This window comes from Desulfobulbus rhabdoformis, from assembly GCF_016919065.1.
GTDB lineage: Bacteria > Desulfobacterota > Desulfobulbia > Desulfobulbales > Desulfobulbaceae > Desulfobulbus > Desulfobulbus rhabdoformis.
Window position 1 is genome coordinate 1 of record NZ_JAFFQA010000036.1, and the last position, 51,574, is coordinate 51,574.

The window sequence follows — 51,574 nt, forward strand, 5'->3', positions numbered from 1 at the left end:
TCAGAGTATGACCGGAGGACCGGGGGGAAAAAACTCCGGGTGCGGGGTATGAAAGCCGTCAGCTTCGCAGCGGTCCTCAAGGCTATAGGTGTGAACATTCGCAGGGCTGCAGTGTTCCGTAAAAGAAGAAAAGGGCTCTGTACGCCCCTGAAAGGACCACATTGTGGGACCGCATGTGTTTTTTCACGTCTCAAAGAACATCTCATGCCAAAATTCTTAACAATTTTGACATGGCCGGGCAATATGTGCCCGATTGAATTTTTAAATCTTAAAATAGCCGCGTAAGGTTTTTACGAGGCCATCAATCTTGAATAATTGCTTTTTCTGCCAATCTCGCGGAGTCTAACGCTTACCTCGTCATGCTGAAAATTTTATCCTCGGAGGTAAGCGAAGGCTCCGATATCAGCTATATGCCTGCGGTAAAATTGTCAGCAATCCTTGACCTTGATTGAAAAATCTAATTATTCAAGACACCCCTGTTGAGTAAGTTGCAGTGGGGTGTCTCCTGAACTCGTCAGCATACATCGGTGCGTCAGGTGAAGCTGAATGGTAAAAACAGTTTTAATGGAATCCTTCTACATACAAAAGGATATGGTGGTGGGGCATCACCCGCCGTCATGGGGTCAGGTGGATGATCACTGTTGCCGAGGAAAAGGGAAAAGTGATCCGTAAAAAAAAGGATGATTGCCATGATCCGTCATCGTCCCTTAGCCGCTCTGGATATGAGCCGTATCTGTAGTTTTCCCCAAAACGAGGAAGAGCTCTTTTACTTTTTCCCCACGGCCCGGTATCCCTTGACGACAGAGCAGCTCTCCCCGGTTATAGCCGGGCGGACTGCCCCCACAGTTGTGGAGAATGGTGGCCAGGTGGTCGCTTTTGCCGATTTGTTTCATCTGAAACACAGTGACTATTACAACATCGGAAATGTTATAGTCGCTCCCGAGGCCAGGGGGCAGGGGATGGGACGCTATCTGATCGCTCAAATGATCAATATTGCTCGAAAAATGCCAGGGGCCAAGTGGTTGAGGGTCTCCTGCTTTAACAGCAACACGGCAGCCCTTCTTCTCTATACCGGGCTCGGCTTTGTACCCTATAGACTTGAAGAGCGTTTTGACTGGCAGGGAAATAGGGTGGCGCTGGTGCATCTTAGGAAGTTTTTTTCCTGAATCCAGCAGGACTTCGGTGGTACTCATCTTTTTGTAAGTTAGCGGAAGCTTGGCTTCTTGCATTTTACCTTCGTTATAGGATTAAAAATATAAAAGTGGAGAGGGGTATGGAAACAGCGATTCAAAAGCGAATTATAGATCTGCTCACCCCGGTTGCCCAGGGGGCTCAGGTGACAGATGTACGCATCGGCCTTGGCTATACCTGCGTGCAGCTGGATAATGGTCAGGCCGGGCTTGCCTGGACGGCAAAATCACATGCAGGCAGTTGCAGTCATCTGCCAACGGCCGGTACTCTGGCAGGACAACCAGCTCCAGCTTTACTGAGCCTGCTGGGTGGCCTGGGGCAGTCGCTTGCCAAGTCGGTGGGATTAGCTACGGCCAATGCTCTTGCGGCCGGGCTTGAGAGACCCACCGCAACGTCTACTGAGATTCTGGAACTCATAGATGTGCAGCCAGAGGAGCATGTGGCCATGGTGGGATTTTTTGGGCCTGTGGTACCACGACTTAAAAAGATTGGTTGCAGATTGGATATTATTGAACTTGATGCAAAGAAGGGAGGAACCTTGACACCTGAAGAGGGAAAGGCCTCGTTATCAACCTGTGATGTGGCGATTATTACCGCAACTTCTCTGGTCACCGGCACCATGGATGGTCTGCTCTCCGGGCTTGGCAATCCGCGGGCTGCCTTGCTGCTGGGGCCGTCTACCTTTATGCGACCGAAGGTCTATGCAGGAACCAAGGTGACCCATCTGGCGGGCTCCTGGGTACGGGAACCCGGACCGGTGGCGCAGATCGTTTCTGAAGGTGGTGGCACCAAAATTTTGAAAAAACATCTCGATTTCGCCACAATTATTATATAAGGGTGTCTTGAATAATTAGATTTTTCAATCAAGGCCAAGGATTGTGCAAAATTTTACCGCAGGCATATAACTGATATTCCGAGGATAAAATTTTAAGCATGACGCCGGGATTGGCAGAAAAAGCAATTATTCAAGATTCCCATAAGCCGCATAAAAGCGCCGCGTTTACCTAGCGCGGCGCTTCGCCCTCTCGATCAATCCGTAAACCTTTCCCCCACTGCTACCATGGATGTCCCCCTCAAACATAAGCGGTCAGGGGCGAGTACCAAAAAAAGACCGGCATCCTCCTATTTGTAAGCGATTGCGAGGTGCCGGAGATGCTAGCCATCGGTCTGTGCAGCGTACACCTGTACGTAAACAGGCCGATAACACCGCAGATTCGGTGCCCCGTGATCGCTTCCCTCAAACATCTCCATTCCAGAGAAAACCACAGGCCTGTTTGCCAATGACCTGGTCATTAAAAACCACCTGGGCCGGTTGCTGAACAATTCCATAACATACATGCAGGGGCAGCAGGTGTTCCTCGCGGGGGTGGCAGTAACGGGCATGGGGAGCCTGCTCCCAGTTCGCCAGCCGTTCTTCCCGCTCCAGGGGCTGTAGAGCCGGTGCCGTACAGGTATCTATCAGCCAATCATTAAAAGCCTCTGACCTGGTGTCATGGCCATCGGCTGAGGTCGCAAAAAATGCGCGCATGTTGTGAAAGGAAAATCCCGAACCGATGATCAGAATGGGCTCCTTGAGGAGAGGTGTCAGTGCTTTGCCAAGGTCAAGGTGTGCCTGTGCAGAGAGCCCGGTAAGCAGGGAGAGCTGCACGCAGGGGATGTCTGCCTGGGGATAGACCAGCTTCAATGGAACAAAGACGCCGTGATCAAGGCCGCGTTTTTCTTCAAGGACAGGGGCAAACCCCGCATCAGTGAGGAGATGCCCAATTGTTTGAGCAAGTACAGGGGCTCCCGGAGCAGGGTAGGTTATGGAATAGCTTTCTTCAGGAAAGCCGTAATAATCATAGAGAAGTTCCGGTTGTGCCGCTGCTGTGATATTTGGGTGCTCGGCCTCCCAATGAGCGCTGATGACAACAATGGCCTTGGGTTTACGTAATCTGGTTGCAAGCGAGCTGAGAAAGTGTACTAGCTGTTCATGTGTGGGCTCGCCTAACAGAGGAAGTGGGCCGCCACCATGTGGTATATAGAGTATTTGAGCCTTGGTTGAGGTTGGTCTCGTTTCCATGGAGTCCTCCGAACGGGGCCAGGGGAGAGTGCAATTCAGGGGGTAAAGAGGAAAAATAAGAGCTTCAGGCTTTCTTGGCAAGGCGGAGCAGTCAGAGTGGCTGGGCAGTAATGTATGAAAATGACATGATAACCCCTCTCATTTTCCCGAAGTTGACAGGGAAAAATCTCCCCTCTATAGTGTAACTAGCATTTTAATAGAGGGAGCATTTTTCCCGGTTACACCCAACCAGTTCGTTTCTTGTTACGCCCGGTTTTTTCTGTCTACCAATACATGCCAAAGGAAATGACATGCGCCTGAAGCCTCTTCTTCTCGCTCTTTTTCTCACTGCTCAAATCGTGCAGTGTTTGAGTGTGGACGATGCATTGGCCAAGGACAGGCTGCAAGCCATCCTGCGGAGTGGTGTGGTCCAAGTCTGTATCTGGCCGGATTATTACGGTATCAGTTTTCGTAACCCGAAAACCAATCAGCTTTCGGGAATCGATGTGGATATGGCCCATGAGTTGGCTCGTGATCTCGGGGAATCCGTGCAGGTGCGATTTGTTGACAGCTCTTTTGCGCGTTTTACTGGGGATCTCGCCGCCAATCGTTGTGATATAGCCATGTTCGCTATAGGGATAACCCCCCTGCGCAGAGAAAAATTGCGTTTTACCAGTCCCCACCTCCAAAGTGATGTTTACGCCATTACCACCCGCAGCAATCGCCGCGTGCAAAAATGGCAGGATATTGATCAACCGGGGATGGTTGTGGCTGTGGCCAAAGGGACGCTGCATGAGCCACTGATGCGTAAAAAGCTCAAACACGCCACCCTCAAAGTACTGAATACGCCCTTTGCCCGAGAGCAGGAAGTGGAATCGGGGCGGGCAGATGTTTTCATGACCGATTATCCCTACAGCCGCCGTATGCTTGCAAACTCGGACTGGGCCCGGCTGGTGGCCCCTGCAAGCACCTACCACATCACTCCCTATGGATATGCCCTTGCACCGGGGGATGAGCACTGGCTGCAAAGAGTAGAGCAGTTTGTCGCCCGCACGAAGAAAGATGGCCGCTTACTTGCCATCTGCAGCCGGTATCATCTGGCAGCCATGGCCCGGCTTGACTGAGCCTACAGGGATCCTGTGATTTTTCATCGCCTTCTCCGTCATCATCTTGTTTTTATATCCCTGTCTCTTCTCTCTGTTTTGGTGGTCTGTCTGAGCACCGCCTTTATTCTCGATCACCAACGACGTTCAACCATAGATGAAGGGCTTAAGCAGAGCGCATACCATGCGCGTAATTTCGAGGAACAGCTGACGCGCAATTTGGACAGTATTCAGCGCCTGGCGGACTTTATTGCCGCCGTAACCCCAGAAGAACATGGCGAACGGGCCAATGTCCTGTTTTCCCGCTTGCTTCGTCAAAATCCTTTTCTCCGTTCTCTTTCCACCATTGATCAGCAGGGACGCATTCTCAATAGCTCCAATAAACAGGCCATTGGTCGCAGGGTGGAGTTGATTGATTTTTACCCCCAACCCCATGGTACTCAGGAGACTGCTCTACGTATCGGCCGTCCCTGGCTTGGGCGTGATGTCGACCAGGGAGTTCCCATAGACAATGGTCAGCAAGTTTCGCTGCGTTCTCTGGGCTTTGTCCCCCTGCTTGTGCGCGGTCAATACAACGGGGAGCCAGTCCTTGTACTGGCAGCGCTCAACCCTGATTATTTTATCAACTATTACACACAGTGGCTGGATACGGGCATCGGCCTGGCCGAGGTGATCCGTTATGATCGGCTGCCCCTGTTTACCAGCGGGGAGTTTCTCTCCGGCACCCCGGATGCAGCAAGGGATCTTGGGAGTCGTCTGCAAAGTTCAGAGATCGGGCAGTACCGCAGTACTCAAAGCCAGCATGGCCCCATGCTCACGGCGTATCGCGCCTCGCGCCGTTTCCCGCTTTTGGTTGTGATTCATCTGTCCCAGGAACAGGTGCTTGCCAAGTGGCGTCAGGAAAGTGTGCAAACCGTGATTCTTGTGGGCATGACTCTGATGGTTCTGCTCTACCTGGCCTCAACCCTGCATCGACGGCAACAACGGTTGGCTTCCCGGCGCGAGGCCCAGCGGAGGCGCGAGTATGAGCAACTGGCAGCAACGGTTTTTGAAACTGTGCTCGAGGCGGTGATGGTGACCGATAGAGAACAGAACATTCTCACCGTTAATCCGGCTTTTACCCGTATAACCGGCTATGCAAAGGAAGAGTCTGTTGGTGCTGATTTGAGTTTGCTGGCCTCGGGCTACCAGCCTGAAGATTTTTCCCAGAAGATAGAGAACCTTCTCACAGGGCAAGGGCATTGGGAAGGTGAAGTGCGCAGCCGCCGTAAAAGTGGTGAAATTTTTGTAGCCTGGTTTTCCATTACCCAGGTACTGGGAGATCAGGGCCAGGTTCTGTATCTGGTCAGCGGGTTTTCAGATATTACCGAATATTGTGCTGAAGCGGATCGAATCTCTCACCTGGCGCATCATGACCTGCTCACCGGTCTGCCCAATCGTGCCCTGCTCAAGGATCGATTACGCCAAGGGGTGCGGCAGGCCCATCGTGAGCGGACTATTCTGGCCTTGCTGTTTTTTGATCTGGATCGATTTAAGCCCGTCAATGACAACCTGGGGCATCTGGTGGGGGACCTGCTGCTGCAGACCCTGTCCAGCCGTCTGCAGGAGATCCTGCGGGTTTCTGACACGCTGGCCCGGTTGGGCGGAGATGAGTTTGTTCTGGTGCTTCCCAACATCAAAAACAGCGAGGATGCCTTTAAAGTAGCAGAAAAAATCCGGAGCACTGTGGCGATACCCTTTACCCTTGAAGGACATTATATAGAAATCTCTGCCTCCATTGGTGTGGCCCTTTTTCCTGACCATGGGGTCGATGAGCTGAGTTTGATGCGTTGCGGTGATCAGGCCATGTACCAGGCCAAGGCCGCTGGTGGAAACCGGTATGCCATATACGAGCAGCAGATGAGCTGAGCTGTCCTACTCACCAACTGAAATGGAGGACGGTGGTTGACTGTGCTGCAGGATTTGCTAAAACGATGCTCTTGGTATATTCTTTTATTGGCTTACAAAATGGTCATTTGAGCCTTGGTTCGTGAGCCATCACCCGGAGTCAAGGATTCTGGTCAAGAGAAGGCGCTGCAAGCGCAGTCTCTTTGAGCTTTTTTGATGTTTCCCCCTCCTTTATGATACAGAAATGAGGTTGTATGCATTTTTTTTATCGATATTGCCTTGTCGTAGGTTTGCTCGCAGTTCTGCCTCCTGTCATCCCGGCCCAGGCGTCACCCCCCACCACGGTGAAGCAGGCAAAGTACCCTGAGGATGAGATTGTTCGCCGTCGAGCACTCATTAATGATCGGGTTCATAAAATTGAGCGTTCAGCACGGACCAGATCCGGTACAGTGGGGACCGCTCTTGTTCCTATTCCCAAGGCCATTGCCTTACGTGGTCGTTTGATAATTCGTGGTGGGAATACTTCGACTTTTTATGGAAAGGTTCGCCGTCAGATTGACTACACCATTAGCGAGCGTTTTTTAGGGAACCTGATCGTTACCCGCTATTACGATCGAAACAAAAAACAGTACAGCGACAGAAAAGACTATGCTATGGATACTCTCTCCATGGAGATTGATGCCTCCGATTTCAACGGAAAGATCTGCAGTAAATATGCGGGCTCCCCGCCTGCATGCACCAATTGGCTGAAACTTGATCTCTGGCAGATAGCAGATGGCGAAGAGTACCCCGGAAGAAAAAGCAATGTAGTCACTGCCAGCAGTGCTAAAAATAACGTAACCCTGCGCATTGATGGGCCGGATATTTTATTTGTGCCCTCCAAGGGGAAACAGTGGCTGAGGTCGGGCTGCGGGGATGCGGTGCAGAAACGATTTACCCGTGATGAATTTGAGCAGATGCTCAAGAAGAAAAAAATCACCTTGAAAAAGGTGCTGGGGAAAACACGTCCGAGCTGCGATCCCGGCTCAACGGTTTCATTGGAGATTACCCTGACCCCGTGAGCAACCATCCGTCGTCACAGGGACAGGCTGATAGCACCAACGTTCGGGAGGAACTATGGTCAGATATATTTTTCTCGGATTCAGGCTCATTGTCTTCGGGGGACTGGTATGCTGGAATCTGTCTGCGTGTCTGGCCGCGTCCCCCTCGTATAGCTGCAGTAAGGTTAAAGAAGGAAGCATTGAGGCGCTGGTTTGTGCCGATGAATCCCTGGCTGCATTGGATCGTCAATTGGCCGGTGTTTATGCGCAGGCAATTGCCCGCCTGGGGGAAGATAGATCGATGGAGTTACGCATCGAGCAGCGCGGGTGGATCCGCTCCCGGGATGCCTGTAGTAAAACAGCAGAGCCCCAACTCTGTGCGCTCAGGCAGTACAGCCAGCGTATTGCTGAGTTGCAGGCCACCTATCGTCTTGTGCCCATGACTGGCCCGGTGCTTTTTTTCTGTGAGGATCCGGCACGAACGAAACTATATGTCACCTATTACGCAACCGATCCGGCAACGATTATCGTCGAGCATCACAATCAGTTCACCCTGATGTACCTGGAGCCGGGAATGAGTGGGGCACGCTATGTGCGAAAGAGTCAAAGCTTCTGGGAACACCAGGGGGAAGCGCTGGTGAGTTGGGGCTTTGATCTGCCTGAGATTCAATGTCGAACACGCAGTCAAAAGAATGCGCGCTGAGTCGCGCAGGGGGCTGCGCTGTTGAAACCGACAGGGCTCGTGCCTTGCTTTTAACAAACCGGTCCCGGTCCTTATGAGGAGAGGTGCTCCAGCAGCAGAGCCGCTCTGGCTGAGCTTGCACCTTCAGCCTTTCTTGTGAGCACTCCAGTTTTTCGTCATCCGTTACGATCAAGACCAAGGAGGTAAGCCATGCTCTTTATCACCAACCGTTTTCCCAAAGGCTCCATTCAGACGCGGGTGGGGCGTAAATTTGATTTTGACCTGCGCAATAACGCGCCGAGTAACTCCATCTTTTTCTGCAGGCGTTCCCCTGACGGAAGCATCAGCGAAGTGGGCGGGCTCAACTTCATGACCGAGTTGAAAGATTCTTCCTACAGACAACTGTTGTTGTATATTCATGGCTTTTCCAACATGCCCGAGGACGTCTTTGCCGCCGCCGGAGAATTCCAGGAGCTGTGCGATAAAGTCAAAGACAAGGAGATTCTGGTGTTGCCGGTGATCTGGCCTTGCGATGGTGATGTCGGTATCGTCAAAGATTACTGGGACGATCAAAAATCAGCTGATGCCAGTGCCCCGGCCTTTTCAAGGGCCCTGTGTCGATTTATCGAGTGGCGCGAATCCAAACGCAACAATCCGGATTCCGCGCCCTGTTTGAAACGGATCAACATGCTCGCGCATTCCATGGGGAACCGGGTTCTGCGGGAGACCCTGGTCCATTGGAATACCTATGATCTCAAAAGCGGTGTGCCGCTGCTTTTCCGAAATACTTTTCTTGTGGCTGCAGATATAGAAAATGAATCTATTCATCGAGGGCAGAAGGGGCAGCTCATCTGTGATGCTTCACGCAACGTGGTCGTCTACTATGCCTCTGACGATCTGGCCCTGAGGTCAAGTAAGGCCGCTAATTTGAGAAATAAAATCGCCTCCCGCCGTCTGGGGCACTCCGGCCCGGAAGACATGCGGCAAACGCCACAGAATGTGTACATCGTTGACTGCGACGATGTGAACAACACCTACGATCTCAAAGGGCATTCCTATTTCCGCAGTGGTCGTACACCGGGGCAGCCGGGGGTGGTCTTTGCCCATATTTTTGACTGCATGCAAAAGGGTAGAGTCTTTCCAGAAGATCCTGAAAAGCGTACCACCATTTTGCGTGACTAAGTGGAGTACCCCCTAAAGGCCGCCTCTGTTAGAGGCGGCCTTTTCATTTCACCCACCGTCACGGATTTAGATCAATGATCAGCTGGTAACGGCATCCAGGCTACGGACACTGCCGGAGAGGAGCGTGCCAAGCTCCGAGGCAATCTCACGGGCACAACTGCTGGTGGTCTCGGCATGTTGCAGGACCTTCGCTGCGGCTGTGCTGACTTCAGTAATGCGAGTGGAGACCTCAAGGGTGTTCTCCCCGGCGGATCCTGTCAGCGCAACAATGGCGGTGCTGAACTGCCGTTGTTGCCCGATTGCCTGATCGATAATGGCGGTCACCCCGTGCAGGGCGTCGATATTGGTGCCGATGGCGTCAAAAGATTTGAGAAAGGCGTCACAGGTATGGTTTATTGCCTCGATTTTTCCCAGAATATCCCCCGTGGCCAGGGCGGTGTCCTGCGAGAGCTTTTTGACCTCCCCAGCCACCACCGCAAATCCGCGACCGTACTCACCAGCCTTAACCGCTTCAATGGTGGCGTTGAGTGCCAGTATTTTGGTCTGATCGGTTATGGCATGGACCGTTCCAATGATGGTGTCGATCTCGGTCACTGACCCATGCAGCTCCATCAGCTGCTGACGTGCCTGACCAATCTCCCCAACGATTGTCTCTACAGCTTTATTCTGGACACCGAGTTCTGTATGAATTTCTCCCACTGCCGTGTTGATTTGCAGGGAAGAATCGTTGACCTCGGTGGTCAGTCTGGCTGTATCATCAGCCAGCTCCGCAACGTTTGAGCTGGCCTCCTGGGTTTGTCCAGCCAGTGCCTGCATGGTGTGGGCAACCTGAGCCATGTCCGTTGACCGTTCGCTGAGTTCGCCAATGGTCTGAGTCATGGTTGTTGCCAGGTCCTTTATTTTTTGCTGATCCTCAGCCTTGCGCTGTTCCACGCGCTTGAGACGGAGCAGGGCCGTGCGAAAACGATCCATGGCATTGCAGAGCGAGCCTATCTGATCCCGTCGCCTTTTCCAGGGTATTTCGGGAAACTCTCCGGAGCTAAGGGCTTCGACGATGGAGGATAACCGGTTGATTGGTCGTTCAATAATGATGCGGGTGAGTATAGAGAGAGCGAGGATGTTGATGAGGACTGCGCTCAGCCCCGCATAGAGGCTTTGGTACTGCTGCCGTTCCATAGCCTGGTTCATTTTTTGTTCCTGCTGATTGATCCGGTCAACAAAGCTGAGAATTTGGGTGCGGCTCTGTTCTGCCTCCAGGCTCTTGTCTGTCACCAGTGCTGCGAGTTGCGCCACCTTTTTTTCATAAAACTGAATGCCGCTGCCCTCTTCAATAACTACCCTGATTATCTGTTCAAGTCGTTGCTGATCCTGGTGCGGATCCTGGCTGTGCAAGGTGAGTTGCTCCACGTTTTTGGTGAAGGTGCCAGCTTCGTCAAAGAGGCCGTGGGAGAGTTCTAATTTCTCATTCCGTAGACCAATAACAAATTTCCCTTTGGCCAGATCACGTTTTTGAGCCCGTTTGTAGAGGGAGCGATACTGCTCGCGGCCAACCAGAGTACGCCTGTTTTCCACTTTGAATTCTTGTTCAACCTGATCCAAAATGGCCAGGGTGGGGTTGTTGATAAACAGTTTGGGTAAATCCGTGAACTGTTTTTGCAATCCCACAATGGAGTCGCGCAGGCTTCTGTCTACGGTATCGCGAATTGTGAGCACCTCGCCCATCATGGCTTCCACCCGCTGGGTCGAACCATGGTTGATGTAAAGCAGAGCTGCAATGCAGGTATTGGAGGCAAGCGCCACCCCGAGGATGAGCTTGAGTCCAACGGTTAACCAGCCTGTTTTTTGGGGAGTGGCTGCTGTTGCCGCCTGCTGTTTTACTGCAAAAAAACGTGAGAGGAGCATGGTATTCATAGAGGATCAGACCGTCAGAGTAGTGGAGGGAGCGGGAGACATATCCTGAGATGCTTGCGTATCCAGGTGATGGATATACAGGCTTGATCCCTGCATGTCCTTTGCGTGGTGCTTGGCTATAGATGCTTCTTCGGAAAGGTCGATGGTGCAGAGCGATTCTGATGGAGTAACCAGGACCGCCCCCACGGAAAGAGTCATCTGACCGTACTGACGTTGTTGCCCTTCACGGTCGGTGGTGGTAATGACGCAGCCGATATGTCCGTTGTACAGGCCGCCGATACTCTGATCGAACTGGTCCAGAATACGTTCCACCGTGTCCTGCCAGTTGTGGGAGCGAAAGATGGCGACAAAGTCATCTCCGCCGATGTGTCCTATAAAATCGACCTGGTCATTGATGTTGGCCACCAACAGCTCCGAGAGAAAACGAATGACCTGATCCCCTCGGGCAAAGCCGAAAAAATCGTTAAATGGCTTGAAGTTATCCAGGTCAAAATAGCAGACGGTAAAGGGAATCTGTTGGCGAAAGAGTTTTTGTAACTGTTCCTGAATGGGGACATTGCCCGGGAGCATGGTCAGGGGGTTGGCGTGGCGGGCACGATTGATCTGCAGCTTGGTAATCTCATGGAGCATATCGATCAACCTGCCTTTGCCAGCCAGGCAGCAGCCATCTAAGATAATGAACTCCTCGGTGTGGATATCAAGGGACGTGGTGAGGCGATAACTGGCTTCTTCCAGGGGCAGGCGTTTATCAAACTGCATGACGTTGCGGTTGATGAAGCGAAGAATGGGTTGCTTGCCGTAGAGTTCCTTGCCATAGAGGCTGGCGTAGAGATTCATGAACTCACGCCGTATGACCAGGCCCAGAACCTCTGTTTCATGCACCACGACCACTGACTCGAGTTCTGGAGTCGAGGTGAACAGATCCCCAACCTCCAGCACCTTGGCACTTGCTGGCACCGAGACTGCAGGCTTGATGAGGGATTCCACCGCCAGGGAGTCATCTTCCTCGTAGCTGCGCATCTCTTTACGAAACAGTTTGGAGGCAATGGTTATTGGCGGGACTGCAGTTGGTCTGCAGAAATAATATCCCTGCAGCATCTCCACACCGATTTTTCTGAGCGTGGCATACTCGCGTTCGGTTTCAACCCCCTCGGTGATTACACGGCAACCCAAGGCGGTTGCCGTTTTGAGGATTGTGGTGACAAACTGTTGTTTGGTGCGGTCCTGATCCACTCCCTGAATAAAATGGCGATCGATTTTGACAATATCCGGGCGGAGTTCAGACCAGAGCTTCAGCCCTGAATAGCCAGCCCCAAGATCATCCAAGGCGACCCGAAACCCCATCTCCCGATAATGGTGCATGGCCTGTTGCATGAGATTGACATCTTCCACCGGGTGGGTTTCGGTTAATTCGATGATCAGCTGGCTGGGGTTGAGTCCCGCATGCTCGATGAAATCAAGGGTTAACCCCTCCTGAAAATGTTCATGCACCAGGCTGTAGGGATCAACATTGATAAACAGACGGCCGGGGAGACCTAACTGGGCAAAACGATTGATGACTGATCGACGGCACATCAGGTCGAGCTCGGCCAGGCGACCGGCGCGGGTGGCAGCTTCAAAAAGACGGGTAGGGGAGTATAAAACCGTATTGACCGGTCCTCGAATCAGCCCTTCGTAGCCGTAAATCTGCCGTGTCTGGAGGTGAACAATCGGCTGGAAATGTATTTGAATATTGTGTTGCTCGATGACGCCATGCAACAGTGTTTCTGTTCGAGTTTCCATCTGCTCCGGGGGGCTGAAATGAATAGCTCCTTCGCCTGAAGGGCTTGGCAGCGTTATGCTTCAGAGTATTTCTCTGACTTTTTCTGCCTTGTACCGGAGGATTGTTGGAATTGTATTAGCGTTGGGTATGAGGATTGTTCGGCGGAGCGATGGAAGTGAAAAATACGCACGAAAAGACAGGGCGCTACTGAGGAGAATTTTTTCCCAGAAGTTGTTGGATTGTTGTTAGGGCATCGAGGTAATCGTAGCCTTCAATGTGATGCCTGAGGCGCACAATGTGATCGGGGCAGAAGGCAGCAAGAAGCTCGTATTGTTTCTCAAAAAGATCGTTGGCTGCCGAATCCTCTATGCGCAGGAGTGCTTCCAGTTGTTGGAGGATTTCCCGGCCTTTATTGGCATCGAGGTCCGTGGTCCTTTCCTGGCTGCCAGTCAACGGCGCAAGGGGTTTTATCTGCTCGCAGAATTGTGCGAGCTGCCCATGAAGTGCGGCAAGGCTGCTTTGGACCTGGGCCACATCCTGCTGACCCTGGGCCTGACGTTCGATAGCCGCGGCCAGTTCCCCAAGCCTCCAGGCGCCCAGGGTACTGGCCGCGCCTTTGAGGGCATGGGCCTGCTCGCGAACCCCCGGCCAGTCGTGCAGTTGAACCAGGGTGTCGAGGAGAGAGGTGTCTTGGCCATGTCGATCGACAAACTGGAGCAACAGGCGGAGGTAGCCTGGCTCATCACCAAGCAGCAGGCGCAGACCGGCTTCCACGTCCAGGTCGGTGATGGTGTCCAGCTGATGGCGTATTGGCTGTGCCGCCCCTTCCGGCGGAGGCGTACTTTGCTTGTGCACCACTGGCTCATGGGCATCAAGCTTCTGGGGGGGCAGCCATTTGCACAACAGGTCCTGCAGTTTTTCCGGCTCAATGGGCTTTGCTATATGGTCGTTCATGCCCGCCTGGAGGCACAGCTCACGGTCTTCGCTGAAGGCGTTTGCCGTCATGGCGAGAATGGGCAGCGTCTCTTTTCCCGGTAAGCGTCGTATCGATCGAGTCGCGGCCAGCCCGTCCATGATCGGCATCTGAATATCCATGAAGACAAGATCAAAAGAATTCTGTTGCACAACGGCGACCGCATCAGCGCCGTTATTCACAACGGTGACATTAAGATCCAGAGATTCCAGAAGCATCTGTGCAACTTCCTGGTTGACGAAGTTGTCTTCAACCAGAAGAACCTTGGCATTTTTTTTAAATCCAGCGACCTTCAAGTCTTCCGGGGGCGGCGAAGGCTCATGATCCTGTGGCGGCATGACTTCCATCAGCATGTTAAACAGGTGGGAAGCGGTGATTGGTTTGGCAAGGATCCGGCTGATTCCCATTTTCTGGATTGATTGCAGAGGAGGGACTTCCGTAAAGGCACTCATCAGCAGGAGCACAGGCTGGGTGTTGAGGCCAAGGTCAGCAAGCTGCCTGACAAGGTCAATACCATCAGCCTGGCCGAGTTGCCAGTCAACCAGAACAAGGGCATAAGGCGTTCCCTGAGCATCAGCCTGGCCGATCTTTTCAATCCCTTCTGCACTGCTTGCCGCGCATTGCACCTCCATGCCGATTTCTTTCAGCATGGCCTCGAGAATTTCTCGATCTTCAGGCGTATCGTCAATGACCAGCACCGGTGTCCCCTTAAGGATGACGGAGCCGTTTTTTTCCTGTGGCAGTTTGCTGGAAGGGGCAAAGGGGAGGTCGAACCAGAAGGTTGTGCCTCGACCGGCCTTACTGGTAACTCCGATTGTGCCTCCCATAAGTTCAACCAGTTGCTGACTAATGGCCAGTCCCAGACCGGTTCCGCCAAACTGTCTGGTGGTGGAGCTGTCGGCCTGTTCAAAAGCATTGAAAATACGCTTGAGCTGAGCTTCATCCATACCGATTCCGGTATCAATAATCTCAAAGCGAAGGGTGAGGCTGGCACCGCTGCTCCCAAGGAGGGAGGCTCTGATCACAACCTTACCTCTTTGGGTAAATTTAACAGCATTGCCAGCCAGGTTCAGCAGAATCTGTCCCAGGCGAGAGCCATCTCCCCGGACCATGGAAGGGAGCTGTTTGTGCTCTACTTCAAGTGCAATGTTTTTGTCCTGGGCCTTGTCAGAGAGGATAAGGTAGACTTGATCTATCGCCTGGGCCGGCGAAAAATCGACGACCTCTAGATTCATTTTGTTCGCCTCTATTTTGGAGAGATCCAAAATATCATTAATAATATTGAGGAGATGACGTGAGGCCTCAGCAAGTTTATCCAATTGGTGGAGCTGTTGCTTGGAGAGCGGGTCGCTCTTAATCAGATGAGCAAAGCCGATGATTGCATTCATGGGGGTGCGGATCTCATGGCTCATGTTGGCAAGAAATTCGGATTTTGCCCGGGTCGCGGCCTCGGCCTCTTCTTTGGCACAGCGTAGTCGTTCCGCTGCGTTTCGTTCTTCGGTGACGTCATCGATCATGCCGACCAGTCCTTTGGAGATATCGGTCGAATCCCAGGCGCGGGCATTCATTCGCGCCCAGAAAACTGTGCCATCGCAGCGGCAGAGCTGACGTTCAGAGTAATGTTTCCCGGTGGTTGTCAGTTCATTGGCAACCTGGAGCCCGATCGCCTGGAACTCTTCTTCGGTTCGATACCACTCGCGGGTTGTGGTGCCTACCATTTCTCCGGGCTGATGGCGAAATATTTTTTCCAGTTTTCGGTTGCAACGGAGAATCTTCCGATCCCGGATAAAGGCGATGCCTGAGGCCGCGGCATTGAAGATCGCCTCCTGTTCCTCTGCTGCAGCTCGTAAATTTGTTTCAAGTTGTTTCCGGGCTGTAATATCCGTATGGATGCCAATGGCTCGGGTGGGCCGTCCTGTTTCGTCTCGGGATACCACCTTGCTGCGGCTTAAAATCCAGACGATTGAGCCATCCTTGGCAATCATCCTATTCTCTAACTCCAGATACCCTTTGTCAAAGAGCTCCCGCCAAATGGCCTCTTCGACCATGGAGATATCGTCCGGATGCACCAAGTTCCTGGCGCTAGAAATATTTTCTTGTGGCAGTTCACCGGGTTCATAGCCAAGCATACGGTAGTAGGCATCATTATAATAGGTTGTATTGGTGCGAATATCCCAATCCCAGAGCCCATCGTTGGTAGCTTCCAAGGCCAGGGAGTAGCGCTCTTCGCTGAGACGCAGCTTTTCATTGACGCTGTCCAGTTCAATCGTCCGTTCCTGGACGAGCTCCTCAAGATGGGCAAGGACGTCTGTTTTTGCCTGATTCGCTGCCTTTGCCTCTGCCAGCGCGTTTTCCAGAGCCGTTTGCTGCTCTTTCAAGGCGGTGATATCGCGGAGGATGCCGACCGCATGCCACTTATTGTTGAGTTGAACCGATGACAGAGAGAGGGAGATCGTGATTTCGTGCCCGTCCTTACGCAGGGCCGAGAGTTCCACGTTTTTGCCGATAGCCTGGCCCTTCCCTTTTTCGAGGAAATGGTCAAGATTACGCTGATACTCAGGATGAAACCGTTCAGGTGCAAGGAGCAGGTGCAGGTTCTTGCCCAAAGCCTCACCAGCCGTATACCCCAGCATCCGTTCCGCCGCAGGGTTCCAGTAGGAGAGGTTCCCCTCATTATTCATCATGAGGATGGCGTCCAGCGCCGAATCGGTAATGGCTTTGAGTCGTTTTTGGCTTTCCTCCAGTTGGCGCTGACGCCTCTTGAGTTCAGTAATGTCATGCCAGACCGCAGAGATCAGTTTTCTTCCCTGGAGAGAGAGCGGGCGCAGGGTCAAGGCGACATCGCGGCAGGATCCGTCTTTATGCAGGTGTTTGGTTTCAAAGGATACGGCTTCTCCCTGGAGTGTGCGTTCCAGCTGTGCTTCAACCTGTTCAGGGGAATGCTCGTTTTGAATATCCTGGACTGTGAGTCGAGCAAATTCAGCGGCAGTGTACCCCAGGCTTGTATGGGCGACCTTGTTAAAATCGACGAACCGATGGCTTTGGAGATCAATAAGTAGAATGGAGTCCTTAGTTTGAGCAAACATGGAGGTGATGAGTTCATCTTTGATCATCATCGCCTCCTTTGTGCAGCGTCGTTCAGCTATTTCAGCTAAACGATGGACAATGGCATTCGCAAGATCCCTTTCTTCCGCGAGAAAAGGAGATATTGTTTCTGAGGTGGGAACATCCTGACTGTTTATTGCCAGATTGAGAATATCTCCTTGACTGGTGGCCGCTTCCACCCAAAGCATGGTGGGCGATTCCTTGAAATCAGGTGTTCTGTACACATCCTTATTGAAGGTAATTCGGGCTGAGGTCTGCTCAGGATGCTCCCATCCCTGGGGGATCAGTTCCACGACCTGTTGCAGTTGGTCGGCAAATGGCGCGTGCAAATCCTCGGTCAGCGCAAAGATCTGATACCAGCATTGTTGTTCTTTGACCCTGTTTTGCAGGGATCGCTGTTCCCGGCGGCGTTCGGTAATATCGCGGCCTATTCCCAGAATACCAATTGGTTCCCCTGCCTCATTTTTCAGCGGGTTTTTGATGGCTTCAAAGAGCCCCTGTTGCCTGCCATCGGCAAATTCAAGCCATTCTTCATTGATTCTCGGTTGTCCTGCGGCGAGTGCTTCCTGATCGTTGAGGCGAAAAAAATCAGCCTGCTCTCTGGAGAAGAAATCATAGTCGGTTTTGCCGATGATATCGTCGTGCTGTGCACCCAAAAAACGTTCAAAAATAGAATTGCAGACCAGATATTTTCCCTGGAGATCCTTGACCCAGAGGAGGTCGGGAACTGCTTGAAACAGGGCCTGGAGTTTTGCTCGTTCCTGTTGCAGGTGCTCGGTGGTCTGCCGCAGGGCAGTGATATCATTTATTGCTACAAGCACGCAGGGTTTGTTCTTGTAGGTAATGCGACTGCTGGAAAGAAGGCCATGAAAAACATGTCCTTTGGTATTGGTGAACATGAGCTCATAGTCATAGATCGTTCCTTCCTGCTCAAGGAGCCTGAGAACCTCTTTTCGATCGTTGGGATCGCAGTACAGGTTGAGCGATGGGGTCCCCAGGAGTTCATGTCGGTCATGATCAAACTGCTTTTCCGCACGGGTATTGACATAGTAAAAGAGCCCGTCCTCAAGTCCTGTGATAAAGAGAGGAAAAGGGGCCTGCTCAAGAATCTGATCAATGGCTGAACTTTCCTGGTCTATCATCCCATCTTTCGTATCGGGCAAAGGGCGCTTCATGCATCAGTCCTCTATCGGGGCGTCGGTGAGTCGCTCTTTTATTTGTATGAAACTCTGGAGCTCCGCTTGAAAAGCATCGACTACAGCGGGGTCGAAATGTTTGCCGCGTTGCTCAAATATGAGCTTCGTCGCCTCCTCTATACTCCATGCTCGTTTATAGACGCGTGGCGTAGTCAGTGCATCAAAAACATCCGCAAGCGCCATCAATCGCGCAGAGATCGGTATTTGTTCCCCGGCCAGGCCAAAGGGATAACCACTGCCATCCCATTTTTCGTGGTGATAGAGGGCAATCTCCTTGGCCACCTCCAAAAAGAGCAGAGATTCGGGTTTGTTTTCCTGGGAAGAGGTGTTGTACAGAGGCAGGGTCGCTGCAATAGCGCGTTCAATGGCATTACCGCCAACCTGGCAATGCCCCTGCATGCGGGACCATTCTTCAGGGGTGAGTTTTCCAGGTTTGAGCAGGACGTCATCCGGAATACCTATTTTACCTATATCGTGCAGGGGAGCCGCCTTGACGATACGTTGCAGGGTGTTTTCCTCCAGGTGGACGGCAAATTTGGGAAGTGATTGCAGATGACGTGCCAGGGTCTCCACATAGGACTGGGTCCGGGCAATGTGGCTCCCCAGATCGGAGTCCCTGGTCTCTGCCAGTTGGGCCATGGCAGCCAGGCTCACATCCTGAATCATGAGGTTATCGCGCATGCGGCGTTGTACCTCTGACTCAAGCCAGGTGTTCTGACTTTTCAGCCTGTCACGGGCCTGTTTCACCTCAATATGGACCTGCACACGCGAGAGCACCACCGTTGGTTTTATTGGCTTGGTGATGTAGTCGACCGCTCCTTGTTGCAGACCGTGTTCCTCATCAACGGTATCATCTAAAGCTGTGACGAAAATAACCGGAATCTCTGCAGTTGAGCTCTGCTGGCGGAGATTGTTCAACACGGCAAAACCGTCCATGCCCGGCATCATCACGTCCAGAAGTATCAGATCTGGGCGGGGATCGCGGGCAGCGGCTTCAAGGGCCTGCGGTCCTGACTTACAGACCCGCACCGTGTACAAGGGGCGAAGCAGCGTGGAGAGGACCGTGAGGTTTGCGGGTTCGTCATCGACAATGAGAATGATGGGCGCGGTCATAAACGACAATCCTTAGCTGGGCGGCAAGAGAAGAAGTAGAGGCATATGCATTGAAGAACTATTAGGAATCCATGAGTTTTTTAGTCTGACAGTCTGGCTTGAGACAGAAGTTCCCAGAGCGTAAGCTCTGCTCAAACTGCTCCTTGGGAATAGGGCGGCTGAACAGGTATCCCTGGAACTCATCGCATTTGATGGTGTCAAGCACCTGGAGCTGTTCGGGAGTTTCCACCCCTTCGGCAATAACCTTGAGGTTAAAGCTTTTGGCAATACCGACAATGGAGTTGAGTAACGAGACCGCGTTGCCCTGGCCTGAGATGTTTTGCACAAAGGATTTATCAATTTTCAATGTGGTTAAGGGAAAGAGCTGTAAGTGGCTCAGGGCCGAATAGCCGGTGCCAAAGTCATCAATAGCTATGGCGACTCCCATCTCCTTAAACTGTTTCAGGGCATCAATGGCCTCCTGGGTATTTTCCATCATCACCCGTTCGGTCAGTTCTATCTCAAGATATTGTGGGGCAAGCTCGGTTTGGGCAAGCACATCCATGATCCGTTTTGAAAGCTTTTTGAAGTTGACATTCTGGCCGGAGATATTGATGGCCATACGGCATCCATCAAAAAGACCGGCCTTTACCCAGGCACTTGCCTGCTGACAAGCCTGGACAATGACCCAGTCGTTGATAGAGTGAATCAGGCCGCTTTCCTCGGCAAAGGGGAGGAATTGAACCGGCGGGACCAACCCCTGTTCGGGATCATGCCAGCGAATGAGCGCCTCGACACCGGTGAGCCGTTTGTTTTTGTGGCAAAATTGCGGCTGATAATAGAGTTCAAATTCATTGTTTTGCAGCGCACGGCGCAGACTGTTGGCCAGGCGAAAACGGGCCTTGGCGGCGTCGTTCATTTGGCGCTGAAAAAATTTATAGTTGTTACGGCCCTGTTCCTTGGCCTCGTACATGGCCGTGTCGGCATTTTTTAAGAGGATATCCAAATCATCGCTGTCATCGGGATAGACACTGATACCTACACTTGCGGAGAGAGCTATGGTTTGGTCGTTCCAGAAAATCGGCTGTTCGATGTTTTGGGTGATACGTTCGGCCAGATTGGCAATATGATCAAGAGAGCTGAAGTTGGCCGAGAGCACGGTGAACTCATCACCTCCCAGACGCGAGATCATGGAGCTTGTCTGCTCTGCCCGGGCCCTTGAGACAATATCTGATTGGCGCAGCACTGTTTTGAGTCGTTCGGCCACCGTGATCAATACCTTATCGCCCACGGGGTGCCCCAGGGTATCGTTAATGCGTTTGAAATGATCCAAGTCAATAAAAAGGACCGCAACTTTTTTTCCGCTCCGGGCCGCTTGGGGCTGGATAGTCGCCCAGTGCTCTCGAAACAGGGTACGATTGGCCAGTCCCGTGAGGTTGTCGTAAAAAGCCAGGTAGCGAATCTGATCCTCTGCCTGTTTGAGTTCGGTAATATCCTGAACCACTCCCACTATCATGGCGGGCTGCCCTTTGCGATCAAGGGCGACTTCACCCTGGTTGCAGATGATGCGTTCCTGACCATCGGGTAGAACGATGCGGTAATTAAGAGAAAACGATTTTCCGTCCCTCTGGGCTTCGGTAATGAGTTGTCGGACCTGATGTCGTTCGGAGGGCGAGATCTGGTGAAACAGAGAGTCATAGCTGTCGACATCATCAATACCGAACTGTTCCGGGGTTTGAGCGGAGATATGAAATTTGCCACTGTCCAGATGCAACTCCCAGTGGCCGAGGCGCGCAATCTCCTGTGCCTTGAACACTCGTTGCTGGCTTATTTTGAGGTCGTTAAGGATGGATCCCGAGCGTAGCCAGTAGCGGACACGGTAGCCAAGCACCAGCATGTTTATCGGTTTGCTGATAAAATCGGTTGCTCCGGCATCAAAGGCGCTGGTGATGGTATTGGCATCCTCAAGGCCCGTAACCATGACAATGGGGGTATGTTCACCGCCTACTGTCTGTCGCAGCCGTCGGCAGGTTTCGAAACCATCGATATCGGGCATGATGATATCCAGAAAAAGTAACGCTGGTGGCTGCTGAACAAACAAGCTCAGCGCCTCTTCGCCACTGGCCGCCTCAACGACCTCATACCCTGCATTCTCCAGGGTAAAACGAAGCTGCAAGCGAGCTGAAAAATCATCATCAACCACCATAATCAGTGGTCGGTGTTCATCGGGTATAATTGTTTGCCTGGTCATCGGTATTGGGGAGCTTTATGCAAGGACACGTGTAAGCCCCTGTCTGAGATTTGCGAGCAGGTCTGGGGCCGGTTCCCGTTGTTGGGCCGCAGTGTGAATTTTTTCTGCCAGCTCCGCCCATTGGGGGAGCCCGCACTGGAGCAGTGTTCCCTTGAGGGAATGGGCCGCCTTTGCCAGTGCATCCTGATCAAGTGCGTCGTGTGCCTTTTGAGCTGCATCGAGCTGGATGGTCATGCTTTGACGAGCAGCCGAGATAATTTTATCAATCTGTTCCTGGGTGAGCATGGTCACCTCCTGAAGATACTCCTCGATGCCAGTCACAGTGGCTTCCCTCGTTTCAGAGGAATCATGCTGCGGGGGAGACGCGGCGGCATCAGGGGTATTTGTGTCAGGTGGGGCAGCGATTTGTGTCACCGTGGCGAGAACCTGATTGAGCCGCAGTATATCAAAGGGTTTGCTCACATAAGCATCCATTCCGCTTGCCAGGCAGATTTCATCATCGCCCCCCATGGCGTGGGCTGTCATGGCAACCACGGGCAAGTGGCCGTTGCTGAGTTTTTGTCGGAGCAGTTGCTCCACGTTGTGCGGCAGGTTCACTTCCAGCGGTTTCTTCGTTTCCAGGGTGCGTATGATCGTGGTCGTGGCCAGCCCATCGAGTGTCGGCATCTGTACATCCATCAACACCAGGTCAAATCGACCGAAAGCCAGGTTTACCAAGGCCTCAATTCCGTTGGTGGCTGTGGTGATGGCGTGGTCCTTCTCGAGCATCATCCTGGCGACTTCCAGGTTGACCTCGTTGTCATCCACGACCAGAATGCGCAGTCTGGGTAAAGGCGCTTGCTCGAGAGCTTCCAGCTTTTCCTGATCGGGTATGGCCTCCGGGCCGAAGCTGGGCTCAAGGGGGAGCAGACATTGAAAGGTGCTGCCCTGATCCAAGGCGCTTTCAACCTGGAGCCTGCCTCCCATGAGGGCGGTGAGCTGGGTACAGATCGCCAGGCCAAGTCCGGCGCCTCCGTGCTGGCGGGCATAGGAGGTGTCGACTTGTTCAAAGCGGTTAAAGATGCCGTTGAGTCGATCCTCAGGGATGCCGCTTCCAGTATCTTTGACCAGCAATGAGAGTTGAGCATGATCTCCGGTCCCGACCTGGGCAACCTGCAGGCGGACTGAGCCAGAGCTTGTGAATTTAATGGCGTTGCCAAGAAGGTTGACCAGGATCTGACGAAGACGCAGGGCATCGCCACGAACCCATTGAGGAATGTTTCGGTCATAGTCGAGATAGAGTGGCAGCCCCTTGGACTGAGCCTGCAGTACCATGGTTTCCATGACGGAATCGATGAGCCTCTGAATATCGAAGGGGGCCGGATGTAGCTCCAACTGGCCCGCCTCCATTTTGGAGACATCAAGAATATCATCCAACAGAGCCAGCAGGTTTTGTGCAGAGTCTTTCACTGTCGCCAGGCAGTGATGCTGCTTTTCCGTGTCATGGGTCTGCAAGGCCAGATGGGTCATGCCGAGAATGGCATTCATGGGGGTGCGGATTTCATGGCTCATGTTCGCCAGAAATTGCGATTTGGCTATGTTGGCGGTCTCAGCCTCTTCTTTAGCCTGGATTAAGGCAAGTTCTGCCTTTTTACATAGGGTGGTGTCACGACCAACCCCCGCATACTCGCGGAGATTGCCCTCCTGGTCAAAAATTTTACGATCGGTCCAGTTGAGCCACCGCTTTTTCTTTCCAGGTATCTCGATACAGTATTCAAAACTTCCCACCGGCTTTTCCGGGGTCAGGGTGGCCAGCAGCTCGAGCTTTTTCGCGCGGTTTTCAGCAGACATATAGGGCTTGAAATCTTTGCCTATGAGTTGCTCTCTGGTTTTGTCAAAAAAACGGCAAAATGCCTGGTTGACGAAGGTAACGGTACCGTCAGGAAGATAGCGACAGACGAGTTCCGTCTGATCTTCAACAATGGCTCGATATCTGGCCTCGCTGGCTTCCAGGGCCTGAGCATGCTCTTGGGCCTCTTGTTTGCGTTGGCTGAGTCGTTGGGCCATCAGGTTAAAAGAGGTTGCCAGTTGATCGATCTCTATCGGACCGCTATAGGCAATGGGATTATCCAGATCCCCTTGACTGACCCGTTCAACCCCCTGGCGAAGCGCGTGCAGAGGATCAAGGAGTTGTCTTTTCAGCAGGTTACGGACGAGCAGTGTGCCGGCAATACAGGTGAACAGGGCCGCAACCAGCATAATAACGAGAGCTCGCTGACTGGTTACGTAGGCGTTTTTTAATTCCAGTTCAATGACTGCAAACCAGGGCGTATTGGGGATGGGCATAAAGGTGGCGAAGACTTTCTCTCCCCGTTGATTGAGGTATTGGTCCTGTCGGCTTTGTTCCCCTGGTTGCGGGATCAGGTTGTGTTGGGTGTACTCCAGTTTTCTCGGGAAATGTTTTTGTGAAGACTCCCTCTGGTTGTGGACAAGTATTTTTCCCTCTCCATTGACTATAAATGCGGTACCACATGTCCTCTGATCCAACAAAGAAACAATATGCCTCAGGGCATCACTCTTCAGTAGACAGGCCAGGACGCCGCCGCCTGCTATGGGCATGGAGAGTACAAGATTATGAACAGGACTATTCGAATCAATTATTGCCTCGATAAAAGGTTCACCGGAACGTGCACGAAGAAACCACTCGGCGCGAGAATAGGAATTTAAACGATCCAGGACGCCCTGCCCCCCTGCAGAGCTTGCCAGAACATGACCTGCCCGGTTGAGGTGCACCAGTTCAAGGAGGAATGGATAGCGTGCATTAAGGGCCTTGAACTCATCGAGTTGCCGGGAAAATTCATCCAGGCCAAAAAGGTTGATGACCTCAAGCATACTCTGTTGCTGGGCAATAAAGTCGCTGGTAGCCTGCACTACCCGCAAGGCCGATTCCTGTTGCCGTCCTTGCCATCCCTCCTGCTCTGTGGACCGGGTCAGAAAAAACAGGCCGGATATCCCTGCAGTCAACAGCAGGACAAGGGCGACACCAAAGACAAGCAACAGCTGCCTGCGTAAACTTTGTGGAATAATTCCCCTGGCAGGAGAAGATGTTTGGTTGCGTACATGCATTCTTTTCAGAGAATGAGTGTAGTGTGCCTGCGCACAGTTGTTGGGAAGTTTGAATAATTGCTTTTGGGGGCAATCCCTGCTTTAAGCATAACAAGGTGCGCGCAGACTCCGAAAAGATCGTTCCTGGCTAGCCCCTATCGAGGGTGTGGTCTCCTGTTCATCAGAGACCACCCTGCGTATCTTTGCTGATTATAGCCGTATGAGAAAGAAAAAGAAAAATACTCTCGTATAAGGATGTCTTGAATAATTAGATTTTTCAATCAAGGTCAAGGTATGCGAAAAATTTTACCGCAGGCATATACATGATATCGGAGTCTTCGCTTACCTCCGAGGATAAAATTTTTCGCATAACGAGGTAAGCGCCAGACTCCGCGAGATTGGCAGAAAAAGCAATTATTCAAGATTCCCATAAATTATGTTGCCAACTGTAATCATACCTCTCAGTCATGATTCTGCGTATCGAGTAGTTCCCGGACAACCTGGGCGAGTTTGTTTGCTGTGACAGGCTTCAAGAGCAGTTCTTGTACACCGTGCTGAAAAAAGTCATCTTTGCTCATCCCCTCATTGTGACCTGTGCAGATAATGATCGGTGGCGGCGAGCCTGTTTTTTGAAGCTGCTGGGCCAGTTCTATGCCGGTAAGTTTGGGCATGGTCATATCGGAAATGACCAGGTCAACCGAGCTTTCGTGCGCCAACAGATAGGCAAGGGCCTCCTGGCTGTCGGCAAATCCGGTGACCTGATATCCTAAACCACGCAAAATTTCCGTGCCGATATCCACAAGAAAACGTTCATCATCGACATAAACGATATGTTCATGGCCAGTGGGAATGGCTTGACGTTCAATGGTTTGCATGATTTCCTCGCCATGTATCGAAGGGAGATAAAGGGTTATGCTGGTTCCAAAACCCAGTTGGGAGTCCACTGTGATTAAGCCATACATGGCTTTGACAATGCCGTGCACCATGGAAAGTCCGAGTCCGGTCCCTTCCCCTTTTTGCTTAGTGGTGAAAAACGGGTCAAAGATGCGCTCAAGAATATGCTCTTCAATGCCCTGCCCCGTATCTTTAATGGTGATCTGGGCGTACTCCCCTGCGGTTAATTCGGGGTGACGAGTGGTGAAGTCGGTATCAAGGTGTCTTTTTTCCAGCGAGACTGTCAGCGTGCCCCCCTTTTCCTTCATGGCCTGGCCGGCATTGGTGCACAGATTCATAAGGACCTGATGCATCTGGATGGGGTCGGCCTGCACCACTGGATGCTCACTGATTTCGGGGATAATGGTTATGCTTGGGGGCAGGCTGACTCGAATAAGCTGCAGCACATCATCCAAAGTGCTGGCCAGGCTGACTGGCTGACATTCTGTCTCGTTTTGTCGGCTGAAGGTAAGCATCTTTTCAATCAGGTTGCGGGCACGCTCACCGGCTCGGAGGATGTTTTCCAGATTGCTGCAGCTTTTGGCGTGTTCTTCAGAGTTGAGATCACGGAGAACAATTTCGGTGAAGCCAATGATACCGGCAAGGATATTGTTGAAATCGTGGGCAATGCCACCGGCCATGGTTCCAATTGCCTCAAGCTTTTGGGTCTGACGGATTTCTTTTTCAAGCAGCACGCGTTTGGTGTCGTCAAACATATATCCACGAATAAACTGCAGCCGGCCTTGGTCGTCAAACTCGCCAATAAGGTTGCAGATGATGTAGATTTTCTGCCCATGCTTATGCCGTAGGACACCTTCATACCCTTCCAGCTTTCTCTTTTCCATTATCCGTTGCAGCAGAAAATGGCGTCTTTCTGGTGTCCTGTAAAAGGTCGTCATGGGCTGGCCAATGATTTCATCAGGGGAATCATATCCCAGCATTTGGGCAAAGGCCGGGTTGCAGTCGAGAAGAGTACCTTGGCGTGAAGAAATAAAGTTACCGGTAATGTCCTCTTCAAAGAAACGGCGGTATTTGGCCTCACTGGCAAGAAGTTCTGCCTGCATGGTTTTGATGTTCCTGATATCGATGAAACTCTCCACGAGCAACGTCTGTCCTTCCCGTTCAATGCGGGCAACACTTTTGAGCACCGGAAGGGTTGAGCCATCAGCAAGAAGAATAACCCGTTCACTTAAGTCCACCTGTTCGCCTTCATCCAGGACGGGGCAGTTGTGTCGTTCCCGTGGGCAAATAAACTGGTGGCAGGTTTTTCCGATCATGTTGTCTGCTGGACGCCCGGCCAGCTTCGCGCCTGCCCGGTTGATCGAAATGATCTTTCGGGTCTGGGCATCAACCAGCATGATACCGCAGTCGATCGAGTTAATAATGGAGGTGAGGTGTTGTTCGTTTTTGGCCTGCAGCCTTTGCAGTGACTGTAAAGAGGCGAGCATGTCGTTGATCCCCTGTGCCAGGGATCCGATCTCGTCGTTTACGGGTACCGAGACCCGCAGGGCACTTTGCCCAGCAGAGGCAATATTGGCGACCTCCTTGCTCAGCCTTGTCAGACGAGAGAGAATGAGGCGATTTAAAAGAAGCATGAGGGCGAGAATACAAAAGACACCAATCGCGACCAGAAAAATGGCATGCTGACGCCATATGGCCATTCCCTGTTGAAACAGGGGGCGTTTGAGGCTCAGAGAAACTACAACAGTGGGAGTGTTGCCCAGGTCTTTGAGCAGGGTAAAGGCTTGCAGTGTGCGTGCATCTTTGATGCGAAAGGCCACCGGCAAAGGCGTTGGGGAGATTGAAAATTGATGGTGCTGGCCTTCCTGAAAAAGAGGTGCGTGCTCCTTGGTGAAGATCTCGGTAGTTATGGGGAGTCGTGATTGGGAGCTGATCTGGTTGACCGTTGCCGGATCAAGGTAGCGGCCGAAAACCAGGGTTCCGTGAATGGGGCCGTCATAGGAACTTGTGGCAATGGGGGCAGAGGCAATAAGGGCCGGAGTTGTTGCAGTACGCAACAAACCGGATTTTTTTTCCAGGGGTGAGGTGAAGTGTAAAAAGTGAGCAAAGGACTGTACCCCGAAAAGGACACGGGGATCCGATGCGACTTTTTGTGCCTGCTCCAAATCGAAAAAACGGCTGTACACGAGCTCATCGCTGTTATTAAAAAACAGCATGAAATGGATTCCCAGCGTCTGGAAGCTGTTTGTGGAAAGATTTTTTTCGATGTAAGCGGGATTGAGTTCACGGACGAAGATGTAGGTATCATCCCAGGGGGCCCAGTCGCCCACCAAGGTTTTCAGTTTGCTTTCAAGGGTGCTGATGTCGTTAACCACCCGTTCCAGGTTCAGCGTGGCCTCGTTAAATTCCATCTGCTGAAACCTGCCGGTCATCATCATGTGAGAATAGAGAAGGGAACTCAGGATCAGCACCGTAAGTAGGACGGAGACAATGAGCAGTGTTTTATAGAGGATACCTAGCTGTAGGGTTGGTTTCCGCACGATTTCCTGCCGTATCAGATATTGGTGGTACTGTCCTTCAGTGGAGCTGAATACCGGTATGGCGAATAGACTCGATGAGTATTGTTCTTTTTTACCCTTTGATCTGTTGGGGGGCGATGGCATCCCCTGCAGCGTTAACAGTTAAGATGCCCTCCCCACAGCAGGTTCAGGCTGCGGGGAGGCGGAAAAATTTCCAGTAATTTTGTCCGATCGTTCATATTATTCTCTGCGGTGACCACCTTAAGTGGCCACCGGGTCGATCGTTATCTCAATACGCTTCGGGACGAGAATTTTTGCAGGCAGCCTTTATGCCTGTGCAGGGTGCGCAATGGAGACGTTGTGCACCTTGTCTGCAGCCATAGCCTCGGCCGGGGCAGCGGCGGAATGGGTGTTCCCTTCGTTTTCGGTCTTGAACTGTCCCACCAGTTGGCTGAGCTGTTCAGACAGAGCGGAGAGTCCGTGCGAGCTTTCGCTCACCTGGGTACTGTTGGTAAACATCTCGCTGGCAATGGTGCTGACTGAAACGATGTCCTGGGCAATGTCGGATGCAACAACCGAACTCTGGTTGACGTTTTCGTTGACCTCTCCGATACCCTGAGCCATCTGGCTAACGTTGGTCGCTATTTCCTGGGTTGCGGCACTCTGCTCTTCGACGGCTGTGGCAATGGAGCTGACCACACTGTTGACATCGGTGATAACCTCATTGATGTCTGAAATCTGTTGCACGGTTATGGAGGTGGTCCCCTGGATGGCCCCCACTTTATCCTTGATGTCGTAAGTTGCCGCAGCGGTCTGTTTTGCAAGCTCCTTGATTTCATTGGCAACAACGGCAAACCCTCGACCCGCCTCGCCGGCTCGGGCCGCCTCGATGGTGGCATTTAAAGCCAGCAGGTTGACCTGCTCGGAGATCTCGGTGATGGTTTCAATCACCTTGCCAATGGATTTTGCCGACTCGCCCAGTTCATTGATGTTGCCTGAGGCTTCATTGGCGCGTTTGGCAGCATTGTCAGAAATGGTGCGTGCCTTTTCTGCGTGTTGGGCAATTTCGCCGATAGTCGATGACATTTCCTCGGAGGCGGTGGCCACGATGTTGGTATTGGTGGTCGATTGTTCCATGGCGGCAGCAACATTGTTCATATTCGCGCTCATCTCCTCGGCAGCCGTGGCCACGGTATTGGATTTATCCGAGGCCATCTGCGCCCCCTGATTCATCTGCTCAGAGATCTGGGAAAGTTGAACCGATGAGGTTGAGACCGTATGCACACCGGCTGTGATGTCGCGGATAATATGCTGCAGCTTTTCAATAAAGAGATTGAACCAGGTGGCCAGTTCGCCGACCTCGTCTTTGGTCAAGACCTGCAGACGCATGGTCAAATCACCTTCTCCCTGGGCGATATCTTTGAGCCCTGCAACGGCGGCATTGATGGGGCGGACTATTTTACGGATGGAGCTGAGTAAAATGATGGTGACAATACCCAAGGCACATCCCATGACGATCAGGGTGACATTGCGCAGATTGTGAGAGGTCGCCAGAAATTCATCACTGTTCTGGGTAAAGGCGATGGACCAGTTGTTCATGCCTACCGGCGCAAAGCCTGCTATTTTATGAATACCGGTGAAGGTGTACTCCTCGACTCCAACCTGGCCGGAAAGCATTTGTCGCATGATTTCCTGCATCTCAGGTTCTTTTGATAGATCCTTTTTCAGGAGATATTCAGTTTTGGGGTGGGCGATGAGAACGCCCTCACGGTTGACCATGTACGCATAGCCGGTTTCCCCGGAACGACGGCTGGGGATCAGTTCGGTAAAGTACTCCGCTTTCAGCACCAGGCCGATGGTCCCGAGAAAGCTGCCTTTTTCTGAGAGGATAGGAGCAGATATGGGGACAATGAGCTTAGAGGTGGCTTGAGAACGAATCATCTCGCCAAGACTGGGGGAACCTGTTTTTTTGGCACGGATAAAATCATCGTTTTGGGCAACAGAAACCCGGCTGTACTCCTCTCCATTCTCCAGAATGCCGGTCAGAATTTTTCCCTGGGCGTTGGCAATATAGAGTCCCTGGAAATTGTGATCAGTGTTGATACCTTTAAATTCATATTTGAGCCCCTCGTAGAGCTCATGGACATGGGCCTCGCTTGAGGTCGGATCACCGGAAATCTGTTCCATGGAATGAATAATTTCACGGTTATAGGCCAGAGAGTTGGTCAGGTCAAGATCGGTCTTGAGCAGATTGGCCACCAGGCTCGCCAGGTCGCCGGCTATTGTTTGGGCTTTTTCTTTAGAGATGTCCATGAGTGCTGTTGACGATTTGCTCACCGCAAAATAGCCGACGATGGACAGGGGCAGCAAAACAGAAAGCAGGCCAGTGGCTAACAGTTTGAATTGGATTGAACGGGTACGTAGTTTCATGTTCTTCCTCCTCAGGTGTTGGTTTCCGTGTAGTGTGCGAAACCGGAATGCATTTACCAGAGAGGTTGCGATTCCTATGCCATGAAGGAGGGAAATATTTATATGGGTAAAATCAATAGGTTGTAAGTCGCATCTTCAAGGGGGCGTTTCTCTGTGGCCTGGCGAGTCCGAAAAAAATGGACCCGCTAAGGGATCATGAGTCCGGTTATTCCGGACTGGACTGCGGCGAGTTGGTCAGACCGTGGGTCTTGAGAAGATCGTAGAGGCGGGAGCGGCTCAGCTCGGAAAGAGTGCAGGCGGTGGCAATATCGCCTTCACTCTCATGCAGGAGGAGTTGCAGGTAATGGCGTTCGATATCCAAGGAGAGTTGTTTGCGATACTCCTTAAAAGGCAGCAGGGTCTCAGGAAAACTGAGGACAGCCGTGCCTATCTGTTCCTGGGGGGCAGTGGGTTCCTCTTCCGTATTTTTACTGTCAACACGAGAGCGAATGCGTGAGAGCCGAATTTCCGGGGGGAGGTGGATCGGGTAGAGCACCGGATCCAAAGGATCAGCGAGAATAGCCTTTTCCAGGGTATTTTCCAGTTCACGGACGTTGCCTGGCCAGGAGTAGGCTGAGAGGACTTCCAGAGTCTCTGGAACCACGCCTTTAATGGGTAATTTATTACGGCGGCAGAGGGTAAAAACAAAACTCATCACCAGTTTTTCCACATCTCTTTCTCGTTCACGCAGGGGCGGCAAGTGAATGTTAAAAGTGTTGAGTCGAAAAAATAGGTCGGAGCGAAAGGTCCCCTCCTCGACCATGGCACAGAGGTCTCGGTTGGTGGCAGCAACCAGGCGAAAGTTACTTTTCTGCTCTTTGCCTTTGCCCACCGGCCGGTAGACTCGCTCCTGAAGGACGCGGAGAAAGCTTTTTTGTGTCTCCAGAGGCAGTTCGCCGGCCTCATCCAGAAAAAGCGTACCGCCATCGGCCTGCTCGATCAGCCCCTTGCTTTCGGTGTTGGCTCCGGTGAAGGAACCTTTGGCATGACCAAAGAGGATGCTCTCCACCAAGTCCTTGGGCAGACTGGTACAATCGACCACGACAAAGGGTTGGTTGGCTCGTCTGCTGTTGATGTGGATAGCCCGGGCAAAGAGTTCTTTGCCAGTCCCTGTTTCCCCTGTGATAAGCACGCCGGTCTCAGTGCAGGCGCAGTAGGCGACCTGGTCCAGGCAGGCGGAGATCGCTTTGCTTTTGCCGACGATTTCATCACGCTTGAGGCTGATCTGTTTGGAACGGTGTGATTTTTTTTCATGGTACTCCATGGCACGGCGAATATGGAGCACCACTTCCTGCCGGGAAAGGGGTTTCTGCAGGTAGTCCCAGGCCCCGTTTTTTATTGCCAGCTCTGCACCGTTGGCATCGCCCATGCCGGTAATAATGATGACTTCGGGCGAGCTCGGCAGCGACTGGATGAAGGGCAGCGCATCCAAACCGTTGCCATCGGGGAGACTGACATCCAAAAAGACCAGGTCAACCGATTGATCAGCCAGGAGATTCTTCCCTTCGCTGATATTTTCCGCTGTTGTCGTGGTATGCCCGAGTTTGAGACAGTACTCTTCAAGCAATACACGAAAGGCAGCGTCATCATCGATGATAGCAATTTTTCCCATGGTCTTTGTGTCAATTTGGGGGGAGAAAGGCTGTGCCGTAATTATTTCAAGGGCTCCAGGCTTTCTGTATTACACTTCCCCCTTTGGGCGGATGCATGCCTCGGGTGCCACCGGAGGCATTTGTTCTATTGTACAGCAACTGACCAGAAAATATACACTATATCTCAACCTCAGTTTATGATGGAAGCCGCTATAAGGCAATCCTGAATCAAGGGTTCAGGGCAAGAAGAGGGGCAAGCTCCTGCTCCAGTTCGCTGATTAAGGTTGCGTAATCAAGCTCTGCCTGATCTCGAATACCAGTGTGAATAACCTGGGATTTTTGGGCCAAGTGATCAAGCCCGCATTGTAGCAGGGTTCCCTTGAGGGTGTGGGCGGCCCGGCCCAGCTCTTCCCTATTGTTTTGAGTATAGGCGGCGGTGACCTTGGTAAGACAATCCTTGATGGAGCGTAAGGCAGCCTCCAGAATCCGGTCGATCTGCTCGGGTTGCAACATGGTTGTTTTTTGCAGATGTTCGCGAATGGCCTCCTTTTGTGGCGCTCCTGCTGCCTGGGGCTGTTCCCCTGTTGCCTTCGGGACGTTATCTGTCGCCTTCTTGAGTTGGTAGCCGGTCAGCACCTCCAAAAGCACAGACTGCAGTTGTTCCGGCTGAAAGGGTTTGGTGAGATAATTGTCCATTCCCACATTCAGGCAGCGTTCCCGATCGCCGTCCATGGCATGGGCGGTCATGGCGATGACCGGCAAATGATGGCCGAACATCTTTTGCCTGAGTGTTTTCTCCAGCGTATCCGGCAAATGCACTGTCACCGGTTCGCCTGTTTCCAGGGCACGAATGGCCTGGGTTGCGGCCATGCCATCCATCAGAGGCATCTGCACATCCATAAGCACGACATCAATCTCATCTTCAGAAAGAACAACAAGGGCTTCCATACCGTTGGTTGCGGTGCTTACCCGGTGATTCTGGGCCAGGCTCATACTGGCGACATCACGGTTGACTTCGTTGTCATCGACCACCAGAATCCGCAGGCCGTTGAGCTGTTTGCTGGGAGTTCCTTTGCCCTGATCGATACAGGTCTCAGGGGACTCGCTTGAGGGCGGCAGAGCAAGCTCAATGTGAAAGGTGCTGCCCATGTTTTCCCCGCTTTCTACCCAGATGCGTCCATCCATGAGGTCCACCAGCTCGGAGCAGATGGCCAGGCCAAGCCCGGCCCCCCCGAATTGACGGGCGTACGAGGAGTCGGCCTGCTCGAAACTCTTGAAGATCTGCCCCAGTTTTTCCTGGGCAATCCCCATACCGGTATCTGTCACGGCAAAATGAAGCCCAATAAGCCCAGGCACCTTAGGCGAATGTTCCAGTTTTTCAACGCTGAGCGTAATGGTCCCACTCTGGGTAAATTTTATAGCGTTGCCGGTGAGATTCAAAAAGATCTGCCGCAAACGCATGTCATCACCGAGAAGGGTCTCGGGGAGTTGCGGATCAATCTGGACCTGGAGTTTCAATCCCTTTTCCATGGCGGGCATATTGAGGGTACTGATGACACTGCCCATGAGGCGACGTAGGGAAAAGGGCTGGGGGGCCAGTTTGAACTGTCCGGCTTCCATTTTGGAGAAATCAAGAATGTCGTTGAGCAGTCCCAGCAGCGATTGGGCCGACTGGTTGACGGTTTTGAGAAAACGCTTTTGTTTTTTCTCGTCATCAACCTGCATGGCCAGGTGGCTCATACCGATAATGGCATTCATGGGGGTTCGGATTTCGTGGCTCATGTTGGCCAGAAAGAGGCTTTTGGCCTTATCTGATTGTTCCGCGCGTTGTTTGGCCTCTTCAAGGGCAAGCATGGACTGGTTGAGCTGGTCTGCCATTTCATTGAGTGCTTCAGCCAACTCACCGAGTTCATCCCGGCTTTCCACCTGGAGACGGGTTTCAAACTCGCCAGTTTGAATGTTATGAATGCCCTTGATGATGGTGGTGATTTTTCGGGTGAGGGTGGCTGCCATCCAGATGGCGATCAGGATGACTAAGACAATCATGATACAGGTGGAGACGCTTAAATTGGAGATGGTGGCACGAAGGTGTTGTTCAATTCCCGTGAGGGTTGCCTGGCGTCTGTTTTCCAGATTGGTTACATAGGTCGCGGTAATATCTTGAATCTCGGTGGCGGTCTCATTGGCGGCGCTATGGAATTCATCCACATTGGCCCCTATGGTGATAAAACCGAATCCTCGGGGCGTATCGTAGCGTCCGGTGTGGTAGGGAATGGCTGCGGCGGTGGTCAGTTTCCACAGTTTGGACCAGAATATAAGAAAGGAGCCCGAGCCACCATGCTGGGTCAGACTATACCAGCCACTGCATTGGGGGGCAAAATTGAGGTACCGACAGTCAAGGCCCAGCATGCCGGATTGGGTCAAGGCAGTAATGGGTTTTTTGCTCAGACTCTGCTCGTGAAAGGTGGGGGCATGCTGCTCAAACCAGGGGAAAGAACCGCCACTTTGCTGCCATATCTCGTGTAGATCGTTACTGATCCAGGGCGTTGCCTCTTCGCCGGTTTTCGGGTCATAGCCAACAATGAAATAATCACGTGGATGCGAGATATTACGGCCTTTGTCGTCCCACATGAACGCGTAGTTGCCTGAACCGGCATCGGAAATATCCGAAAAACGCTGGGTGGTCGGCACCGCATGGTCGGTGAATTCCATGATGTGGGTATGATCCAGGGCCAGGGTGACATAGCCGATTTTGCGTTTCCCCTTAAAAACAGGGGTGGCCCAGCGAATAATTCCCTGAAAACGTTTACCCACAGGGTTTTCTTTTCCGGCGTATCCCGCTTTTTCCGGAGCAAAGGGGATGTTTGCCTTGGCCGCCCGTGCAGGGGTATAGGGGCCAATAAGGGGGGAGGGGAGATAGGGGCCAATCACCTGAGAGACATATATCTCTCCCGGACCGAGGGAATTGAGCTCTGCAAAGTAGGTCTCAGCCTGGCACCAGGTGTTTTTTTTCTGGGCGATATTCTGTAACCCTTTGGGCAGCAGATCAGTGGCGGAAATTTTGATTTTTTCCTGACCTGTGAGATCAACAAAGCTCATCTCGTGATAGAGCGGTCGGTTCTCGGCACGCGTTGTTGTCGGGGGCGAATAATGGAAATCTTTGCGGTTATCCGGGGCTCCGGGATCGACCTGGGATGCCGCGGGCTGGAGCGGCTGGACCGGCTCCCAGTGTGTTTTATCGGCACTGAGTCGCCAGGGAGGATGCTCGATCACGCTTTTTTGGTGGACGGCAAGAAAACGGCGGTAGACCTCCGGCTGCGGAGGGAGGTTGGCTGCAAGGAGAATATCCTTATCCCGATCTTGAAGAAAATCAGCCACCGCCTTTGCAATGTCTGTGCTCAAGCGTTCAATGCTCTCCCGGGCCTTCAGATCAAGGGCAACTATAGAACGTTCTGTGGCCAGGTTGCCGGTCTGATGGACCAGGTCTTTGGTTTCGTTGACAATGGCGTTGGAGTTTTCTTTAAAGGTGTTCCCCAGTTCTGCTATCTGGCGGGCAGCAAAAAGGGCCAGGGCAATGAGGGGGAGCACTTTGATGGCAATAAAAATACCAATGAGCTTTTCACGGATACCAATGCGTCGGCTCTTCTTGACGGTATGTGTGTGCTGGGATGGTTCCTGCTCGATGTGCTCAGTTGTGTCCGGGTTCATAAGCTCCATGGTTCTTCAGTGGAAGGGGGAGGTCAATAATAAAGGTTGTCCCCTTATGCAGTTTGCTTCTGAAAAATATTTTTCCGCCCATTTGTTGTACTGCTGTTTGCACAATATGTAACCCGAGGCCCATACCGCGGGTTGATCCTACATTTTCTCCGCGGTAAAAGGACGTAAATATCCGGGAACGATCTTGGTCGGCAATCCCCATACCCGTATCTTTCACCTGAATATGCAGGGTCTCTCCCTGTTTTGTTGCCAAGAAATGTATCTTACCCTCGGAGGGCGTGTAGAAAAAGGCATTCGTGAGCAGGTTTTCAATAATTCTGCGGAAAAGATGAGGCTCAACTTTTATGGAACTGAGTTGAGGGGAAATCTCCACCCGGAATTCATGCTCGCGGGACCAGGTAAGCTGCATCTCCTGGCAAATTGTTGTGAGAAGTTTGCTTAATTGAATCGATTCGGCTGCGGATTGCGAGGGGATACTTTCGCTCCTGTTAAAGGTAAGAGCTGTGTCGATTAAATGTTTGAGCTGATTGAGGCCGCTGCGGAGATGTTGCTTTTGCGTCGTTCGTTGTTTGGGGCTCAGCCTGAAACCATATCGGTCCAAGATATCCAGGCTGCTTGACATCAGGCTTAGTGGAGTACGAAATTCGTGCGCCACTGTTGAGAGGAGCTGAGTTTTTTCAGCATTGGCAGCCAGGGCTTGATTTTGGGAAGTTTTGAGCGCTTCCTCCATCTCCTTTCGTTCGCTGAGATCCTGGAGAATTCCGTTGGCGCGGAGGGGGCGAGGGGGGATTGCTTTGCTGAAGACGGTTCGTCCGACAAGACGCAACCAGCGGAGCGTGCCGTCTGGGCGATAGATTCGAAACTCGTGATCCAATATACCGCCACTACCTGGGGTGTTTACCGCATCAAATTTGGCAAGCAGTGTTTCGCGATCATCGGGGTGCAGCGCCTTGGGGAGGAGATCGGCGTCGCGTTCAAGCTGGCTTTCGGGCGGAAGTCCGAAAAGGACTAAAAACTGCGGGGAATGGTAGATTTCACCACTGGTGAAATCATAAGAAAAAATACCCAGTTGAGCTGCAGAAGTTGCAGTGAGTAACCTCTCCCGACTTTCTTTAAGTGCCAGTTCAGCCTGCCTTCGTTCCATTATATCACGGGCATAGCCGACTGTGCCGATGATTTTTCCGCGTTTATCCCATACGGGTGCTTTAAAGGTCTCAAACCATTTGTTTATCCCATGATCAAAAATTTCCTCCTCGAGCATGAGAGGCTTTCCTGTTGTAAGGACCTTTTGATCATCTTTGCGATAGGCAGTGGCAAGCTTTTCGGGCCAGACATCCTCGTCAAATTTTCCTTCAACCTTTTCTGGAAGTTTTTTGCCGCAGGACTGGGCAAAGGTTGCGTTGACAGTTAAAAAACGTGAGTTTTCATCTTTTAACCAGACAAGTCCGGGCAGTGATTCGATAATAGCGCTGAGGTAAGATTCTCGGCGATGCAGAGCCTGTTGGGCAAGTCTCCAGGGGGTGACATCAACCATGACACTAAGCCAATACTCTTTGCCTTGGCTGATAATGTTTTCTCCGGAAAATAATCCCTCGACAACGATGCCGTCTTTACTCCGGACCTGCAGCATCATTCCATGAATATTTTTTTGCCCATACACTTGTTTCAGGATCGCCTGTTGTTGGTGAGGGTGAACGAAAAGACCCAACTCGACGGTGGTCTTACCTATAACCTCGTCCCGCGAATATCCAAGTGTACGTTCAAAGGCACTGTTCACATCCACAAGTAGACGATCCGGAAGGGAGGTGAGGACCATGAGTGCCGGGTTGTTGCGGAACAGTCTTTGGAAGAGGCGGCGCGCCTCGTCTTCAAGACGTAGGTCCTTATAAAAAAGAAAAAGGCAGTCGGCACCATTCCATCTCCCCAGAGAGAGCCGGGCGGAAACCGGAAAGGTGTCCCCAGCGGCGGTCTTGAGAGGAAGGCGGTTTTCGAATTGTTGACCCTGGCGTAAGTCGGCAAGCTCTTTGCTCAGTATCTTTGCGTCCTTTTCCCGGTAGAGATTACAGAGCTGTAACCCGAAGAACTCTTCTTTGCTATACCCCAGAGCATTGAGTACCGTTTGATTCCAGAATAAAACAGAGCCTGAAAGGTTCGTGACCACCACGAGATCATTTGTCGTTTCAACCAGATTGCTCAAATTGGTCGAGTGTTCCCGAAGCGCTATCTCGCTTTCCTTTTGCTCGGTGAGATCGAGCAGGCAACCAATATAACAGGGGCCTTCCTGGGTTTTTATGTCGATCCGTTTGGTGATGCTTTGTGCCCAGCGAATTTGCCCTTTTGGGGTGAGTAAGCGAAATTCGGAAGAAAAAAAAGCGCGGTGGGCGGCAATATTCTTTTTCCAGTCTTGGACAACGCGTTCTCTGTCTTCTGGATGCAGGGCTGTAAACCAGCCTTTCCCCAGATGAGCCTTATGTGTAAGGCCCGTGATTTGGGCAAACCGGTCGTTGATAAAGATACACCGTCCCTGGCTATCGGCCTGAAAGATGCCCACCGGTACAGCATCGGTGAGATGCAGCAATAGGTCGTGACTCGCCTGGAGAGACTGGGTCCTTTCGACCACCTTTTGTTCCAGAGATAGGTTCATCTGCTGGATCTTGATAAATTGCAGCCGAAGCTCTGCTGCCATGTTGGCAAAGTGATCTATAAGCGTGCTGACCTCGAGCCAGCGGCTATTTGGAGCGGTAGTCTGAGGCGTCGTCTTGGGGATTTGGTTGGCCATCTCCCCTGTCCAATTCTCGAGTTGTGTTATGGCGGCGGTAACCCGACGGTTGAAATAGGCGGAAGCGATCAGGCAGACGAGAACGGTGATAAAAAGCAGGGTAAACTTGGCCGTATATTGAAAATAGAGACGATTCTGAAGACTATTCATGGGCTTTTCAACAAGGAGGCTCCACCCCTCAACCGTGCTGATTGGCACCTGCCGGAAAAAAAGTGCATGAGGCCAGCGCTCTGAATAGGGGCTGTTCGCCGGTGCATCGGGAATCCAGAGTAAAAAGCCGTCAGGTGATTTTTCCGTATGACCGGGGCCTCGATTAAAAATTTCCTGGGGGTAGAGCTGCGGCCAGTTACTGGCGATAACCCTATTATGCTGATCAAGCAGGGTGAAATATAGCTCCTTTGAACAGATGTTTGTAAAGATCGGGGGGATGCCCTCAAGGTTCAGTTGTGCAGTCAGATAGCCTTGTTGTCGCTCATTTTTGGACAGAGGAGCAATGCAGAAAACTTTGGGGGGAGAGGGCTTTTCCAGAGCATCCCTTTCCTTTGCTTGAGGATGGAAGCAATAAGCGGTGGTCAGTGGAGCATGTCCGGGAGAAAAGGTGAAATTGTTTCCCTGCTGCAGGTCTCGTTCTCCTGTTGGTTCGGAGAGCAGAAGATGCTTATTTTCATCGAACAGAGCAATACGTGAAAAATGCTGATTTATGCTCAGCATGTGTTGCATTGCCAGCTGCTGGTCCAGGTGGGGGAGTTCCCCTTCAAGGGCTGCCAGTCTATCCAAAGAGGTCATCTGGTCGTGCAGCCACCGATCAAAGGCCCTTTCCAGTTGCAGGCTATGGTTCATAACCTCTAAATGACTGGCCTGTTCCGCTTCTGCATAATCCTGGCGGGCGGTGAATATGAAAAAAATAAGCGCTGGGAGCAGGGCGAGAGCAGCTAACAAATTTGCTGATATTTGTTGGAAAACGAGTTTTTCTCTGCTCCTAAAGCTCAACCAGCAATAAAAGAGAAAATCGGCAATAAGGGCATTGCCGATGCCGTTGATGGTCAGCTTGATCATGATGATGGTGGATGAATTTGTCATGACCATTACATAATTGAGGGCTCCGTAGGCCAGGCCCATACCGCAGACAAGCCAATACAGGGTGTTAGCAAAAAGGAGGCTGAGTCGGTAGCGGTTGCAGAGCCAGCCGGTAACCCAGACTTCAATCGTCATGATGAGAATAGCAAAGGGGTGGTGCCAGAGAACGGAGGTGGGGAGGGATATGCAAGATGCAGCGATAGCACCCCATACCGTCCCGTAGAGACGCAGAATGAGTAAAGCGAAAATACTCCCAAAAAGGATATCGATATTAAAAAAGAGAGGGAAGGGAAGCAGGTTGACAAACACTCCTGACAAAAGAAGCACGCCGTAAACAATGGGGGAAGGCGGAGCTGGGAGTTTTGTTTCCTGTAACCGGGTTGTGGAGATGATCAAGGATGCCCTTTACGTTGCCTGTTATCGGGAGAGGGAAACGAAAAACAGCATAAGCAGTCACGTTGCCTAACCTGCTGTTTTATCAGCAGGTTCACGTACAGGTGCAGGCAGTCAGGCAGTGGCGTTCACCTTCGGCCTTCAAGGGCGTTGGGAGAAGCTGGACAAGAGGTATGATTGTGAATAACTCGCCGTTTATTCTTGATAATATGCTCTTCAGCGATTACCTGCCGTCACGGATTCAGGAACCTGGTCAGCTTCCTTTCGGCCATGGTTCCAAAAAAGCTGCCCAGCGCGCAAGTGCCGCTGCATTCGTTGCCCCCAGTTTCTTCATCAGTTGAGATCGATGGGCCTCCACCGTTTTGGGGCTGATATAGAGTTGTTTGCCTATCTCTTTAGTGGTAGCACCTTGGGCTACTAATAGCAGAACTTCTCTTTCCCTGCGAGAAATTCGTTGAAGAAGATGCCCTTCTTTTTCTGACATATTGGGGGAAGGGGATGTGAGGGGAGTCTGAGGAAGGCTCGAGATGAGAACGTGACGTCTTTGTAGGCGTATTTTAACGGCGTTTAACAGTTCTTCGGCGGTAAAGGGTTTGGGAAGGTAATCATCGGCACCGGCCAACATGCCCTGGCGAACATTGGGTTGGTCGGTAAGGGCGGAAACAAAGATAAAGAGAATTGTTGTCCAATCGGGATTTTTTTTAATAGTGGAGTGGAAGGTATGTCCATCCATTCCAGGCATAAGAATATCACACAGTATCAAATCCGGCTGTTGCTCTTGGACCAAGAGCAGCCCGGCGTGACCATTATCGGCCACCCGAACCGAATAATTCTCAAGGCTGAGAATCAGCGCCATATTGTTGCACAACTGTGGGTCGTCTTCAACAATCAGGATAGAGCCATTCGTTGGGCAATCATTCATCCGCATTCACACTGGTTGGGCAGAGTAACCAAGGGGGGGCTGCATACTTCCTGAATCCGGGACAGATGGGAGTCACTGAACAATGTATTTTCCAGAATTGATAAATATTTTTAAGAAAATCACATTGTGTTCAGTTTCACCCGTGGTTTCGGATGCAGGTATTTGATCTTTCAATCAAGGGTACGACATGTGTAACATTTTACCACAGGCATATGTTTGATATCGGAGTCTTCGCTTACCTCCGAGGATAAAATCTGAGCATAGCGTCGAGGTTAAGAGAAAAGGAACAAATCAAAACTCCCATGTTTCAGAATTCCTCCGTGCATATCACCTGATTTAAAAGATCTGCCATGGCTTTTTTAGCGACCGGTTTGTAGAGGATGTGATCAATGCCACTTTCTTGGAGGGCTGCATTATCTAGGCTGCCATAGCCACCGGTGCAGAGGATTATCGGGACGTCCGGGCGAATCAATTTTATGGTGCGCGCCAGATTGGCTCCATCCATTTCCGGCATCATAAAATCTGTAATTATAGCATGGTATTTATGTGAGTTTTGGCGGAAATCAGTGAGCGCCTGCAGGGCACTGGTATAGGCGCTTACCTGATACCCCATTTTTGTCAGACGACGACAGAAGATTTCTACTATGCCTTCCTCATCATCAACGATTAGGACACAGGTTGTCTTGTTTTTCATACTTTGATGTTGCATTAATCTTTTTCAGTAAGCGATTACGGGGCGCCGAATCTGCGGTGTTATGAGCTTATTTGCGTACAGAGAGTCGCCGTACAGGCCGGGGCCTTCTTCTGGGGGCGATTCTTATAATGGCTTTCAGCCTCTGATATAACCGGTTCTTTTAGAGTATCCCCCTTTGGTTGCCAGTGGCCGTGAATCAGGGCGTAGGGAACTATATGCCCAAATGCTGGGCCATATCTCCGAATGAGGCCGAAGTATGCCGTCACAAAGGCTGGGGAGCGGGGGCCGCTCAACTCGGGGGCGGTGCCGCCGCGCGTAGCCGGGAGTCTACAACGGGGATATTGGATATCTTTTCTTGAAAACCAGGTATGAAGCAGCGCCACCCATTGTACAATTCACCTGAATCCATGAGCATTTATCGGTGTGTCAGCTTCGTTGTTTGTGACATGCCGATTAAAGTAGACTTTATCGGTATGTTGCAGGCAATGAAGGTGGCGTGCTGATGGATGCCCCAAGGGGCGGCGGGTGAAACTGAACAACAAATGAATTAGTTCGAAAATTTCCGTATCATTAATAGGATACCTTGTTCTGTGCCCACCCGCCGTCACGGATTCAGGATTCAGATAAAGACCCAATTTTTTGAGGGGAGTGTAAATAGGCAGTTACTTAACCCTATTTATAGAAAATTCAGCTTACTTGTCTACTAGGAGAAACCCTTATTTTAGTCGCGAAAACGAGCTGAAAAGAAGGTGAAAAAGGAAGCAGGCCCGACAAGAGTGCCGCAGGGGAGGGCAGGGAAAGGCCCTTGGGGCAAGTGCAGTCTATGGTTGGCAGGGGGCATCCATCAGCACGCCACCTTCACTGTTTGTAGAGAGCGCTCAAGGTTTCAGGATTCAGGCTGTGCTTGGTGGTTTTTTTGCGCATGTATCAATGGGGTCAGCCCCTGTTGCAATACATTTAAAAGTTGGTCATAGGGCAGGTCGCGGTTTTCGCGGGCACCGTTATAGATGGCCTGGGCCTTATCGGCCCAGTTGGTCAGCCCGCATTGGAGAAGTGTGCCTTTCAAGGTATGACAGGCACGGGCCAGGGTGGCAAGATCTTTTTGCCGTTGAGCCTGGGTGGCACTTGCTAGTTGCTGCTCCAGGCTTTTGCAGGCAGAGAACAAAATTTTATTGAGTTGGTCCGGCTGAAGCCGTGTGGCCTCCTGCAGGTAGGTATAAACAGCCTCAGTCGTTGGAGAGGGATCGATGATTTGCTGGTTTTCAGCTGTGGCGGCAGGGGGACTTTGGCCCGAACGCGCGAACAGTTCGTTAAGGACCTCCTGCAGGTGGCCGGGAAGCACCGGTTTGGTCACATAGGCATCCATGCCGGCCTGAATACACATCTCGCGGTCACTGCCCATGGCATGGGCGGTCATGGCAATAATGGGTAAGTGGCGCCCGAAGAGTTTCCGGGTAAGCCTCTGGTCGATTTCCTGGGTAAGGGGCTTTGTCGGTGTTTTGCCTTTTTCCAGGGTCCGTATATAGGAGGTCGCTGCCAGGCCATCCAGGACCGGCATCTGGACATCCATGAGGACCGCATCAAAATCCTGAGAGGCGATATGTTTTAACGCTTCAAGGCCGTTATTGGCTGTGGTCACCGTATGTTGCTGTTCCAGGGAGAGTCCAGCCACCTCTCGGTTGACCTCATTGTCATCCACAATCAAAAGCCTGAGTCCCAGGGCGTCCTCAGCCGCTTGTGTCTGTGATTCGTTGTTCAATTCGGCCTGTTGCTGGCTTATGATGAGTGGAACCGTGAAATGAAAGGTGGAGCCTTCTCCCTCGACACTTTCTGCCCAGATATCTCCGCCCATGAGAGAAACCAGCTGTTTGCAAATGGACAGTCCCAGGCCTGAGCCTCCGAATTTACGGGCATAGGAGGTGTCCACCTGCTCAAAACTTTCAAAAATGAGGCCGAGTTTTTCCTGGGCAATTCCGATGCCTGTGTCTTGCACGGCAAAGTGGAGGGGGCACTGGTTTTTGGGAGATGGGGTGTCTTCCCGATCAATATGCAACGTGATGCTCCCCGTGGTGGTGAACTTTATCGCATTGCCAATGAGGTTGATCAGGATCTGGCGCAGACGCATGTCATCACCAATCAGGTGCTCGGGAATCTCTCCCTGCTGTTCCACACGAAGCTTCAGGCCTTTTTCCTCCGCAGAAACCTCCATGGTGGAGAGAAGTGCTTTTAAAAGACGATCCATGGAAAAGGGAGCGGTGTTTAGCTGCAGTTGTCCTGCCTCCATCTTCGAGAAATCAAGGATATCGTTCAGCAGGCCCAGCAGGCTTTCCGCCGATTGGCGAACCGTTTCCAGAAAACGCTGGCGTTTGTCTTCTTCGCGTACCTGAGCGGCCATGTGGGTCATGCCCAGGATGGCGTTCATGGGCGTACGAATCTCATGGCTCATGTTGGCCAGGAATTGAGACTTGGCCTTGTTGGCAGCCTCGGCGTTTTCCTTTGCTTGTCGCAGCGCTTTCTCAGCTGTTTTTAATTCGGTGATGATGCGTCCCTCAGGCACCATAAGGATAACCTTGCCCTGCTCATCGATAACCGGGGTAATGGTAAAGTCGATGATCTCCTTGGTGCCGCCTGCGGCAATATGCGTCGTTTCAAAGCGGACAAGATTCCCCTGAGAGGCGTATTCCAGTTGTTCGCGTAGCTGTTGCTGCCGCTTGGGCTCATGGTTCCACCATGGGGTCAGCCAAAAGGGACGGCCAAGGACATCGGCGGCCGTGCAGTCAATGAAGTCCAGCCCGGTCCGGTTGGCTGCGATCAGGGTGCCATCTGGTTCCAGCAGTCCGATAAAATTAAAACTGTGATTGAAGATAGCCTGCAGTTTTTGCTCGCTTTTCTGCAAGGCATCCTGGGCCTGACGCCGCTCGCTAATCTCACTGTTTGCCAGTTCAATCTGGTGGTTTAAACGTATATGCAGAGCCTGGATTTCTTTGACCATGGATGCATAACTTGCGCTTAACTCATCCAGTTCCTGGATAGTACTGAGCGGAAAGTCTGTTTCATAACGTCCCTTGGCAATCTCCCCTGAGCGTTGAGCAATTTCAGCAACCGGCTCACTGATGGTCCGGGAAATGCGTCGGGCATTGATGAGCAGGTAGAAGAAAAAGAGAATGTAGAAAAAAAGCATTGCGCCAATAACGGAGTAACCGATGCTCCGGGCCTGGTGCTTGAGTTCTGTTATGGGCTGGAGAATGCGTTTCTTATCGGCAAGCACCATGAGTTTCCAGCCCGTCAGGGGCTCGGTGGCCTGGGCAAGCAGCATGGTTGCATCCCCTACCTGAAGATCGGCTACTGCCTTCTGCTTTGGCAAAAATCTGGTGATGGTCGCGGCAACCCCGGGAATGTCAGTTTTGAGAAGATTAAACTCCTCTGGTTTGTACGTATCTTGGGCCACCTGGGATTGGTAGACAAATTCTCGCAGTTCACTCAAGCCCAGCAACTGTTCGATGGCCTGGGGCATAGCCATGATGGTGCCTTTACCATCAACCAGAAAGGCCTCAGCTCCCCAGGGAAGCTGGAGTTTGAGAATGTTATCAAGAAAATTCTTAATGGTGATGTCTATCCCGGCCACTCCCTCTAGAAAATCATGATGGTAAATCGGCACAATGCAGGACATCATCCAGCCCTGTCCTGCGGGGTCGAGGTACGTTTCGGTCCAGATTGGTCCTCTTCCGGGATTATGTGCCTGATCGGCCAGGTAATAAAAGTTGAAGGAGGGGATATCCATATCCGGCAGATACTGGGTATACACCTCATTGATAAAGGGATAGTACCGGTTCATCGAATCGTGGGTGTTGAGATAGACGGCCACGATATTTTTGTTTGCCTGGTAGAGCTGGCGGTACAGCGGGTCAAGCACGGCACTGCGTGCGGCTTTTTCCTCCTCCTTCTTTCCTATCTGCGTTCGCGAGGAATAATAGAGAGACCCCCCTTCGGTGTTGTTGGTCTGATAATAGATACCGTTGTCGGCAAAGGCAAAATGAGGCTGTGTGGCAGAGGGCGGCAGGGAGAGATCGGGAGTTGCGAAAAAACGGCTGGTTTCGTTTTGAAGGATAAGCGCCAGGGATTGCACCCCTGCAAGCTGCTGGCCCAGCAGGCGTGATTGATCAGAGACGATCTCCTGGAGATGGGAAACGCTTTCCGCCTCAAGGGTGGCAAGAGACTTTGTCTGGTTATGCTCATTAATCCAGAAGTACAACAGAACCAGAGCCAGTTCAATCACCAGAAGAGGGAGAAGTGCTGCCTTGCAGAATTCTCGAAAAACAAAACTGTCGAGTTTCGTGGGTACGTGTGGGGCCATTCTTCTCATTGGGAGCTAGGCGGAAACGGGATCAACGCAATGCGATGCTTACCTTTTTTGCATTGTTGCATAAAGTGGGGGCAATAACCAGGCAAAGTTCTCGTTAAAGTGCCATAGGGGCAAAGAGAGTAAACGAGGTGCCAAGAGCTGGGCGTATTGTTGTGCGGGAAAATTAAGCCCTCCCCATCCCGGGTGCAAGGTGTGGGGAAAAGATGCGAATCAGGAAGGGACAGGGGAGAGCACTTGACGAATGAGCAGGGCCAGGTCCTTTTTGGTTAAAGGTTTCAGGGCAAATTCACGAATGCCATGGGCCTTGGCTTCTTCTTCGGATATCAATGTGCTGTACCCGGTGCAGAGGATAATGGGCATTTCCGGCTTCAGCGAGAGAATGCGCTGGGCGAGCTCGATGCCGGTCATGCCGGGCATGGTCTGATCGGTGATGATGAGGTCAAACCGGTCGGGATCCTCACGAAAGGCGGCAAGCGCTTCGCTCCCATTGGTCCGCACGGAGACCTTATAGCCCAACCGTTCGAGCATGTTCTGCACCATGTCCACCAGCACCTCTTCATCGTCAACAAAAAGGATATGTTCCGTCCCACCGGGGATGGGAGCGTCGGCTTCACCGTTTTCATTTTCCGATGCCGAGGCCAGGGGCAGATACACCTGAAAGGTCGTGCCCTCACCTGGCGTTGAATTGAGGTGAATAAAACCGTTGTATCCCGTGACGATGCCATGGACGATGGAAAGTCCCATGCCCGTCCCTTTGCCCAGGTCCTTGGTGGTGAAAAAGGGGTCAAAGATACGATCTCTGATGGAGGCGGGAATGCCGCTGCCGGTATCTCCAACCAGCAGTTCCACATAGGAGCCCGGCTTGGCTTGCAGTGAATTGGGCAGGTCCTTTTGGGTAAAAGTGACATTGCGCAGGCTGATGGCCAGGGTGCCGCCGAGTTCTTCCATGGCGTGAAAGGCGTTGGTGCAGATATTCATCAGGATCTGGTGCAGCTGGGTCGGGTCCATGTGGATAGGGCCCGCCTTGGGGGAAATTTTCTGTTTGATTTCAATGGTACTGGGTAAGGTGGGACGCAGAAGTTTGATCACCTCTTTGATGATATTGGCAGGCATCAGATTAATTGGCTCAGTTTCATTTTGGCGACTGAAGACCAGGATCTGCCGCACCAGATCTTTGGCCCGGTGGCCTGCCTTAAGGACCTGATCCAGATCCCGGGCCAGGGGTGTGCCCGGTTCGGTCATCTCCTTGGCCATGTCCGTGTAGCCGATAACCGCAGCAAGAATGTTGTTGAAATCGTGAGCAATGCCGCCCGCCAGGGTGCCTATGGCTTCAAGTTTCTGTGATTGCAGTAATTGGGTGCGCAGAGTTTTTGTTTTTTCTTCGGTGTGTTTGCGTGTGGTGATATCTTGAAACATGGCCACGTAGTGGTCAACATGACCTTTGTCTGTGCAGACTCCACGGGCAATCACCTCGGTGTGGACGATTTTTCCCTCTTTGGAGAGAAACCGTTTTTCCATATGAAAAATATCGGTTTCCTGGCGTTCAATGCGGGCAAAGCGACTCTGATCCTTGGCAAGATCATCGGGGTGGGTGAGTTCATCCCAACTTTGCTGGGCCAGTTCTTCCTGGTTATATCCAAGGATCTCGCAGAGTCGGTTGTTGAAATGGAGAAAGTGTCGGTCTGTGGAGAGCTTGGCCATGCCGATAAGTCCAAGCTCGAAATAATTACGCAGCCGCTGTTCGCTCTCCCGCAGTGCTTTTTCCGCCCGCCGCTGGTTGGTAATATCGTCATAGAGCCAGAGGCGACCAAACTGTCGGCCATCGATAATGATGGGAACAAAGTCACGCTGATAGGTGCGATCGCCTGTTATGGGGATGGCTTCATCGCGTATCGGCTTTCGGGAGGCGAGGATGGTCTTGATGCGTTCCAGGAATTGAGGTTTATCCTCTGCGACCTTGACCATTTTTTCCAGTATCTCTTCCGGCAGGCAACCGATAGGATGGTCCTCTGCTTCATTGAGATCAAAAAGTTGACAAAAGGCTGGATTGACAAACTCCACTCTTCCTACATCGCTGACCACTAAGATGCCGGGGTAGAGGCTGGCCAGCATGATCTGAAAACGTTTCAACGTGGTCTGCAGCTTTTTTTCTGCCATCTGCCGTTCAAGTTCTCCGGAAGCGCGAGTAGCCACCATGCGTAAAATATTGCGGACCAGGGGTAGATTGTCTAAAGCCTTTTTGCCCACGGCGCTGATCAATCCAATGGGGTGGCCGTTGTGATCAAAAAGGCTGATGCCAAGATAACTTTCCGCTGCGCATTCCTTGAGCAACGTCGCATTAGGATACTGCTTGGCTACAGCCTCTGCATGGCAGCAGATGTCGTTTTTCACAGCATTCATGCAGGGGGTGTCTTCCAGGCTGTAGGTGAAATTGTCGATCAGTTCTCCTTCTCTCCAGGCAGCAACGGTTTGAGCCAGGGACAGCTTGCCTTTGAGTTGACTGACACAGACAAAATGCATTTCCAGATGCTTGGCCAAATAGCCAACCAGGCCCTGGAAAAAAGAGGACTGGTCGTAGCCGGTTTGTGCCTGCGCGAGAAAATTTTGCAGGTTTGCAATTTGCTTTATTTCTGTAATATCGGTGGCAAAACCATCGATGACCGGAGTGGATGCTGCCTGGGGATGTTCCTGTGCCTGGGAGAGTGTGGCGCTGAGAGCCAGCCAGCCTTCTTTGCCGTTTTGTTTCTCTATCCGCAGTTCGTAGTTCTGTACCGTTTTTTGCTGTTGCAGGGTCTGGATGAAGTTTTGATAGCGCTCTTGGTCGTGTCGTAGATGGCTGCCCAGGTTAAAGGGCACGGGGGGGAGGTGTCAGGATCTTGAAAACCGAGAAACTGCAGCAGGGCTGGGTTGGCCTCAGTGATCGTTCCTTGGAGAGTGCAGCGAAAAATACCCAGAGGTGAGTTGGTAAAGAGGTGGCGGTATCGGGCCACGCTTTCTGCCAGGGCCTCACGACTGGTGCTGAGTTCACGATTGAGGGCATGACGCTGCAGGGCCATGGTGATGGATGCGGACAGTTCACGCTCGGCAACCGGTTTGATCAGGTAGCCGTATGGGGCGGCATGTTTTGCCTGTTCCAGCAGGGATTCCTGGGAAAAACCTGTAAGAAAAAGCACAGGAACATCGCTTCTGCTGTTGATCTCTTTGGCTGCATCAATGCCGTTTTGTTCGCCCGCAAGCTCTATGTCCATCAAAATCAGATCAAGACTGTGCTTGCTGGCCAGCAGGACAGCTTCCTCTCCTGTGGCAACCGGGCCAATGGGGGTGTACCCCAGTCGATCCAAAGTGGTTTTTAAATGGGCGGCAAGGATGCCGTCATCTTCAACGATGAGCAGAGAGGCTTTGTTCATGGGCGTGCCGTTTTCCGGGAGCAAAGGTGAGGGTCATGGTTGTGCCCTGTGAGGTATCTATTGCAAGGCGTCCACCAAGTTGGTGTTCGCCAAGCATGCGCACTAGCATCATCCCCAGGCTTTGGTTTTTTTTCTGGTCAAGGTCGTCGGGGAGTCCTATGCCGTTATCACTCACTTGCAGGGTATAGATTCCTTCATGCTGGTGCATGTTGATTGTTACCCGGCATTCTTTCTGACCGCTTTGTGGTGAAGTTGATTCGGGAAAGGCGTATTTGATAGCATTGGTGAGCAGCTCATTGACGATCAGACCGCAGGGAATGGCAATATCCAGAGAGCTTTCAACCTCCGGGGCGGTCACCTGAAAGTTGATATGGGGAGCAGGCAGGGCACTGTGAAGGTGGTAGAGTAATGCTTCCAGGTACTGCTGCATGCTGATGTTGGCCAGGGACTCCGCCTGATAGAGGTGTTCGTGTGCCAGGGCCATGGAACGGATGCGGGCAACCAGCTCGATCAGGATCTGCCGGGTGGCTGCATCAAGAGGGAGGTGTGCCTGCATCTCCAAAAGACCGACCACTGCAGCCAGGTTGTTTTTCACCCGGTGGTGTACCTCTTTAATGAGCACCTCTTTTTCCTGGAGTGCGGCTGCAAGGTTTTCCTCGATTTTTTTCCGTTCTCCCAGATCCACATCCACGCAAAAAAGCTCAGGCTCTCCGTGGGTGGGGTAAATCAGAGCGTGGCTGGAAAAGACATCTACTTTTGAGCCGTCTTTATGTTGTAGGGTGAGTTCGGCAGGGGGAATGGTCTCTCCGGTTTTTGCCATGCGCGAAACCGCTTCCCTTACCTCCTCTTGCATCTCTGGAGGGATGATCAATTCAAGCAGGCTTTTTCCCATGGCCTCTTCTTCTGAGTACCCATAGAGGCTTTCCGAAGCAGGGTTCCAGAAACGGACCCTGCCATCCGACCCATAGCCCTGAATGGAGACCAGAGGGATGTCGTTGATGAGCTTTCGAAAGCGAGATTCACTCTCCTGCAGTCGCTGTTCCTCTCGCTTTCGTAAAAATATATCCCAGGCGAGATCTCCGAGTATGGAGAGGTGGTCGATGTCCTCAACGGTATAGGGCGCGGCTTTGTTGCCCACCCCGATGATGGCCACAATCTTCTGATGGTGAAAGATGGGGATGACCAGATCGCGTACGAGGTTGACATGCCCTGGTGGCAACCCTTTTTTGTGAGGAACACTTTTGTAGTCGTTATGGATAACGGGTTTGCGCGTCTGGACACAGTCCACCCAGATGCCTGCTACGTCTATGTTGTAATGGTATTGGTCGGCCAGGGCAGTACAGGGGCCGTGAAGGGTGCGGTCGGACCAGGTTTGGAGACTGATGGTCTGAAGATCTTCGCTAAAGAGGTGGAAGAAACCAACGCAGCTCCCGGTCAGATCTTCAGCTTCATTGAGCAGCTGGCGCAAAAGGGTATCCAGAGAGAGTCCCGGATCCGCTTCGCTTAATCGAAGTCTCGCCTGGAGCAGCAACTCGATCTTTTGGTGCCGGAGGCGAGTTATGCTCGAAAGTGGTGTTTGAGGGGACTCTAAAAGAAAAATGACGTATCCTGTTGGAAACAGTTCGCCAAAACTCACTTCCAACAAAAAAGGATACGTCATGAGTGAAGGTAAAATCATTTCCCTGAAAAAGCGAGAAGAGATTTCTGAGGATCCGTTAACCGAATTGCTTCGCACCGGTGCCCGGCAATTGATTGCTCAAGCCGTTGAAGCAGAGCTACATGGTTTTCTTCAGGAATTTGCAACGTGCACAGATACAAGTGGCCGTCGCCAGGTAGTTCGCAATGGCTACTTACCAGAACGGAAAATTCAGACCGGTGTCGGCCCCGTGAGTGTTAGGGTGCCGAAAGTTCGGGATAAACGGGGGAAAGGCGTCAAATTTAACTCAGGACTCTTGCCTCCCTATCTTCGAAAAACAAAGAGCATTGAGGAAATGCTGCCTTGGCTTTACCTCAAAGGGATATCTACCGGTGATTTTCAGGAAGCTCTTCAGGCTCTTCTTGGCAAGGATGCCACTGGGCTTTCGTCCACTACGATCAGCCGTTGCAAGCGTCTTTGGGAAACAGAGCATGAGCAGTGGAGTCAACGCAGATTTGAGAACAAGCGCTATGTGTATATCTGGGCCGATGGCGTGTATTTTAATATCCGCAGCGATGATGCCAGGCAATGTATTCTTGTAATTATTGGCGT

At 51.9% G+C, this 51,574-nt stretch carries 26 protein-coding genes; 8 read left to right on the plus strand and 18 right to left on the minus strand.

Annotated elements, in window-relative coordinates:
• The first annotated feature begins 689 nt into the window (after positions 1-689).
• Both JWJ90_RS16735 and JWJ90_RS16740 read left to right on the plus strand, forming a co-directional pair.
• On the plus strand, positions 690-1,166 hold the full coding sequence (locus JWJ90_RS16735; protein ID WP_205228360.1) for a GNAT family N-acetyltransferase: 477 nt from the start codon (positions 690-692) through the stop codon (positions 1,164-1,166).
• 107 nt (positions 1,167-1,273) lie between these two features.
• The gene (locus tag JWJ90_RS16740) at positions 1,274-2,026 is read left to right on the plus strand and encodes a DUF364 domain-containing protein (RefSeq protein ID WP_205228361.1); all 753 of its coding nucleotides are present in this window, start codon (positions 1,274-1,276) and stop codon (positions 2,024-2,026) included.
• 402 nt (positions 2,027-2,428) lie between these two features.
• Here the strand turns inward: JWJ90_RS16740 and JWJ90_RS16745 are convergent, their stop codons facing one another.
• Complete coding sequence (locus tag JWJ90_RS16745; protein WP_205228362.1) at positions 2,429-3,253, minus strand: DODA-type extradiol aromatic ring-opening family dioxygenase; 825 nt, start codon at positions 3,251-3,253, stop codon at positions 2,429-2,431.
• Between the two features lie 290 nt (positions 3,254-3,543).
• On the opposite strand from JWJ90_RS16745, the gene JWJ90_RS16750 reads away from it, so the two are divergent.
• The 5 genes from JWJ90_RS16750 to JWJ90_RS16770 all read left to right on the plus strand — a co-directional run bounded on the left by JWJ90_RS16750 (position 3,544) and on the right by JWJ90_RS16770 (position 9,126).
• Positions 3,544-4,356 carry a substrate-binding periplasmic protein gene (locus JWJ90_RS16750; protein ID WP_205228363.1) on the plus strand — a complete coding sequence of 271 codons (813 nt, stop codon included), beginning with the start codon at positions 3,544-3,546 and terminating at the stop codon, positions 4,354-4,356.
• 15 nt (positions 4,357-4,371) lie between these two features.
• Positions 4,372-6,243, plus strand: a complete 1,872-nt coding sequence (locus tag JWJ90_RS23750; protein WP_205228364.1) for a diguanylate cyclase domain-containing protein — start codon at positions 4,372-4,374, stop codon at positions 6,241-6,243.
• Between the two features lie 233 nt (positions 6,244-6,476).
• A complete protein-coding gene (locus JWJ90_RS16760; protein WP_205228365.1) occupies positions 6,477-7,283 on the plus strand; it encodes a hypothetical protein in 807 nt (268 codons plus the stop codon).
• Positions 7,284-7,338: 55 nt separating this feature from the next.
• Entirely contained in the window at positions 7,339-7,965 is a 627-nt protein-coding gene (locus tag JWJ90_RS16765; protein ID WP_205228366.1) for an MliC family protein, read from the plus strand.
• 189 nt (positions 7,966-8,154) lie between these two features.
• Positions 8,155-9,126, plus strand: coding sequence for an alpha/beta hydrolase (locus JWJ90_RS16770; RefSeq protein WP_205228367.1), 972 nt, complete (start codon positions 8,155-8,157; stop codon positions 9,124-9,126).
• A 78-nt stretch (positions 9,127-9,204) separates the two neighbouring features.
• Here JWJ90_RS16770 and JWJ90_RS16775 read toward each other — a convergent pair whose 3' ends face one another.
• From JWJ90_RS16775 to JWJ90_RS16855, 17 genes are all read right to left on the minus strand, one after another.
• Positions 9,205-11,037, minus strand: coding sequence for a methyl-accepting chemotaxis protein (locus JWJ90_RS16775; protein ID WP_205228368.1), 1,833 nt, complete (start codon positions 11,035-11,037; stop codon positions 9,205-9,207).
• Positions 11,038-11,043: 6 nt separating this feature from the next.
• Complete coding sequence (locus tag JWJ90_RS16780) at positions 11,044-12,819, minus strand: GGDEF domain-containing protein (RefSeq protein ID WP_205228369.1); 1,776 nt, start codon at positions 12,817-12,819, stop codon at positions 11,044-11,046.
• 184 nt (positions 12,820-13,003) lie between these two features.
• Positions 13,004-18,052 (minus strand): PAS domain S-box protein, encoded by a 5,049-nt coding sequence (locus tag JWJ90_RS16785; RefSeq protein ID WP_205228370.1) that lies wholly within the window; start codon positions 18,050-18,052, stop codon positions 13,004-13,006.
• Positions 18,053-18,055: 3 nt separating this feature from the next.
• The gene (locus tag JWJ90_RS16790; protein ID WP_205228371.1) at positions 18,056-19,186 is read right to left on the minus strand and encodes an HD domain-containing phosphohydrolase; all 1,131 of its coding nucleotides are present in this window, start codon (positions 19,184-19,186) and stop codon (positions 18,056-18,058) included.
• Between the two features lie 61 nt (positions 19,187-19,247).
• Positions 19,248-21,416 (minus strand): putative bifunctional diguanylate cyclase/phosphodiesterase, encoded by a 2,169-nt coding sequence (locus JWJ90_RS16795; RefSeq protein WP_205228372.1) that lies wholly within the window; start codon positions 21,414-21,416, stop codon positions 19,248-19,250.
• 15 nt (positions 21,417-21,431) lie between these two features.
• Positions 21,432-24,521 (minus strand): ATP-binding protein, encoded by a 3,090-nt coding sequence (locus tag JWJ90_RS16800; protein ID WP_205228373.1) that lies wholly within the window; start codon positions 24,519-24,521, stop codon positions 21,432-21,434.
• A 440-nt stretch (positions 24,522-24,961) separates the two neighbouring features.
• Positions 24,962-27,934, minus strand: a complete 2,973-nt coding sequence (locus tag JWJ90_RS16805; protein WP_205228374.1) for a CHASE4 domain-containing protein — start codon at positions 27,932-27,934, stop codon at positions 24,962-24,964.
• Between the two features lie 306 nt (positions 27,935-28,240).
• Positions 28,241-30,343, minus strand: a complete 2,103-nt coding sequence (locus JWJ90_RS16810) for a methyl-accepting chemotaxis protein (RefSeq protein WP_205228375.1) — start codon at positions 30,341-30,343, stop codon at positions 28,241-28,243.
• Between the two features lie 205 nt (positions 30,344-30,548).
• Positions 30,549-31,994: a sigma-54-dependent transcriptional regulator gene (locus tag JWJ90_RS16815; RefSeq protein WP_205228376.1), complete on the minus strand. Its 1,446-nt coding sequence runs from the start codon at positions 31,992-31,994 to the stop codon at positions 30,549-30,551.
• Positions 31,995-32,202: 208 nt separating this feature from the next.
• A complete protein-coding gene (locus tag JWJ90_RS16820) occupies positions 32,203-35,682 on the minus strand; it encodes an ATP-binding protein (protein WP_205228377.1) in 3,480 nt (1,159 codons plus the stop codon).
• Positions 35,663-39,943, minus strand: a complete 4,281-nt coding sequence (locus JWJ90_RS16825; RefSeq protein ID WP_205228378.1) for a PAS domain S-box protein — start codon at positions 39,941-39,943, stop codon at positions 35,663-35,665. The genes JWJ90_RS16820 and JWJ90_RS16825 overlap by 20 nt, the downstream gene beginning before the upstream one ends.
• Before the next feature lie 250 nt (positions 39,944-40,193).
• Positions 40,194-40,868 carry a response regulator transcription factor gene (locus JWJ90_RS16830; protein ID WP_205228379.1) on the minus strand — a complete coding sequence of 225 codons (675 nt, stop codon included), beginning with the start codon at positions 40,866-40,868 and terminating at the stop codon, positions 40,194-40,196.
• Between the two features lie 301 nt (positions 40,869-41,169).
• Complete coding sequence (locus tag JWJ90_RS16835) at positions 41,170-41,556, minus strand: response regulator (protein ID WP_205228380.1); 387 nt, start codon at positions 41,554-41,556, stop codon at positions 41,170-41,172.
• Positions 41,557-42,442: 886 nt separating this feature from the next.
• The gene (locus tag JWJ90_RS16840) at positions 42,443-45,910 is read right to left on the minus strand and encodes an ATP-binding protein (protein ID WP_205228381.1); all 3,468 of its coding nucleotides are present in this window, start codon (positions 45,908-45,910) and stop codon (positions 42,443-42,445) included.
• Between the two features lie 219 nt (positions 45,911-46,129).
• Complete coding sequence (locus tag JWJ90_RS16845) at positions 46,130-48,775, minus strand: PAS domain S-box protein (RefSeq protein ID WP_205228382.1); 2,646 nt, start codon at positions 48,773-48,775, stop codon at positions 46,130-46,132.
• Entirely contained in the window at positions 48,667-49,326 is a 660-nt protein-coding gene (locus JWJ90_RS16850; RefSeq protein ID WP_205228383.1) for a response regulator, read from the minus strand. Before JWJ90_RS16850 ends, JWJ90_RS16845 begins: the two co-directional genes overlap by 109 nt.
• Entirely contained in the window at positions 49,298-50,986 is a 1,689-nt protein-coding gene (locus tag JWJ90_RS16855) for a sensor histidine kinase (protein WP_205228384.1), read from the minus strand. Before JWJ90_RS16855 ends, JWJ90_RS16850 begins: the two co-directional genes overlap by 29 nt.
• On the opposite strand from JWJ90_RS16855, the gene JWJ90_RS16860 reads away from it, so the two are divergent.
• Positions 50,985-51,574 (plus strand): transposase (locus tag JWJ90_RS16860; RefSeq protein WP_205228385.1); only part of this gene is annotated, 590 nt, incomplete at its 3' end. The two genes, JWJ90_RS16855 and JWJ90_RS16860, sit on opposite strands and share 2 nt — an antisense overlap.

Excerpts from the sequence above, each read along its gene's own strand:
- JWJ90_RS16850 (WP_205228383.1), bottom strand. The coding sequence starts at position 49,326 with ATGAACAAAGCCTCTCTGCTCATCGTTGAAGATGACGGCATCCTTGCC.
- JWJ90_RS16795 (WP_205228372.1), bottom strand. The coding sequence starts at position 21,416 with ATGACCAGGCAAACAATTATACCCGATGAACACCGACCACTGATTATG.
- JWJ90_RS16840 (WP_205228381.1), bottom strand. The coding sequence starts at position 45,910 with ATGGCCCCACACGTACCCACGAAACTCGACAGTTTTGTTTTTCGAGAA.
- JWJ90_RS16855 (WP_205228384.1), bottom strand. The coding sequence starts at position 50,986 with ATGACGTATCCTTTTTTGTTGGAAGTGAGTTTTGGCGAACTGTTTCCA.
- JWJ90_RS16820 (WP_205228377.1), bottom strand. The coding sequence starts at position 35,682 with ATGAACCCGGACACAACTGAGCACATCGAGCAGGAACCATCCCAGCAC.
- JWJ90_RS16800 (WP_205228373.1), bottom strand. The coding sequence starts at position 24,521 with ATGCATGTACGCAACCAAACATCTTCTCCTGCCAGGGGAATTATTCCA.
- JWJ90_RS16830 (WP_205228379.1), bottom strand. The coding sequence starts at position 40,868 with ATGCGGATGAATGATTGCCCAACGAATGGCTCTATCCTGATTGTTGAA.
- JWJ90_RS16835 (WP_205228380.1), bottom strand. The coding sequence starts at position 41,556 with ATGAAAAACAAGACAACCTGTGTCCTAATCGTTGATGATGAGGAAGGC.
- JWJ90_RS16735 (WP_205228360.1), top strand. The coding sequence starts at position 690 with ATGATCCGTCATCGTCCCTTAGCCGCTCTGGATATGAGCCGTATCTGT.
- JWJ90_RS16740 (WP_205228361.1), top strand. The coding sequence starts at position 1,274 with ATGGAAACAGCGATTCAAAAGCGAATTATAGATCTGCTCACCCCGGTT.
- JWJ90_RS16745 (WP_205228362.1), bottom strand. The coding sequence starts at position 3,253 with ATGGAAACGAGACCAACCTCAACCAAGGCTCAAATACTCTATATACCA.
- JWJ90_RS16810 (WP_205228375.1), bottom strand. The coding sequence starts at position 30,343 with ATGAAACTACGTACCCGTTCAATCCAATTCAAACTGTTAGCCACTGGC.
- JWJ90_RS16770 (WP_205228367.1), top strand. The coding sequence starts at position 8,155 with ATGCTCTTTATCACCAACCGTTTTCCCAAAGGCTCCATTCAGACGCGG.
- JWJ90_RS16785 (WP_205228370.1), bottom strand. The coding sequence starts at position 18,052 with ATGAAGCGCCCTTTGCCCGATACGAAAGATGGGATGATAGACCAGGAA.
- JWJ90_RS16815 (WP_205228376.1), bottom strand. The coding sequence starts at position 31,994 with ATGGGAAAAATTGCTATCATCGATGATGACGCTGCCTTTCGTGTATTG.
- JWJ90_RS16780 (WP_205228369.1), bottom strand. The coding sequence starts at position 12,819 with ATGGAAACTCGAACAGAAACACTGTTGCATGGCGTCATCGAGCAACAC.
- JWJ90_RS16775 (WP_205228368.1), bottom strand. The coding sequence starts at position 11,037 with ATGAATACCATGCTCCTCTCACGTTTTTTTGCAGTAAAACAGCAGGCG.
- JWJ90_RS16765 (WP_205228366.1), top strand. The coding sequence starts at position 7,339 with ATGGTCAGATATATTTTTCTCGGATTCAGGCTCATTGTCTTCGGGGGA.
- JWJ90_RS16760 (WP_205228365.1), top strand. The coding sequence starts at position 6,477 with ATGCATTTTTTTTATCGATATTGCCTTGTCGTAGGTTTGCTCGCAGTT.
- JWJ90_RS16750 (WP_205228363.1), top strand. The coding sequence starts at position 3,544 with ATGCGCCTGAAGCCTCTTCTTCTCGCTCTTTTTCTCACTGCTCAAATC.
- JWJ90_RS16790 (WP_205228371.1), bottom strand. The coding sequence starts at position 19,186 with ATGACCGCGCCCATCATTCTCATTGTCGATGACGAACCCGCAAACCTC.